Below are 57,671 nucleotides of genomic sequence, written 5' to 3' on the forward strand. Positions count from 1 at the left end.
ATTAAATGCCTGCGCTAGCTCACCGAATTCATCGTTCGATTTAAAATTTAATTGCTGTTGATAGTTTCGCTTAGCTATTTCCTTTATGCGTTCGGTTAGTTCGCGTATAGGATTAGCAATATAGCTCGGGAAATTAACTACAAAGCTGAAAGATACCAGAAACAGAAATGAACCGATCAAAGCAACAATCAAGGTAGCACTACCGGCTGTCTTATTGGCTACGGCATTTTTGTGCTCTATGGCGGTCATGTTTATTTGCATTATATCGTAAAGCAGTTTACGTAATTGTGCCCGTAAAATAATCTGTTTTTGGGGCGTATTAACCGACAATTTCAACTGTTCATATTTGGAGCGTAATGAATCAGTCAATTGTTGTTCGCCGGGCTCCGTTATATTGTGTTCCTGTTTAAGAAGGTTGGCTTCAATTATGCTAATCTGTGATGCGTCAAGCTCTGTCTCATTCTTTTCTAATGCGCTACCTATATTTTTTGCATACTTTACTGATTCATAGTTATTTTTTAGGATGACACTGGCATCAGCTGATAAGCGGTTTAGGAACCAAATGGATAATCCGCAGCAAACAAATGCCATTAGAAAAAGGAAGCCAAAGCCTGCCCGAAGTTTGTTTTTAATTGTCATGACAGTATTACTAAGTCTATATCAGTTTTAGACATTTTTTTCAATAACTGTGTAAACACAGCAGTTTTCATCACCAGCTGGTAGAATTTAAACCGGGGTTTGCCTATGCAGATAGTGGTAATTTCATATTTTTCAGCCGTTTCCCAAATGGTTTTGGCAATATTATCGCTTTTTATCTTTAACACCTCAGCGCCCAATTGCGTTGCTGTTTTCATGTTATTGATCAAGTGACGCTGTGATGCCAGGTTGATCTTATCGCTGCTTTCGTTTGATGTTTGTACATACACCAAATACCATTTGGAGCGATAATAAGAAGCCAGCCGGGCAGTTTTGCGAATGATTATTTTGGCCGATTCATCATTGGTGCTAATACAAGCCAAAAATAATTCTGCCCGCAACTTTATGTTTTTAGGCACTTCTGTATCTATTTTGCGTTCCAGTTGGTGGGCTACTTCCCTAAGGGCCATTTCGCGCAATTGCAATATGCGCTCGGTTTGAAAAAAATTATTTAGCGCAAGCGGTATCTTTTTCTCATCATAAATTTTACCTTCCTTCAGCCTGTCTATCAATTCATCAGCCGTCAGGTCGATATTTACTACTTCATCGGCCAATTGCAATACCTTATCTGGTATGCGTTCATTGATCGCAGCACCGGTTATTTTCTCCACTTCCTCATTGAGGCTTTCGAGATGCTGAATATTTACTGCGCTGATCACATTGATGCCCGCGTTTAAAATATCCCGCACATCCTGCCACCGCTTTTCGTTCTGGCTGCCTTCAATATTGGTATGCGCTAGCTCGTCTACAATTACCACTTCAGGCCGCAGGCTTATTATGGCCTTCAGGTCCATTTCTTCCAGTTCCTTGCCTTTGTAAAACAATTTGCGCCGGGGAATAATAGGCAAGCCTTCTATTAGTGATTCTGTTTCCTTTCGCTTATGCGTTTCAATGTAACCGATTTTGACATCGATACCATTTCTCATTAAGGCATGTGCCTCCATCAGCATACGATAAGTTTTACCTACACCAGCACTCATACCAATGTATATCTTGAACTTACCGCGCCTTGATCGTTTGATCAGCTCCAGGAAATGTTCAACCGATTGCTCTTTGTTTTCTTCACTCATAATTTCATGAATTATATTCCAAATTCATTTATAATTAGTATTCTGTTTAAACCATTTAAAGGGGGTGCAAGCACCCCCTTCTTTAGCATGGACCCCAATCAAACCAAATTTACAATTAACAACTAAACAAGTAATTATAAATCAGGCCCACGCTTATCTTAAAAATGCTTATTCAAGCATTTGCATTATTTGCTGCTTTCAATAAACAACTCTTTTATTTGATATTTATTGAGCGCATTATCATATTGGTTCAGATCATTGTCAGTTTTAAATTCTTCTTGTACCATATTTCTGAACTTATAATTTGAAGCAAAAGCCTTGTCTATATTTTGCTGCGTTAGTTGTAATATTTCAGCATTGGCTTTTGTACTGAAATACGCTGTGCTAACAGGTTTCAGCCCTTTGCTTCCCTGAACAAGCTTGTCATTCTTATACAGGTAAAATCCCTCTGTATCCACTATCTCGTAGGATTTATTATTCTGAAATCTGTAATCACGGTTATTTTCGCGGTAGCCAAAAATTTCGCTTTTCGCGAATGTTTGTTTTTTACCATTGCTGATAAGGGTCACATTACTTCCTTCAAAAAAATCATGGAGGACGATTTTGTTCTTTTGTGATCCGTCAGAACCGTAACTTAATTTGTGGTTTACAAAATCACTGTAGGTTAAATATAATCCACTTGATTGCGTTTGGGCGGGTGAATTCTTGATAAATCCAAGCGTCATGATGATAATTATCACCGCTAACTTAAACTTTTTCATTTTATTAATTATTAACTTATTATAAAGGCGGTCACCATTGATCGCTTTGGCATTATTATTTTAAAAACGTACCAGCAAAGCTGCAATAAAACGTGTTTCAGATGGTACAAGGTCAGGTGTAAAATCTGATGGAACCGGTGTAGTATTATATCCGTCAGGTGAAGTTACTCCACCGTGTCCTGCAAAATATGGTACACTTGCATGACGGTGTACTACCTCTAATCTGAAAGTCAGGTAATCATTAGGCATTAAATCAACTGTAGTTGAATAGTCATATCCATGAAACTGGTCACCTGGGTTGGCAGTAAATGGATGTGAACCTATAGCACCTGTGTTAATTGCAGGGATCGGGTTCGCGTCTCCTGTTGGATACAAAACAAGGTACCTGCCAGGGTTATTGATCACACCACCACCAAATGTCCAGCCTAAGTGACCTTTATTCATTACCATCCTGTGATAGATCATGCCGCTGGCAAAATACTGGGCCGGGCCTTTTATAGGGTCAGCATGAAAGCCATTAACACCATCACCCTTTTCAAAACCAATATCACCTGTTATTGAAAATGCTGCGCTGTTAATAAAGCTACTTTTATCTGTGCTCTTATAATAGCGGACTTCAATACTATTATCCGAGTGGAATCTCTTTCTTCCTGGTTTATCCTGTGTATCAGCGCCATAATAGGTATTGGTTAAAAGTTCCAACCATTCAAACGGACGATATAAAAGTTGACCGCCTACACCTGGTTGGCTGTTAAACATACCATAAGATTGCCAGCCATTAATTAACCAGGGTTCAATTTTAAATTTATCTGTTACGAAGATTTGTACACGGATACCATTAAAAAACCATGGAGTATTATCAGATGTAAAAGATGGCTGATAGGCCCAGTTCTCTGCATTATAATATGAGAACAAGCCAACGTATGACATAAATATACCGGCATCAACGTTGATACCATGCAATACATCAAAATGGTAACCAGCATTTGCTTCACTTAAATAACGATAAGCAGTAGCCAGGTCATATTGACCGCGGGTAACACTTAAATCGTTACGTGGTACCACTGTCGCCCGTGTACCAAATTGGGTAAGTATACTTGCCCGTATATTGTCATAATGAAAGTCGCCACCAAAAGCTGCGGTAGAAATTTCAACTTCGTGATCTCGAGCCAATGCCGTAGAACCGACCACGGTGTGGTCAATAGGATTATTATTTGATGCGGTATAATTAACATCAAGCAAAACACGACCAGTAAAATATTTAGAGTCCAGTAGTGCTGAATGCCTGCGATCATTACCATTTAACCATGTGAAATCGCCAAAAGCAAATGGCTCAGACTTTGCTACTTTTTTTGTAGTATCTGATTTGGCTTTAATTTTTGTAGTATCCTGCTGTTGTGCATGCACATTCAGGACAATAGCAGTCATGGCAGCTATTGTAAGTAATTGTTTTTTCATTTTATACGTGTTAATTTTATAAGAGTACCTGGTACAGTGTTTAGACGGTTAAACACTGCACCATAGTGGTATTACTTTTTCAGCTCATCCAAAGCCACATTCAGTTTCAGAACGTTAACTTTTGAAGGGCCAAATAAGCCTAATAATGGTTTTTCTGTATGGTTATCGACTAAAGCCAAAACCTGTTGTTCAGACATACCACGCGCTTTTGCAACACGTGCTACTTGCACCTTTGCTCCGGCTGGTGACAGATCAGGATCAAGCCCGCTGCCTGAGGCAGTAACCAGTTCAGCAGGTATTTGCTCTTTTTTTACTGTTGGATTGTGTTTAAGGAAAGTGTCGATACGACCTTGAACATCTTTGTGTAAGTAGTCAGGGTTGGTTGGACCTTTGTTTGAGCCAGCAGACCCTGCTGCATTATAATCTACCGCCGATGGGCGTGACCAGAAATACTGATCTTTTGTAAACTTTTGCCCAACATTGGCAAAGCCAACCTCGCGACCCTTGTAAGTCACTGTCACGCCATCGCCGTGACCGGGGGTTAATTTACCGATAGCTGCTATGGCCAGTGGGTACAACCCTGAAAGAATCACCAACAAGATGATAGTCAATTTTATCGATGGCAATATGTAAGTTTTCATATTTTAATTTTTGAGATATGATACATTGAAAATTATATGAATAGCGCCACTGCAAGGTCTATTAATTTTATACCTACAAATGGAATAAGAACACCACCTAAACCATAGATCAGCAGGTTGCGGCGAAGCAATGCGCTGGCTCCAATTGGCTTATATTCCACACCACGTAATGCCAGCGGTATCAGTAACGGAATGATGATCGCATTGAAAATCACGGCTGATAATATAGCCGATTGCGGGCTGTGCAGATCCATCACGTTTAGCGCCCTTAATGATGGTATCGATACCATAAACAAGGCCGGAACGATGGCAAAATACTTAGCCACATCATTAGCGATAGAAAAAGTGGTCAGCGTTCCGCGGGTCATCAGCAATTGCTTACCTATTTCCACAATCTCGATCAGCTTGGTAGGGTCATTATCCAGATCGACCATGTTACCGGCTTCTTTAGCAGCTTGTGTACCACTGTTCATAGCAACACCAACATCTGCCTGGGCCAAAGCAGGGGCATCGTTTGTACCGTCTCCCATCATGGCTACCAGTTTACCGCCTTGTTGTTCTTTTTTAATGTAGTTCATTTTATCCTCAGGCTTAGCCTCAGCGATAAAATCGTCCACACCTGCTTTTTCAGCAATAAATTTGGCAGTTAAAGGATTATCACCTGTAACCATTACGGTTTTTACACCCATTTTACGCAGGCGCTCAAAACGTTCAAAAATCCCGGTTTTGATGATATCCTGCAGCTCTATTACACCCAGCACTTTTTCGTTTTGAGCTACTACCAGTGGTGTACCACCGTTTGATGCAATGATCTTAACCCTGTCTTCTACCCCATCAGGGAATGGATTGCCGGCTTTCAGCACCATATTTCTGATAGAGTCGAATGCACCTTTACGCACTCTTAAGCCATCAGGTGTATCCAATCCGCTTGAGCGGGTTTCAGCAGTAAACTTGATAAATACTGAATCCTTTGGCGCTTTAATAGACGGTATACTCTTATTGTGCTCGGCCAATTCTACAATTGATTTGCCCTCAGGTGTTTCGTCCGCCAGGGATGCAAGGACACATGCTGTGACCAATTCTTCAGGAGAGACACTGGTAGCAGGCCAGAACTGGGTAGCTTTACGGTTGCCTATTGTTATTGTCCCGGTTTTGTCCAACAATAAAACATCCAGATCGCCTGCTGTTTCCACTGCCTTACCCGATTTGGTGATCACGTTAGCACGCAATGCCCTGTCCATCCCGGCAATACCGATGGCCGATAACAGGCCACCGATAGTGGTAGGGATCAAACAAACAAACAATGATATAAATGCTGCAATAGTGATAGGGGTATTAGCATAATCGCCAAATGGTTTTAAAGTAACGCACACGATAACGAAGATCAGCGTAAACCCTGCAAGCAGGATAGTCAAAGCGATCTCGTTAGGTGTTTTTTGGCGTGATGCACCTTCTACCAGTGCAATCATCTTATCCAAAAAGCTTTCACCGGGCTGAGTGGTTACCATTACCTTGATACGGTCTGATAATACTTTTGTGCCACCAGTCACTGATGATTTATCACCACCTGATTCGCGTATTACCGGGGCTGATTCGCCTGTAATTGCAGATTCATCAATGGTAGCTATACCTTCAATGATCTCGCCATCGGTGGGGATGGTATCACCTGCTTCACACACGAACACATCGCCTTTTCTTAATAAGGATGACATTACCTGCTTTTCCTGGCCATCAACCAGCAAACGTGCAGGTGTTTCCTCGCGGGTTTTGCGCAAGCTTTCTGCTTGTGCCTTGCCCCTTGCTTCGGCTATAGCTTCAGCAAAGTTGGCAAATAATACAGTGAGGAATAAAACCAGGAATATGGTAAAATTATAACCGAAACTACCCTGGCCGGCATTGGAAAAAGAAAAAATAGTTACTACAAGCATTACCACAGTGCCTATCTCCACAGTAAACATTACGGGATTGCGCACCAATTTGCGGGGATCAAGTTTGATGAACGCGTGCTTCAACGCATCTTTTACCTGATCGCCATGGAATAATGTATTTTGATTTGTGCTCATTTTTTTGTTCAGATTACTTTAATGAAAAATGTTCCGCAATTGGACCTAAAGCCAGTGACGGGAAGAATGACAGAGCTGCTACAATAAATATCACAGCAAGTATCATGATACCAAATGTTGTGGTATCGGTTTTAAGCGTACCTGCCGATTCGGGGATAAACTTTTTGTTAGCCAGTATCCCAGCAATAGCCACAGGGCCAATAATTGGTAGGAAACGTCCTAAGAAAATCACAATCCCTGCACTTACATTCCAGAAAATACTATTATCAGCCAAACCTTCATACCCCGAACCGTTATTGGCGGCGCTTGATGTGAATTGGTACAGCATTTCAGAAAACCCATGATAACCGGGGTTGTTCAGCCATGCAGATGGTTTTTCGGCCCAATTAATATTGGGGAAATGGACTAATATATAAGATGCCAGTGCTGTGCCCACCAATATGATAAAAGGGTGAAGCAAAGCGATCAGCGATGCAATTTTCATCTCACGGGCCTCGATTTTACGCCCCATAAATTCAGGTGTGCGGCCAACCATCAAACCGGATATAAATACTGCAATAATGATGAAGATGTAAAAGTTAAGGTAGCCAACTCCAACCCCTCCGTAAAAGGAATTGATCATCATATCAAACATTTGCGCCATACCCGACATTGGTTGCATACTGTCATGCATGGCGTTTACCGATCCATTTGATGTAACAGTGGTACAAATACCCCAATAAGCGGATGCAGCCGGACCGAAGCGGACCTCTTTGCCCTCCATTGCGCCGCCAGGCTGGCTCACTCCCATATGTGCTATTGCAGGGTTGCCACCAATCTCAGCATTGATAGACGTAAATTGCATAACTAAAAACCCAAACGTCATTACACCGAAAATAACCCAGGATAATTTTTTCCTGTTCAGGTAATAACCAAGCGCAAATACTAAAGCTATCGGGATCAATATAATACCGATATTTTCAACAATATTGGTCAGGTAATTAGGGTCTTCAAGCGGATGAGCCGAGTTAGCACCAAACCAGCCACCACCGTTGGTACCAATTTGTTTGATGGCGATCATGCCGGCAGCGGGGCCGCGTGAAACATGTAGCGTATCGCCCTGCAAACTCATTAGTGTTGCTTTGCCTTTATAGCTGGTAGGTGTACCATTAAAGGCAAGGATAATAGCTACCACAATGCTTATTGGCAGTAATAACCTGGTAATGGCTTTTACAAAAAACTCCCAGTAGTTACCGAGTTTATCGGTTACTTTATCTTTCATGGCTCTAAAAACCACGATCATAGCGGCAATACCCGTTGCTGCACTTACAAATTGCAGGAACATAAATACAAACGTCTGCGTAAAATAAGTTGCGCCAGTTTCGCCTGAGTAATCCTGCAGGTTAGTATTGGTCAAGAAACTTAAAGCGGTATTGAATGCCAGGTCAGGTGTTTGATTCGGGTTACCATCCGGATTAAGTGGTAAATGCGCCTGGAACAACAAGCAGAAGAACGCATAAAATAACCACAGGCAATTGATGGTTAGCAAAGCCTTCAGGTGCTGTTTCCAGTTCATCTCACGTTTAGGGTCGATGCCGCTAAATCTAAAGATCAATCTTTCAAGGGGCGACATAAAGTCGAGCCAGGTTTTTTCTCCTTTAAATACTTTGGCAATATATTTACCCAGCGGAATGGCCAGGGCAATGGTTGCCGCGTACATAAAAATAATACCTATAAATTCTGTGTTCATCGTGATTGAGAGTAAGAGTTAAAATTTTTCGGGGTTGAGCAGCACATAAACCATATATATAAATACTGCAATTGATACTATGAATAATGCGATCATGATATTATATTTTTTCGAAGTAATTAACTGATTTGAAGAATATCCAGAATACGACTATGAAGCATAGTACATAAACGATTGTGAGAATAACATCCATGGTGAATTGATTAATTGTTAATATTTTAAGCGTGATAAAACAACTTGATTTTTAAATAGACCAGATAAACTATTGATATTGCCACGAGCCACAAAAAAAGGACTATTAATATGTCTTTCGACTTATTTTTTAAATGCTGCTTTTTCATAAAACATCCCTGCCTTTATGGCGTGGTCTATCAGCAAAGCTTTGTGAATTAAATAGTTAATTGAATTCCCTCTGATATTTGATCAAGTGATGATTATCTCGTATAGGGATGACTCGCCTTCTGAAGGCCGACATTGAGATCTTGATATGCATATTATTCATTTTTGGTTTGATTTGCAAGACACTATACTAAGCGGATGCCAACAAATTCACCGGATTGATAATATTCTCCTTTTCAGTACTTTACAGTAAATAAGACGGGATTAAGTGGAGTAATTAGGATGCATTTCACTATCATATTGATAGGTTCTTATCAAAAAGAGAATTATTTTTTCGGGTTAATATCTTCCGGCCATTATGCCAGGTTTTGTACAGATGTAGATTTCTGTAGCGGGGTAATCTCAAATGTTGCTTTTTGTTCTTCTTGCTGAGTTAACAAAACCCGTTCGGTTTGATACTTTCAATATCCTTTAAAATAACGGTATTCAAGAAAGTTTTTTAAACTAAAATTAAGTACCCTGACTTTTGCCGGCAATACTTGCTCCTAAAATCCGGCCTTATAATATTGATAAAACCCCTATCAAAGTGATATGACATTTGAAGTCTCAAATTTTCAAAAAGAGGCTTAATATCTATTTAAAAGCCATTTTCTTTATAATTCACCCCTCAGGGCATCCTTTTGGCATGGCAATTACAAATAAAAGCGGCGGTTGCTGATAGTAACAACTGCTTAATTACAAGTACAAAATAATTATTTAAAATGAAAAAGTTTAAGTTACCGATGATCATGGTTATCATCCTGACATTTGGAATTACCCTTAAATCCAAAGCCCAACAACAATCAGATGGATTATATTTAACATTCACCGATTACCAAAACCATAAACTAAGTTATGGAAGCATCACTAAAGGGGATAAAATAGCTATTCACGATTTCCTGGAAGGGAATACGATCACTGTTATCAGCAATGGTAATAAACAAACATTCCTAAAAAAGGAGATTTTTGGTTTTAGGAAAAACAACCAGGATTACAGGTTCCAGGATAATAAAGTTTATCAGATTATTGATACTGAAGGCTTTTACCTATACAGACATGACAGGCTAACTCAACAGAACAAAGGACTCAAACCAGTTAGCACAGTATATTTTAGCACTAAAGCAGATAGCGGAATAGTTATGCTTACAGAGGAAAACATTGACAAGGCTTTTGCAGCAAATCACAAATTTAGAAACAGTGTTCAAGCCGAGTTTAAAAACGATGATGCACTGAATGAATATGATACAGTACTCCGGAAATATAAGATCAAGGAATTATATTCAGAAAGCGCGAAATAATACAAATGCTTAAAGGGAGATAGTTCTATCTCCCTTTTTTAGTTCCTTTAGTTTCAATAAATCACCAGATTTTCATCAAACACACTCTTACAATCTTTTTATATTTATATAAATCAAATAAATGATCTCTGACAGTTTTGGCTTCGTTCTAATTTTCCTTTTTACACTCCTGCTGGCAATTCCAATGGGAGCTTACATGAAACGTATTTACAATGGTGATAAAAGCTTCCTCGATTTTCTAAAACCTATTGAAAATTGGATTTTCAGGATATGCAGGGTTAATTTCGAAAAATCAATGGATTGGAAGCAATATCTGAAGGCATTATTAACAATCCAATTGGTATGGGTTATACCAGCATTTATTGTTTTAATGTTACAGGGAAAGCTTTTTCTCAATCCGGCCCATATACCGGGAATGGAATGGTCTCTGGCATTAAACTCAGTAATTAGTTTTTTAACCAGCACTAATTTGCAGCACTACTCAGGTGAAAGCGCCGCCAGCTATCTTTCGCAAACCTGTGTATTTACATTTTTACAGTTTGTAAGTGCCGCTACCGCCCTGGCCGCTGCCGTTGCTATGGTGAGAGGTCTTACAGTCGATCCCGGTACCGGGATCGGCAATTTTTTTAATGACTTTTTACGATCGTGTACCCGGATACTATTACCATTATCGGTCGTTGTAGCAGTAATTTTCATGTTCGGTGGGATGCCAATGACTTTCGGCGGGCCCCATAAAATAATCACATTGCAGGGCGACACTGTAAATGTAGCCACAGGCCCTGTTGCCGCGATGATACCAATTAAGGAACTCGGCTCAAACGGTGGCGGCTTTTTTGGTGCTAACGACGCCCACCCTTTCGAAAACCCCGTGTTTGCAACCTTTGTGGTTCATTTTATTATCGTGCTGTTATTACCGGTGGCATTTATATTTTTCATTGGCTATTACCTTAACCGGAAGAAATTTGCATGGATGCTGTTTGGAGTGATGACAACAGGATTATTCATGCTGGCCATACCTATAGTAAAAGCAGAAGCCGCCGGAAACCCCAGGATAGCCGCTATGGGGATTAATCAGTCTTCAGGTAATATGGAGGGCAAAGAGATCCGTTTCGGCGTCAATTATTCCGCTCTTTATTGCGCCGAAAATATTGCTATACCTGCCGGAACGGTTGCATCTGTACACGATAGCTACATGCCGCTATCGGCTACAGCCATGCTGGTAGGGATGCAAATAGATGCTTTTTTTGGCGGACTGGGAACAGGCTGGATTAATATGTTTATGTATTTGGTGATCACGGTTTTTATAGGAACACTGATGATCGGGCGTTCACCGGAATTGTTCGGGAAAAAAATAAGCACAAAAGAAATGCAGGTAGCCGTGGCAGTTAATGTGCTGCTGATATTTGTTCCCATTGCGCTGGCTGCCGTAGCTTGTTTCATTTATGTAAATAAAAGTGGCGGCGGCGATACATTAGGATGGCTTAGCAATAAAGGTGCACATGGTTTTACCACTATGTTTTATGAATACATGTCGTCTGTCTCCGGAAACGGGTCTAATTTTGGAGGCCTGGGTAATAATACCGTATTCTGGAACCTTACTACATCTTTTGCTATGTTATGCGGACGCTTTGCACCTATCGCGGGCGGCTTGATGATCATCGGATTAATGAAACAGAAAAAGTATATACCCGCATCTTCAGGTACGTTGCAAACTGATTCGGCAACGTTTGGTATTTTTCTATTCGCTATTATGCTGATATTAAGCGTATTGTCCCTATTCATAATTTTTATTGCAGGACCGATAACGGAGCATTTTGCTTTACACTGATAAATAAACTACTGCTGCGTTAATTAAACTTTAGGCAGTTTATATCCGTTATGATATTCCTTCATCAGATATTGCCTGGTAATGGAATGATCTGTAAAAATACCTTCAGTTTCATTCCATTCCAATTTCTTCCCGCTGCGGAAGGCTATGTTACCCATCTGTGCCACAGTAGCAACATGCGCACCTGCCTGTATAGGGCAATGCAGGTCTTCCAGTTTACGCGATTTTACTACACTTACAAAGTTTTCCCAATGCTTATCCAGGCCGTTATCAGATTTGGCAACATAAGGCTTGCTTACTTTACTTTTGCTTTGACGCTCTTCAATTACTTCCCATCCTTCACGATTCAGGATAAGTGTACCATTATTGCCGATATAAGCAATGCCATGGTCACGGCCATAAGAGCCGTTATCTATCCCCATAGCCGAATCCCAAACCATATTGAATCCATCGAATTCGTATAAAGTGGTTAATGTATCCGGTGTTTCTTCGTAAAGATCAGGATAAGCAAATCTTCCGCCTAAAGCCGAAACAGATTTAGGTATAGGTGATTTCATACCCAATAGGCCATAATCTAACAGGTGTACTCCCCAGTCGGTCATTAGCCCTCCGGCATAATCCCAAAACCAGCGGAAATTAAAGTGGAAACGACTTGAATTGAAGGGAACTGTTTTAGCCGGGCCCAACCATGCCGCATAATTTACACCAGTAGGTGGTGTGCTATCCTGAACCACAGGTGCAGGCCTCATCCAACCCTGGTAACACCACACTTTTACTGTGCGGATATTGCCTAACTGTCCGTTTTGTACAAAATCAACCGCATCTTTAAAATGCTGCTGGCTGCGCTGCCATTGCCCTGCCTGCACTACTTTATTATATTTTTGCTGTGCGGCTACCATCGCCCTGCATTCACCAATAGAATTTCCTACCGGCTTTTCTACATAAACATCCTTTCCGGCTTCACAGGCATGCATCATAATCATGGCATGCCAGTGGTCGGGCGTGCCAATAATAACAGCGTCAATATCTTTCTGATCCAATAACTCACGGTAATCGTCATAACGACGGACCTTCGAGGTGTCATAATTCATTTTAGCCAGATCATTCATCCGCTTATCCATCACATTCTTATCTACATCACATATCGCCACCAGGTTTACTCCGGGTATTTTTAAAGCTGATGTTGTATCGGCCCACCCCATGCCATTAACACCAATAGCACCTATATTCAGCTGATCGGAAGGCATTATCCTGGTTTTAAAAATAGCGAAGGCATGATTGTTTAAGGCTGATGCCATCAGGCCGCCTCCGGCAAGCAAGGCCGATTTTTGTAAGAAATCTCTACGGGAACTCATGATGATATAATTGGTTGGGATAAATATAAATTATTTGTCTATTGTCTGAACCAGAATTGCAGAATTTAAAAATTGTGCTCATTATCCGAACTGGGACTTATAGAATGAAAGAATTCCCAGAATCATGTAAAAATCCGAAATCGAAATTCCGAATTCCGAAATCATATTATTCCAGGCCGTATTCTTTCAATTTACGATACAGAGTGGCAATACCTATATTCAAAAGCCTGGCGGCTTCGGCACGGTTACCGTGGGTATGGTTGAGCACACGCTGAATATGTAATTTCTCTACTGATGAAAGATCAAATGCAGATAATGCCTGGTTGGTACGGGCGGGTTGGATATGTTGTATGTCGTAAGGAAGCAGTGTTTCATCCAATTCATTACTATCGCAAAGGATTACTGCACGCTCGATAACATTTTTCAGTTCTCTGATATTTCCCGGCCAGTTATAGGCTTCCAGTTGTTCAATAAAATTTTTAGATAAACTGGTGATTTGCTTTTTCACCTTTGCGGCAAAATACAACATAAAGTATTCAGCCAATAAGCTGATATCTTTTTTACGGTCACGCAATGCCGGCAAAGTGATCTGGAAAACAGATAAACGATAAAAAAGATCAGAGCGGAAATGATTTTCTTCACTTTCTTTTTGCAGGTCCCGGTTAGTAGCTGCCAATATCCTCACATTTACAATAGTTGGTTTGGTATCTCCTATTTTAATGAATTGCTGCGACTCAAGCACGCGCAGTAATTTGGCTTGTAATTCATGGTCGAGTTCTCCTATTTCATCTAAAAAAATTGTCCCGTTATTAGCTTCTTCAAACAAGCCCTTTTTATCTTTCACAGCCCCCGTAAATGAGCCTGCTTTATGGCCGAACAATTCGCTTTCCAGCAACTCCTTCGTAAAAGCACTGCAATTTACCGCTACAAATGATTTGCTGCTGCGGTTACTTGCCTGGTGTATTGCTTCGGCAAATACTTCTTTTCCTGTACCTGTTTCGCCTAATAGTAAAACTGTTGTATCTGATAAGGCTACCTTTTGAGCCAATTTAACTACTTCGGCTATGGCAGCCGATTTGCCAACGATACGATCAAAACCGAATTTGTCGTTCAGCTTACCTTCCAGTTCTTGTACGCGCTGCTGCAATAAGGCCTTATCCATCGCTTTACTCACCAGCGGAATGATCTTTTCGTTATCATCGCCTTTAGTGATATAATCAAAAGCACCCGATTTAATGGCCTTAACACCATCGTTTATAGTACCAAAGGCCGTAAGCACGATCACTTCGGTTGCAGGCCAATTGGTTTTTATCTGCTCAGTAAGTGCAATGCCATTACTATCGGGTAATTTAACATCGCTTAACACCACCTGGAAAATATCCTGCTGTAACTTGCGCAAACCCTCTTTACCCGTTGCTGCCGTGATTACATCATAGCCCTCCAGTTGCAGTATACGGGCAAGCAGATTTCGCAATCGCTCCTCGTCGTCAATAATTAACAGCTTGCCTTTTTGCATATCAGGTTGCAAAAATGGTAAAAAATTAGCTTAAAGCGATGTCATACTATTTTTCAGATTAAAACTTCATTAGAATTATATCAAAATGTCTACACACATTAATCCTTTCCGCCATAATTCAATCCAAATTATACTGAACTGCTAAAAAGAAAATAGTTCAGGCAACAACTAAAATCAAAATATCATGAAAAGGAAATTTGCAGGATTAGCGCTTTTAGCCATATTTATAGCATCAGTAACCTCAGGGTGTGTTGTCCGTGAGGGATATGGTCACCATCACCACCACTATTACCATTCTTATTAATATTTAATATTACGGCAATTAACATAAGTGCGAAAAAGAGTTTTGAAAAGCATCAAAACTCTTTTTTTATGCCTGAGACATTTATTTATATTTAGAAAACTTAATTAATGAACTATACTTTATGACAATCAAAAAAACATGGCACGACCTGCACAGGGAATCACTCGCTTTTGGACAACGCCTTGCTGATACGGTAGCAAAAGGGATGGGTTCCTGGCGCTTTATTATTATTCAAACTGTCATTGTTGCGATATGGATGATATTGAATGTGGTAGCATATGTAAAGCATTGGGATGAATATCCTTATATCTTACTAAACCTGCTCTTCTCTACACAGGCGGCTTATGCAGCTCCCATTATCATGATGGCTCAAAACCGCCAGAGCGATCGTGACCGCGCGCAGGCTGATGCAGATTACAGAACCAATTGCGAGGCTAAAGAGGAAATAGAAGAATTGCAAAAACGCCTGAACGCAATTGAAGTAGACAAACTGGATAAAATACTCACACTGTTACAAGAAATGAAAGCCAAATAGGCTAATTACTTTGTGATTTTATTACAGTGTTTATAGTGCCAAGCAGTGAATTGGTACCAGGAGCATCCTGTAATAATTGCCATATCATTACACCACCCGCTTTTTGTAAAGCCAGGGTGGTTTTATTTTTTATGGTAGGGATTCCGTTATAATAAAAGGCACCGCCGCCTTTAAAATTTACCGAATCAGTATTTAGGGCCCAGCTATATTTAATGGCGACCTCTTTAAAAGATAACTCAGAAGGTATATTGCGCCCGAAACCATAACCATAAAACGGTAAGCCGAGGTTTAGCCTTTCTTTGGCTATATGTTTTTCACCCGCCCAGTAATTCATATCCTCTACAGCCATTTGATACGGTGCGTGAGGCCCTGCGATCTCTGGTTTCCATGGGCCTGTCTTGTCATACGACATGATATTGATGAAATCAAATTGAGCCAGGGCTTTGTCAGTATACCTGGTTTTGTATATGGTGGCTACAGCTGCAGTTAACAGCTTTCCTTTGGGTTTAAGCGCAGACGCAAGCCCTGTAATAAAACTTTCGTAATTTGCATCAATGCGTTCGCCTTCCAAATCCACGTCTATTCCATCCAGGCCATATAATTCTGTAAGTTGCGCCAATTTTTTTGTAAAAACCTGGCGATTAGCATCGGATAATAAGCTGGAATAATAATCAGGCGCAAGCCCGCCGCCTATTGAAGCAAATACTTTTACGTGATTTTGGTGTATTTTATTTACAAATGTTTTTAATCCAAAGATTGGAGCAAAATTACCTGCCGGATCGGGATTGATGAATGCAATATTTAAGTGTGTGATCTTACTGTAATCAATTTTATTGGCTTCGCCATCGATAATATTTTGTAGGCGTACGTAACCAATTACCCTGAATTGAGTTTGTTGAGCACTCGCGGATAAGCAGAAAATCAGGCCGACCAATAACAAGTAAAAATTTTTCATACTCTAATATCAGTTTTATTTATTGAATTAGTAATCAGATCCATAATACTTGTCATTGCATGCTTTATCAAAACCGTTTGATTGTACGTATATTTAATTATTATGTTCTCATTCTGTTTGACCTCACCACGACCGAGATTATAGCAGTTCATATCCGTACGGATAGTGTTCGTTTTTGTTACAACTCCAGCAATAATAATTATCACAAATAATTGTATATCAGCGTATTGAAATATCGGCATGATATTGTTAACTTGATTTGACTGTTCGCTTCAAATTCATTCAGGTTAATTTTAATATTTAGTCAACTTCATCAATACGGTCATGATAAAGAATTATTTAAAGATTGCCATCCGTCAACTACGAAAACAAAAAATGTACGCCGCTATCAAGATCGGTGGTTTTGCGCTTGGCATTGCTGCCTGTTTGCTGATTGGCCTTTACATAAAAGACGAGCTCAGTTTTGATAAATCATATCCTGACAAGGATCGGATCTACCGCGTTGTTGGATATTACAATACCGAGGGGAAAATAGAAAAGGGAACTGATTGGCCCGCTCCAATGGGCAAAGCCTTGAAATCTGACTTTCCGGAAGTGGAAATATCGGGTAGACTGATGCCTAATTCGCTCTTCGAAAAAGCCGGGAGCAATGAGGTGAGGCGTGCCGACCAGGTACAGAACACTTACGAGCAGGGCTTTACCTACGCCGACCAGGAAATGCTGGATGTATTGCAACTGCCCATGGTTTATGGCAAACGCGAGCTTGCTTTGAAAGAACCCTTAACCATGGTTATATCAAAACGGAAAGCGGATAAATATTTCCCGGGTAAGAACCCTGTGGGACAGGTAATGTACCTGAATAATGATAAAACCAAGCCGTACAGGATAGGCGGTGTAATGGAGAATATTCCAGAAACTTCTCATCTAAGAAAGTTTGATTTCTTTTTGACTTTAAAAGGCGTAGAGTTTTACCAGGGTGAGCAAAACAACTGGGATGCCAGCAACTACCCCGACTATATCAAGTTGCGCCCGGGAACCAACATCGCTCAATTTGAAAAGAAGATGACAAATGATATCATCAAGAATTATTACTTCCCGGTAATGATAAAAGATGGGGTAAAAGATGCGGAAAAGCAAACTCAAAAATTCTCCCTGCATTTGCAAAATGTTACTGATATCAACTTGTATTCATATGATATTTATGACAACACGCCTCATGGGGATGTGCGTTTTATCTGGCTGTTCGGCGCTGTCGCAGGTTTTATTCTTGTTATAGCCTGCATCAATTTTGTCAATCTATCAACGGCCAAATCAGCCAATCGCGCAAAAGAGGTTGGTTTAAGAAAGGTAGTAGGTTCATATCGCAGCAGCCTTATTAATCAATTCCTGGCTGAGTCGATAGTTTATAGCGTACTTTCTTTTGTGATCGGGTTAATATTAGCCTGGGCACTGCTTCCATACTTCAATACACTGGCTTCAAAAACATTATCCATGCCATGGAATGAATGGTGGCTGGTGCCTTTCTTATTAGCTGCAGCATTCATTGTGGGCATAGTTGCCGGCTTATACCCTGCCTTTTATCTTTCCGGGTTCACACCTGTGCAGGTATTGAAAGGCAGCATCAGTACAGGCAGTAAAAATTCAATACTAAGGAATAGTCTGGTCGTTTTTCAATTTAGTGCTTCTATTATCCTCATCATCTGCACTGTTGTTATTTACAACCAAACGCAATTCATTCTCAATCAAAAGGTGGGTTTTGACAAGGACCAGGTCGTTGTTATACAGGGCACCAATACGCTGGGTGATAAAAATGTAAAAAGTTTTAAAAATGAATTACTTAAGCTGTCGTCGGTAAAAAATGTATCTATAAGCGATTACTTACCCGTTGAAGGCACCAAACGAAATGGTAATACTTTTTATAAAGAGGGCAGAACAAAGCTGGATGCAGGAGTTGGCGGACAATATTGGCAAATAGACGATACTTATCTAAAAACATTGGGCATGAAACTGGTTGAGGGGAGAAATTTCTCTTATGCGATGGCCGCGGACACACAAGGGTCGGTTATTATTAATCAGACCATGGCCAAAAAACTTAACCTAAAGAGCCCCATTGGTGCACGGATCACTAACGGGTATGGAAAGTACACCGTTATTGGCGTTGTAGAAGATTTCAATTACGAATCTATGCGCGGCCATATCGAACCAATTGTACTTAATTTTGGCCTTAGCCCTTCTATCGTATCGGTAAAGGTCGGTGGTACGGATATGAAGAACACTTTGACGAATATCATTGCTGTCTGGAAAAAATATTCACCCGATCAACCCATCCGTTATACCTTCCTTGATGAGCAGTTTGCCAACATGTATGCCGACGTACAGCGTACAGGGCATATATTCACCAGCTTTGCTGTACTGGCTATTATTATTGCCTGTCTTGGTTTATTTGCCTTGTCTGCCTTTATGGCCGAGCAGCGCAGCAAAGAAATCGGCATCCGCAAAGTGCTTGGTGCAACGGTAAGTAATATTACGACTCTGTTATCTATAGATTTTGTAAAGCTGGTGTTAATAGCCATACTGATCGCCTCGCCAATAGCGTGGTACGGAATGAACTCATGGCTACAGGACTTCGCCTATAGAATCCCGATTAGCTGGTGGATATTCGTTTTATCAGGAATAGTTGCGATAGCTATAGCTCTGTTTACGGTAAGTTTCCAGTCTATCAAAGCGGCATTAATGAACCCGGTAAAGAGTCTGAAATCTGAGTGATAGTGATCAGAGACTGGTGATTAGAGATTAGTTACCAATGAACAAGTAAACCAATTAACAAGTAAACTAAAATGTCATGATAAAAAACTATTTGAAATTAGGCTTGCGCAACCTTGCAAAAAACAGGTTATCGTCAGCAATTAACATTTTAGGACTTGGACTGGCCGTAGGCTGCTGCATGGTCGTATTTCAGTTTTTTGACTGGTCCATGCACATGGATAACTTTCATCATAAACTTAACAGTCTTTTTGTTATTGAAAGAGTTTCTCAAAAAGACGGGAATCAGCAATTGTGGGGTAATTCGCCCGCCCCTTTGGGATCTATGCTGAAGGCTGATTTCCCACAAATTAAAAATACTGCACGGGTCAGTTATACAGGGGTGATAATTAAACAAGGTGATAACGTGTTCAGAGAAAGCGTAACTTTTGTTGATGATGCCTTCTACAGCATGTTTAATTTTCCAATTAAATGGGGAAATAAGCTGCGTTTTACTGATCAGGATGGAATAGTACTCACCAATGAGCTTTCAGAAAAACTTTTTGGAAAAGAAAACCCGGTAGGTAAAAATGTAAATGTGCGGTTTAACAAAAATGGCCAGGAAACGATTGTGAATTTTACGGTTAAGGGGGTATTTGATAAACGACCTATGGAGACCTCCTGGTATTTCTCAGCTCTCGTTCCTTATAGTAAAATGGCTTCTTTAGGAATGGATAAAACCGGCGACTGGGTTCAGAGCACAGACATAACATTTGTGGAAGCAGACAATGAAGCATCGTTGACTGCTATCAATGGTCAAAGTAAAAAATACTTACAGCTATATAATGCCGCAAATAAGGATGATAAGATCACTGCCTTCCATTTTCAGCCATTGAGAACAATGAATTTTCACGCCTATAATGTAAACAACCAACGTTTTAATTATACGCATATAGCCGGTTATATTATGTTGGTAGTAATTGCCATTGCCACTTTATTACTGGTTTACTTCAATTACATGAATATTGCCATAGCTTCTGCTTCAACACGGTTAAAGGAGATTGGCGTCAGAAAAGTGATGGGAAGCAGCAGAAAACAGATCATCTACCAGTTCATTTTAGAAAATATCATCCTTTGCACCATCGCAATAATTGTGGGGTTGTTTTTAGCTAAGTACATTTTTCTGCCCTGGTTTAGTCAAATAGCCAATATAGACCTGGCAAAAAATCTATTTAACAATTATCGCACCTGGGTCGCCTTAGTGGTCCTAATAATTGTGTCGGCACTAAGCGGAGCTGCTTATCCTTCATTTTATATATCAGCTTTTAAACCGATAAACATCATAAAGGGCAACAGCAAATTAGGCAGCAATAACCGCTTCAGAAAAGCCCTTTTAGGCTTTCAATTTTTTCTTACATTTTTAGCCATTTCAACCACACTGGCTTTTATAAATGAAACAAAGCAGATAAAAGTAAGACCCTGGGGGTATGATCCTGCGAATAATGTGGTGGTAACGCTTGATAAATCGGCCAATTTTGAAGCTTTTAAGGATGAGCTGAAGCATAATAGCATTGTTAAATCAGTTTCCGGATCGGTTCAGTCACTCGGTAACTACTCCAAACAAATGGTGATCAAAACCGAAGGGAAAGAAGAAACCGTACAGGGTATAAATGCCTTACCGGGTTTTGCAACTCAGTTAGGCATCAGTATTACAAAAGGCAGAGATCTGAATCCTGATTTCGAAACAGATAAAACAACAACTGTATTGGTTAACCAGGCCTTTTTGAAACAGATGCATTGGACAACCGGCATAGGGAAAAACATTGAATATGAAAATCACCAATATCAAATAGTCGGCGAAGTAGACAATTTCCATTTCGAAAATTTCGAATCACCGGTGACCCCTTTAGTGCTAATGGGCTGTAAGCCGGAAGATGTGAATTTTGTTTATATTAAAACAGCATCCGGCTTATTTAAAAATGCGCATTCCGAGGTAGAAAAGGTATGGAAAAAGGCATATTCTAATTTGCCTTTTGAATATTATTACCAGGATAATGTATTTGATCAATATATCAAGGGGTTTGACCAGGTTTCGGATGTAATGGGCGCAGCCTCCTTAATAATGATCGTTATCTCCATATCGGGCATTTTCGGTTTGGCCTTACTGATACTGGGTAGAAAAATGAAGGAAATAAGTGTAAGAAAGGTGCTTGGAGCAAGCATAGGAAACATCATTTATCTTATAAATAAGGAATTTATTTTCGCCATTGGATTTGCCATCTTGTTTGGTTTGCCTGTTTCCTGGTGGCTTGTCAGGACTATGTTTAACCAGATTACACCTGAATCTGCTGTTTCATTGTATCCGCTTATTATTTCGTTCATTGCTCTGATCGTCATGACCGCAGTAAGCGTTTCGTGGCACATATTTAAGGCGCATACCTCCAACCCTACTAAATATTTAAAGGATGAATAGAAGTAGTTGATAGTTTTCAGCTGGCAGTTAACGATGACTAATGAACTAAACATCATGATAAAAAACTATTTAAAAATTGCCTGGAGAAACCTCATTAAAAACAAGGTTTCTTCTTTAATCAACATTGGTGGATTGGCTGTAGGCATGGCTGTAGCTATGCTGATTGGTTTATGGATTTGGGACGAGTTGTCGTTTAACAAGTATCACCAAAACTACGACCACATTGCCCAGGTAAGAACGCGGCTTATAGATACCCGTACCGGTGAAACTGGGATAAACAATTCACTACAGGTTCCTATGGTGACCCAGCTAAAAACCAATTACAAAAACAATTTCAAACATATAGTAATGGCGTCGTGGGATGTTGATGATATCCTATCGGCAGGCGAGAAGAAAATATCAAGAACAGGACTGTTCATGGACCCTGATGCTCCTGAGATGCTGACCTTGAAAATGATCTATGGTTCACGAAACGGGCTGAAAGATCCATATTCAATTATGCTGTCCGAATCAACCTCCAAAGTTTTTTTTGGCGATGTGAATCCTATAAACCAGGTAATGAAGATCAATAATAAGTTTGATGTAAAAGTTACCGGAGTATATGAAGATCTGCCGCTGAACTCTCAATTTAAGGATTTAAAATTCCTTTCACCTACCGATTTATGGATCGCCGACAATCCCTGGATAAAGGAGCGGGCATTAAATGATTGGCAAAACCACTTCCTAAAAATTTATGTAGAAATCGATCCGAATACCAGTTTCGAAAAAGCTTCTCAAAATATCAAAGATGTCGAGTTAAAAAACCTGGGCAACCTGAAAGAGCAAGTCAAACAAAATCCGCAGGTCTTTTTACTTCCTATGTCCGATTGGCACCTGCATAATTTTAAACATGGCAAACCGGATACCACATCTTTACAAATGTTATGGCTGATAAGCATCATTGGCACATTTGTATTGTTACTGGCCTGCATTAACTTTATGAATTTAAGCACGGCCCGTTCAGAAAAGAGGGCCAAAGAAATTGGTATCAGAAAAGCCGTAGGCTCAATACGGAGACAATTGATCGGCCAGTTTTATTGCGAATCATTTTTGATAGTTCTGCTGTCGTTTTTTTTGTCGATGATTTTAGTAGTGTTATCACTACCCTGGTTCAATGATATATCAGCTAAACTGATAAAAACACCATATCAGAGTCCTTATTTCTGGCTGTTAAGCATCGCATTTATTTTTATTACAAGTATTGTAGCAGGAAGCTATCCCGCATTGTATTTGTCTTCTTTCAATCCTGTTAAAGTATTAAAAGGGACTTTCAGAGTAGGCCGGTTTGCTTCCATCCCTCGCAAGGTTTTAGTGGTGATGCAGTTTACAGTATCTGTGGCTTTAATCATTTGCACCATTATTATTTACAGGCAGGTGCAGGTCGCCAAAGATCGTCCGGTAGGTTATACCCGTGACGGACTGATCATGATCGAGAAAAAATCAAGCGATTTTGATGGGAAGTATAATATCCTGAGAACCCAACTTAAGAATACAGGTGTAGTAGCAGAAATGTCTGAGTCTTATGGAAAAGTTACCGAAATAGCTTCAGGTAACGGTGGATTTCAATGGAGAGGGAAAGACCCGAATATGCAGGACCAGTTCGGTACGCTGCCTGTAACTTTTGAATACGGGAAAACAGTCGGCTGGCAATTTATAAGCGGTCGTGATTTCTCTAGTAACTTTATTACAGATTCGTCAGGTATGGTGATCAATGAATCAGCCGCTAAATATATGGGGCTGAAAAACCCTGTAGGCGAAGATATAAGCTGGAAATTCCAGGATCAGCCGGTTAAATATTATAAAATTTTAGGTGTAGTTAAAGACATGGTGATGGAATCGCCTTATGAGCCAATGTACCCTACTGTTTTTATGGTTAAAGGTCATGTGGGCACCAACCAGATCAATATAAAAATCAGCCCCAATGTTAGTGCAAGCCAGGCTTTGCCTAAAATAGAAGCTGTTTTCAAAAAAATAATTCCGTCAGCTCCATTTGAATACAAATTCGCCGACCAGGAGTATGCCTCAAAATTCGCGGCCGAAGAAAACATCGGCAGACTTGCAGCAGTATTTGGCGGACTGGCCATTTTTATATCATGCCTTGGCCTGTTTGGCCTTGCTTCATTTGTTGCCGAGCAACGTGTTAAAGAAATAGGTGTACGTAAAGTGTTGGGTGCATCAGTCATCAATCTTTGGGGTATGCTATCGAAGGACTTTGTACTACTGGTTGTTATATCCCAGCTTATTGCCTCGCCAATCGCATACTATTTTATGCACAATTGGTTGCAGCATTACCAATATCGCACCAATATTTCCTGGTGGATGTTTGCCGCGACCGCTGTGGGTGCCATTGCAATCACCTTACTTACCGTAAGTTATCAAAGTATAAAAGCTGCCTTGGAGAACCCGGTGAAGAGTTTGAGAAGTGAATAGTCATTGGTCATTGGGGCTCAAGTTTTTAGAGTTTAGAAATTAGGGTTTAGAGTTTTAAAATCATGATAAAGAATTATTTAAAGATCGCCTGGAGAAATCTCCTTAAAAATAAAGCGTCGTCAGTGATCAACATTGGCGGCCTTGCTGTGGGTATGGCGGTAGCCATGCTGATAGGATTATGGATGTACACCGAGCTATCATTTGATAAAAACATTCCTAACCACGACCGTATTGCGCAAGTGATGCAAAACCAATGGATAAACAATGAGACCGATACCTGGAACAGCCAGGCTTATCCCCTGGGTGCTATGCTTCGCAATGAATATGGCGGCGATTTTAAGCACGTGATCATGTCTTCATGGGCAGGAGGGCACATCTTTTCCATTGGCGATAAAAACCTGAAAGTCAGCGGCAATTTTATGGAGCCCGGTATTACGGATATGTTATCGCTGAAAATGATCAAAGGCAGCCGCAATGGTTTAAATGATCTCAATTCGATATTACTTTCCCAATCGGCGGTCAAAGCTATATTTGGTGATGCCGACGCGATGAATAAAATCATCAAAATAGACCATGATGATGTGCTGACGGTTAAGGTAACGGGAGTTTATGAGGACCTTCCTAAAAACTCATCATTTGGCGACCTGGCCTTTATTTCTCCGTGGCAATTATTAGTTAAAGACCAGCATTATGATACCCGCTTTAATAATCCCTGGGGTGCAAGCTGGTTCCAGACCCTTGTTCAGGTAGCTGATAATGCGGATATGAATAAGGTTTCAGACAAGATCAAAGACATTAAGATGAAGGACCTGGTCCGCACTCATAACAGCGATGCGCGGTTTAAACCTGTCATCTTCCTTCACCCTATGAATAAATGGCACCTGTACAACGATTTTAAAAATGGTGTAAATACCGGAGGGGATATACAATATGTGTGGCTGTTTGGTATCATCGGTGTATTTGTACTGCTGCTGGCTTGCATCAATTTCATGAATCTGAGCACAGCCCGCTCCGAAAAACGTGCCAAGGAAGTAGGCATACGCAAGTCGGTGGGTTCAGGCCGCAGCCAGCTGATCACCCAGTTCTATTGCGAATCGTTGGTAATTGCTGCTTTTTCATTCCTGTTCGCCATATTGTTTGTGCAATTATGCCTGCCATTCTTTAATGAGGTAGCCGCTAAAAAAATCTCGATGCCATGGGGTAGCACGTTGTTCTGGCTGGTTGGTATAGGCTTCACATTATTCACTGGACTTATCGCCGGCAGTTATCCTGCGTTGTACCTGTCATCTTTCAATCCGGTAAAAGTATTGAAAGGCACTTTTCGGGCGGGCCGACTGGCTTCGGTACCGCGCAAAGTTTTGGTGGTATTGCAGTTTACCGTCTCCATTGTATTAATTATTGGCACTATCGTTGTCTTCAACCAGGTGCAATATGCTAAAAATCGTCCTATTGGCTATAATGTCAACGCTCTCATGGTCGTGCCGCTGCAAACTGATTTTATCGCCAAAAAATCCGATGCAGTACGAAACGACCTGATGACAAGCGGTGTAGTTGCATCAGTATCAATGTCGGAGACCCGTATAACCGATGGCAACACTACTAACGGCGGATTTATGTGGCAAGGCAAGGACCCTGCCTTACAGGAAAATTTCAAGAGTTTAGGTATTTCCCCTGAATTCGGTAAAACCGTTAAATGGGAAATAAAAGAAGGTCGCGATTTTGATCCGGCCATCCCGAGCGACTCATCGGCTTTTATTATCAATGAAGCTTGTGTAAAGTACCTGGGGTTCAAAAACCCTATAGGCCAAACCATTACCTGGATTGGTAGCGGTAAATATAAGATCATCGGGGTGGTAAAAGATATGATCACTGAGTCAGCTTACCGGCCTGTGGAGCAAACCTTTTTCTACCTGCGCAAAGGATTAACGAATGTCGATATAAGGCTCAATCCCAATACAAGCGCTCACGAGGCTATTGACAAGATCGGAGCTATCTTTAAGAAATATGACCCTTCTACGCCGTTCGAATACAATTTTGCTGATGACGATTACGCCAAAAAATTTGATACCGAGGTACGCGTAGGCAAACTGGCCAGCTCATTTGCAAGCCTTGCCATTTTCATCAGCTGTCTTGGGCTATTTGGCATGGCATCCTTCACGGCAGAGCAGCGGGTAAAGGAGATTGGTGTACGGAAAGTGCTTGGCGCCTCAGTATTCAACCTTTGGCGACTACTTTCAAAAGATTTTATAGGACTTATTGTTATCTCCCTGTTAATCGCTTCGCCAATAGCTTATTATTTTATGCATAGCTGGCTGCAAAACTACCAATATCGTTCAGCTATGGGTTGGTGGATATTTGCTGTCACAGCCGCCGGCGCATTGCTAATAACCGTACTCACCGTAAGCTATCAGAGTATCAAAGCAGCATTGGCTAACCCGGTGAAGAGTTTAAAAGCGGAGTAATTAGTGACCAGGGATCAGTTAATCACTGCTAATCCTTAGAGTTTAGAAATTAGGATTTAGAATTTAAACATCATGATACGTAACTATTTCATCATTAGCCTGCGCAATCTTTTTAAGAGGAAGGGATATACTACACTGAATATCCTCGGGCTTACTATAGGCATCACTTGCTGCTTGCTTATTTTTCAGTATGTATCGTATGAGCGAAGCTATGATACGTTTCAAAAAAACACATCTCAAATAGTCCGTATACGGTTGGACCAGTACAAACAGGGGAAACTATTGTGGCAATCTGCAACATCCTATCCTGCTTTCGGGCCGCTGATGAAAAAGGATTATCCCGAGGTTGAGAATTACTGCAGGCTGATAGACGATGAACTTTTATTAAGTAACGATGCCAAAAATGTAAAGTTCTCTGAAAAAAAAGGCTATTACGCCGATCCTTCATCAGTTGATATGCTCGGTGTACAGTTATACAGCGGCAACGTATCTGCGGCTTTGAATGCCCCTGATAAGATCATCATTTCGCAAAGCATGGCCAAAAAGTATTTTGGTACCGATGATGTGGTTGGCAAAACATTGATCGCGCGTAACCAAAACCCATATGAAACCTTGCTGATAACCGGCGTATTTAAGGATTATCCAAAAAACTCGCACCTGATTATCGATTACCTTGTTTCTTATTCAACACTAAGCAAAATATTGGCAAAGGGTGGAGATAAAGACGATTCGGCTAATACAGCTATCGGCTGGTACGATTTCTATGTATACCTGCAAATGAAGCCCGGCACTAATCTTCAAAAGTTCCAGGCCAAAATGCCTGCCTTTGCCGATAAATACATCAACAACAAGAAGGGGTTCAAAACAAATAATGTAAGAGATGAATTGCACATCATTCCGCTAAGCGATATCTACCTCAACTCCAACTACAATCAGGAAGCCGAAGTAAATGGTAATGGGAGCGGTGTCAATTTTATGTTCCTGATCGGTTTTATCATCATGGGCATAGCCTGGATAAATTACATCAACTTGTCCACCGCACGCTCAGTCGAACGTGCAAAAGAAGTTGGGGTACGTAAAGTTTTAGGAGCAGCAAAAGGCAACCTGGTAAGGCAGTTCATGCTCGAAAACATCCTGTTAAATTTTACCTCCATCTTGCTGGCCGGCATTGCCGTTGCTGCGCTGATCCCCTGGTTCAATACCCTGATGGGTAAAGATGTTGCGTCGGGCTTTTCTATGTCAGGCAAATACTGGCTTATATTCTCTGTTATTTTTATTTCCGGCACATTATTGTCAGGATTATATCCTGCTTTTGTATTATCAGATTATAAACCCGTAGCAGTCCTCAAAGGCGCCTTTAAAAACACTTCAGGCGGGTTGGTGCTGCGAAAGGGATTGATCATTTTACAGTTTGGTATCTCCGTAGTTCTGATAGCAGGTACGATCATCGTTTACCAGCAGGTCAATTTTATGAGGAGCCAAAAACTTGGAGTTAATATTAATCAAACGCTGGTACTTGATGGTGTGCAAACTGTCAGCGATTCGGTGTATTGGAGCACATTACAACCCTTCAAAAACGAGATCCTTAAAAATTCGGGTATAAAAAGCATGACCATATCCACCAGTGTAATGGGTAAGGAAATATACTGGACAAATAGCTATAAAAGCCTCGATCATTCAGAACTGGGCGCCTCAACGCTTTATCGTTTAGGTATTGATTATGATTTTATCCCGCAGTTCGAAATGAAACTATTGGCAGGGCGTAATTTTTCAAAAGATTTTAAAACTGATGAAAAGGCTGCTATACTAAATGACAGGGCGCTTGCCCAAATGGGTTTCAAAGATCCGCAGGATGCTATAGGTAAAAAGATAGCCTCTGGCGATACACTGACTGTAATATGCGTGGTACAAAGCTTTCACCATCTCGGCTTGCAAAAACCCATCGACCCACAGTTGATAACATTGCGCTTAAATGCAAATCAGGCTTATTCCTTAAAACTGCAAACTAGTGATCTGCAGGGCACAATAGCTAATGTTAAAGCTACATGGAACCGTTATTTCCCTAAAGATCCTTTTAACTATTATTTTCTCGACGACGATTTTAATACTCAATACCAAAGCGATCAGCGGTTTGGCGAAATGTTTACGCTTTTCGCCTTCCTTGCCATATTGATCGCGTGCTTCGGCCTGGTCGGTTTATCAGCGTATAATATTTTACAGCGCACAAAGGAAATAGGTATACGCAAAGTACTTGGAGCCTCGGTACAGAATGTTGTATTTATCCTATCAAAAGATTTTTTACTGCTTGTTATTATATCATTTGTAATTGCCGCTCCTGCTTCGTGGCTGATCATGCACAATTGGCTGCAGGATTTTGCATACAGGATAGATATCAGCTGGTGGGTATTTGGCATTGCGGGTTTGCTGGCCCTTGCAATAGCATTAAGCACAATAAGTTACCAGGCAATAAAAGCCGCTTTGACAAACCCGGTAAAGAGTTTGAAAACGGAGTGATTAGTAGCCAGAAATCAGGTAATCAGAACTTAATCTTTAGGGTTTAGAAATTAGGATTTAGAATTTAAATATCATGATAAAGAACTATTTAAAAATCGCCTGGCGTAACCTGTTAAAAAACAAGGCGCATACATTTATCAATGTCACCGGCCTATCGGTAGGTATGGCTGTGGCTATACTCATAGGCCTATGGATATGGGATGAAATATCTTTTAATAAATACTTTAAAAGCTACGACCGAATTGTACAGGTAATGCAGCACCAAACCTTTAATGGTACTGTAGGCACACAAACAGCTATTCCAATTCCGTTAGGGATAAAACTGCGGCAGGATTATACAGGTCCTAATAAGGATTTCAAATACGCAGTGTTATCCACCTGGACTAATGAGCATATTTTGTCGCATGGTGATAAAAAGCTGACACGCCAGGGTAATTACATGCAGCCCGAAGCACCTGACATGCTCAGCCTGAAAATGTTGAAAGGCACCCGCAAAGCCTTAGCCGATCCCAAGTCAATTTTACTTTCTGAGACGACAGCAAAAGCGCTTTTTGGCAACGCCGATCCGATGTACCAGATGATCAGGATTGATAATACCTGGACTCTTAAAGTAGCTGGGGTATATGAGGATATACCAGATAATAGCGATTTTAAAGACCTTTCCCTCATAATGCCATGGGACATGTATATGACCACTGAACCATATTTAAAAAACGCGGCTACCCGCTGGGGCAATAATTCATGGCAAATATTTGCACAGTTAAACCCTAATGCCGATATCAATAAAGTTTCGGCTCACATTAAGGATCTTAAGATGGTAGGGCTTGCCGGCAATGGCGATAAGGTAGGGCTTACTTTTAAAGCTGCAGTTTTTCTGCACCCCATGAGCAAATGGCATTTATACAGCGAGTTCGTAAATGGTAAAAATACCGGCGGTGCCATACAGTTTGTATGGATGTTTGCTATAATAGGGCTTTTTGTTTTGTTGCTGGCCTGTATCAATTTCATGAACTTGAGTACCGCACGGTCCGAAAAAAGGGCCAAAGAGGTCGGTATTCGAAAAACACTGGGTTCACTTCGCAAGCAACTGATCAGCCAATTTTTTAGTGAATCGCTAATGGTATCAGTGTTTGCCCTTTTGATTTCATTGCTGATCGTTCAGCTTACACTTCCATGGTTCAATCAGGTAGCAGATAAAAAAATGTCTATACTTTGGGGAAGTCCCTTGTTTTGGTTGATCGTTTTAAGTTTCAGCCTCATTACCGGTATTATTGCAGGTAGTTATCCTGCATTTTACCTGTCATCATTTCAACCTGTCAAAGTACTTAAAGGCACTTTTAGGGCAGGGCCTTTAGCGGCTTTACCACGTAAAATATTGGTGGTATTGCAATTTACTGTTTCCGCCGTGTTAATCATCGGAACTATAGTTGTCTTCAGGCAGGTACAATTCACAAAAAACCGGCCGGTAGGTTATGAGCGTACAGGCATGATACAATTAGTGATGAAAAATGACGCTGTTCATAAACACTTTGCGGCGATGAGAAATGACCTTTTACAATCAAATACGATAATTGAAATGGCCGAATCCGGCAGCCCGGTTACTGATGTATGGTCAAACAATAGCGGACTCAGTTGGCAGGGAAAAGATCCCAGCTTACAGGACGATTTTGCTACTATACGTGTATCACCCGAATACGGAAAAACAGTAGGGTGGCAACTTTATAATGGCCACGATTTTTCGAGGACTTTCGTCGACACATCATCAATGATATTAAATGATGCCGCGGTAAAGTTTATGGGATTTAAAGATCCAATAGGCCAGGTTGTCAGTTGGGGACCAGATTACAAATTCAAAATAATTGGAGTAGTACATGATATGGTGATGAGTTCGCCTTATGAACCGGTTAAAGCAGCCCTATATTTCGTAGTGACCAATCCGGGCGGTGTGGTAGATATAAAAATAAATCCGAAACTAAGCGCCCATGATGCACTAACCAAAATACAGGCAGTATTTAAGCAGTATGATCCGGATAGTCCGTTTGATTATCAATTTACAGATACGGAGTACGCTAAAAAATTCGCCAATGAAGAACGAATAGGCAAGCTTGCAGGCTTTTTCACCATCCTGGCTATTTTTATCAGTTGTATGGGCCTGTTCGGTATGGCATCCTTTATGGCTGAGCAACGCACCAAAGAAATTGGCGTGCGCAAAGTATTGGGTGCTTCTATTTTTGGTTTATGGCGATTAATGTCGAGAGAGTTTGTAATCCTGGTGACTGTATCATTGGTTATTGCTATCCCGGTAGCTTACTATTTTATGTTCGGCTGGATCAAAAATTACAAATATCATGCTGAATTATCGTGGTGGATATTCGGGGCGACAGCATTGGGTGCTGTTATAATTACACTTCTTACGGTGAGCTATCAAAGTGTTAAGGCAGCAATGGCTAACCCGGTGAAGAGTTTGAGGAGTGAATAGTCATTGGTCAGTTGTCATTGGTCATTAGAATTTAGGGTTTAGAAATTAGAATTTAGAATTTAAGTATCATGATACAGAACTATTTAAAAATCGCATGGAGGAATCTTATTAAGAATAAGGCTTCTTCTTTGATCAACATCGGAGGGCTTGCAGTGGGTATGGCTGTAGCTATGCTGATCGGTTTATGGATATGGGATGAGTTATCGTTTGACAAAAACTTTAAAAACTATGGCCGTATTACCCAGGTACTGCAAAACAACATGATGAATGGCGAAATAGGTACGGGGAATAATGTGCCCTGGCCCATGGGTGATGCACTGCGTAAAAGCTTTGGCAGCGACTTTAAATACGTTACCATGGCGACCTATAATAACGGTCATATCCTTACCCATGGCGACAAGAAGCTTACCAAGAGCGGAACTTATTTTGAACCATCAGCACTTGAAATGTTATCCATTCAAATGCTGAAAGGGAACAAAAATGCGCTGAATGACCCATCGTCCATCCTGCTTTCTGAGTCAACCGCTAAAGCCTATTTCGGGGACACAGACCCGATTGATAAGGTAATGAAGATTGACAATAATCAAACTGTAAAAGTTACCGGCGTTTACAAAGATCTGCCCGAAAATTCTTCCTTTTCCGGGGTGGATTTTATTGCGCCATGGGAGCTGTTTTCAAACTCCGCAGGACTAAAAAAACAGGCAGATACCTGGCGCTGCAACTGCTATTTCACTTATGCACAGGTGGCGGATAATACTGATATAAATAAGGTATCGGCCAAGATCCGCGATATCAAAAAAGATAAGGTTAATAAAATTGAACTGAAGCAAAAGAACCAGGTTTTCCTTAACCCGATGAAGAACTGGCATTTGTATTCTGATTTTAAAAATGGGGTTATTGTTGGCGGGCGTATTCAGTACGTTTGGTTATTTGGCATAATAGGGGTTTTTGTGTTGCTTTTAGCCTGCATTAATTTCATGAACCTAAGTACAGCCCGGTCTGAGAAACGAGCAAAAGAAGTGGGCATCCGCAAGGCTATAGGCTCATTACGCAGTCAGCTTATTTATCAATTTTTAAACGAGTCATTGCTGGTGGTTGCGTTTGCATTTATTTTCGCCATAATTCTTGCCCAGCTTAGCCTACCCTTTTTTAATGAAATAGCCGGCAAAACAGTATCCATTCCGTGGAATAATCCTTTGTTTTGGTTAGCGGGCATAAGTTTCAGCCTGATAACGGGACTTATATCAGGCAGCTACCCGGCGCTATATTTATCATCTTTTCAACCGGTCAAAGTATTGAAAGGGACATTCAGAGTTGGCCGTTTAGCCTCGATTCCTCGTAAGGTGCTCGTTGTAGTACAGTTCACAGTCTCTGTTACCCTGATCATCGGGACAATTGTAGTTTTCAGGCAGATACAATTTGCCAAGAGCCGCCCTGTCGGTTATAGCCGTGCCGGCCTGATCACCTTACCAATGGTAACCGGCGATCTTCATAAACAGTTTGCCGCTGTGAAGGACGAGCTCGAAAAAAGCGGTGCGATCATATCCATAGCAGAGGCAGGCAGCCCTACTACCGGGAACTATTCAAGCAACAGCGGCTTTGACTGGAAGGGCAAAGACCCCGGGCTGGCCGTTGAATTTCCAAACATTGATATTTCTACCGATTATGGCAAAACCATTGCCTGGCAGTTTGCAAGCGGTCGGGATTTATCTACCGCCTACCCTACCGACTCGCTGGCATTTATTATAAATGAGACAGCAGCAAAATACATAGGGATGAAAAACCCTGTTGGTGAGACATTAAAATGGGATGGGGTGCCGTACCATATCATAGGTGTGATTAAGGACATGGTATCCGAATCACCTTATTTTCCAGTTAGGCCAACACTTTTCCATCTGTTAAAGGGCGGCGGTGATTTTGTTATCCTGAGAATAAATCCCAAGATGAGTGCAAGCGAAGCACTTAGTAAAATAGAAAAAGTCTATAAGACATATAATCCGGCACAGCCATTTGAATACCAGTTTGTTGATGAAGAATATGCAAAAAAATTCGGCGACGAAGAACGTATCGGCAAATTGGCATCCGCATTTGCGAGTCTCGCCATCTTTATTAGCTGTCTCGGCTTATTTGGTATGGCATCCTTTATGGCCGAGCAGCGCGTCAAAGAAATTGGAGTGCGCAAGGTTTTAGGGGCATCAGTATTTAACCTGTGGGGCATGCTGTCAAAAGATTTTGTGCTACTGGTAATTATTTCATTAGTGATCGCATCACCTATAGCTTATTACTTTATGCACAACTGGTTGCAGAATTACCAATACCGTTCAGACCTGGCATGGTGGGTATTTGCAGTAACAGGAATTGGCGCGATGGCAATCACCTTACTTACCATAAGTTACCAAAGCATAAAAGCCGCTTTGGCTAACCCGGTGAAAAGCTTGCGAAGTGAATAGTCATTGGTCGGTTGTCGTTGGTCACTAGAGTTTAGGATTTAGAAGTTAGAGTTTTATATCATGATAAAGAACTATTTAAAAATCGCATGGCGAAACCTTGTTAGGAACAAGGCACATACATTTATTAACGTTACCGGTCTGTCTGTTGGTATGGCGGTTGCTATGCTTATCGGGCTATGGATATGGAGTGAGCTATCCTTCGATAAATATCATAAAAACTATGATAGGATTGCCCGGGTAATGCAAAACCAAACGTCGAATGGTGAGACTGCGAGCCTTAAAGCCATGCCCATGCCTGTAGCTCTTCAGCTCCGTCAGCTTTATGGGGACAATTTTAAACAGGTCGTACTATCTTCATGGACCAATCCTCATCAGCTCACATTTAAAGATATAAGCCTATCCGCCCAGGGAAATTTCATGGAATCGGGTGCGCCGGAAATGCTGACCTTAAAAATGCTACAGGGTACACGCTCTGCATTGAAAGATCCTTCGGCAATTATTCTTTCTGAATCGGTTGCTAAAGCAATTTATGGCAATATTGATCCCATCAATAAAACTCTGAAATTAGATGATCAGAACCTGAAAGTGGCCGGTGTCTATGCAGATCTGCCGACAAATACCACTTTCAACAATTTGTTGTTCATCGCATCCTGGGAAGCATACGCGAGCACCGATGACGTAAAGCAATCGGCGGGTGATTGGAATCACAATTTCGTCCAGATTTTCGCACAAGTTTCCGAATCAGCAGATATGACTTCGGTTTCCGAAAAGATCAGGCAGTTAAAATTCAATAACGTCGGTGCTGACGGAAAAAAGTCAAAACCAGAAGTATTTCTGTACCCGATGAGCCGCTGGCACTTGTACTCCGAATTCAAAAACGGGATAAATACCGGCGGAGATATTAAATATGTTTGGCTTTTTGGTATAACCGGCATTTTTATACTCATACTCGCCTGTATCAATTTCATGAACCTGAGTACCGCCCGTTCAGAAAAACGTGCAAAAGAAGTGGGTATCAGGAAGGCGATGGGCTCCATGCGCGGCCAGTTAATAGCTCAATTTTTAGGTGAATCATTATTATTGGCAGTTTTAGCGTTTGGCCTTTCGCTATTTATAACCCAACTCTTAATTCCATTTTTTAGTGAATTAGCCGGGAAACAATTGTCCATCTTGTGGACCGAGCCTGTGTTCTGGATACTGGGATTAGGATTCGCCGTACTATGCGGCCTGTTTGCCGGCAGCTACCCAGCATTTTACCTCTCGTCCTTTAAGCCGGTAAAAGTGTTAAAGGGCGCAGTTCAGGCTGGTAAATGGGCGGGGTTGCCACGCAAGGCCCTGGTAGTTATTCAATTTACGTTTTCCATAACCATGATCATTGGAACGGTCATTGTATTCCGCCAGGTTCAATTTGCAAAAAACCGTCCAATCGGCTATAGCCGTGCCGGGCTGGTTGTCGCAAGACCTTATTCAGCGGATATTCACAATCATTTTCAAGCCTTCAGAAACGACTTGCTCGAAACTGGTTTGATCTCGGAAGTAGCCGAATCCGGCAACCAAATAACCAAAGGCAGCCGGACAATCGGTGGTCTTAATTGGCGGGGTAAGGACCCCAATATGAAAGATGAATTCGCCACGTTCGCAGTAACCCCGGAGTATGGAAAAACCATCAGGTGGCAACTCAGAGACGGTAAAGAGTTTTCAGGTACTGGTCCAGCAGTGTTAAATGATATTGTAATAAATGAGACAGCTGTAAAATATATCGGGCTTAAAAATCCGATTGGCCAGATCGTCAGGTGGGATGATAAACCATACACGGTAATCGGTGTCACTAAAGACATGATTGTTGAATCGCCTTACGAACCTATTAAACCAACCATTTTTTATATCACTATCGACGCCGGTCCGTTAAATATCCGGATCAATCCAAAAGTCAGCGCAGCCAAAGCATTAAGCGCCACCGAAACGATTTACAAAAAATATGCTCCGGGGCAGCTTTTTGATTACCAGTTTGCCGATGAAGAATATGCTAAAAAATTCAGCAACGAGGAGCGGATCGGAAAACTTGCCAGTGCATTTGCCATACTCGCAATTTTTATCAGCTGCCTGGGCTTGTTTGGCATGGCCAGCTTTATGGCCGAACAGCGGACAAAGGAGGTCGGCGTTCGCAAAGTATTGGGCGCAACGGTTTTCAACTTATGGCAGCTGCTTTCAAAAGATTTTGTTGTGCTGGTAATTATTGCATTACTCATCGCAACTCCTGTTTCATACTATTTTATGCATCAATGGCTACAGGGTTATCAATATCACGCAGGAATTTCGTGGTGGATATTTGCAGTCACTGCTCTAGGTGCGGTTATCATCACTTTATTAACGGTAAGCTATCAAAGTATAAAAGCTGCCATAGCTAACCCGGTAAAGAGTTTACGGAGTGAATAGTCATTGGTCAGTTGTCATTAGTCATTAGAGTTTAGGATTTAGAACTTGGAATTTTACAGTCATGATAAAAAACTATTTTAAAATAGCCTGGAGAAACCTTATCAAAAACAAGGCTTCTTCTTTCATCAATATCGGCGGCCTAGCAGTAGGCATGGCCGTAGCTATGCTGATCGGTTTATGGATATGGGATGAGTTATCCTTTGATAAATATCACCAAAACTATGATCGTGTTGCCATTGCAATGCAGCATGAAACCTTTGATGGCACAATAAATACAAGTGCCGTAATTTCGCTTCCGCTGGATGCAGAATTACGAAAAAGCTACGGAAATGATTTTAAGCACATTGCCCTGTCATCGTGGACAGAAAAACATGTTTTTAATGTTGGTGATAAAAACATCTCCTACAGCGGAAATTTTATGGGATCAGAGGCCCCTGAAATATTTTCGCTGAAGATGATTTCAGGTACACGTGACGGGATAAAAGACCGCTCATCTATGATGATCTCTCAATCCGTAGCTAAAGCATTGTTTGGTAATACCGACCCGATGAATAAGGTGATCAAACTGGATAATAAGGATGTTTTTAAAGTTTCCGGCGTATATGAGGATATGCCAAATAATACCACTTTACACGATGTTGCTTTTATCGGTCCGTGGGAATATTATATCAATTCACCCGGTAATGAACGATCATTAACTGATTGGGGGAACAATTCCCTGTTCCTATATGTCCAATTAGCTGACAATGCGGATATGGCAAAAGTATCTGCAAAAATAAAAGACATCAAACTGAGCAAAATGAGCAAGGAGGATATCAAGTTCAATCCGATTATCTTCCTTCAGCCAATGAGTAAGTGGCATTTATACTCCGAATTTAAAAACGGCGTCAATACAGGCGGCGCTATACAATATGTATGGCTTTTCGGTATCATCGGAACATTTGTATTGCTACTGGCTTGCATCAATTTCATGAACCTGAGTACTGCCCGCAGCGAGAAAAGGGCCAAGGAAGTGGGCATACGCAAAGCTGTGGGTTCTGTCAGAGGTCAATTGATCAAACAATTCTTTTGTGAGTCATTCTTGGTGGCTGCACTGGCATTCGTTTTTTCGTTATTACTGGCATGGGTCGCAATGCCCTGGTTTAATAGTGTTGCTAATAAACAAATGACCATTTTGTGGGATAACCCACTTTTTTGGACAGCAGGCATAGGCTTCACACTATTTACCGGATTGATCGCAGGCAGTTATCCCGCATTGTATTTATCTTCATTTAATCCGGTTAAGGTATTGAAGGGCACTTTCAAAGCAGGCAGGTTTGCAGCTATCCCACGTAAAGTATTGGTTGTTGTCCAGTTTACTGTGTCTGTGGTTCTGATCATCGGTACCATCATCGTTTTTAAACAAATACAATTTGCCAAAAATCGACCTGTAGGGTATAGCCGTGATGGCCTGGTTAATATTCAAGTGACAAATGATGATCTGCACAAACACTTTGAAGCTTTGCGGGCAGATCTGCTAAAGTCCGGAGCAATAGCAGAAATGGCAGAATCAACCAGCTCTACCACAGGGGTAAATAATGACAGGGGCGATATCAGTTGGAAGGGTAAAGACCCATCTGCAAGCTCTTATTTTGGATACATCGGCGTAACAACTGAGTACGGCAAAACAGTAGGCTGGCAGTTTAAGGATGGCAGGGATTTTTCGCGCAAATTTGTTTCAGACTCATTAGGAATTGTGGTGAACGAGGCCGCCGTAAAATTTATGGGACTTAAAAACCCTGTTGGAGAAGTGGTAAGGATTGGTAAACGCGACCTGACCATTGTTGGCGTAGTAAAAGATATGGTGATGGAATCGCCGTATGATCCGGTTAAACAAACTATTTTTCACATCAGTCGGGGCTCTTCAGATGATGTGCTCATAAAGGTCAATCCAAATGTAAGCGCCCATGAAGCGCTTGGTAAAATTGAAGCGGCTTGTAAAACCTACTCCCCTTCTGTTCCATTCACCTACCATTTTGCTGATGATCAGTATGCTAAAAAATTCGCAACCGAAGAGCGTATTGGTAAACTCGCAAGTTCTTTTGCGGGTCTGGCTATTTTTATCAGCTGCCTTGGTTTATTCGGCATGGCATCCTTTATGGCGGAGCAACGCATCAAAGAAATTGGCGTGCGCAAAGTATTGGGTGCATCGGTTTTCGGTTTATGGCGCTTAATGTCCCGCGATTTTGTAGTACTGGTAATTATCTCATTGTTAATTGCTACACCGGTTGCTTATTACTTTATGCAGGGATGGCTGCAGAATTACACCTATCGTGCAGAGTTATCATGGTGGGTATTTGCAGTGACAGCAGCATCGGCTATTATCATAACCTTGCTTATGGTAAGTTATCAAAGCATCAAGGCAGCCCTGGCAAACCCGGTAAAGAGTTTGAAGAGTGAGTGATCAGAGATTTGTGATTAGAGATCAGTTAATCAGTAATTAGTGCAATCGCTGACTAATCTCTGATTACTAATCACTGGTTAACAGATAACATCTTCATCCAAAACCGAACAGCATTTGTATCAAAAACAGACGGTTGAATAAATGCATTGATTAACATCACACTGATAATCAATGCATTTAACTATGGCACATGATTTGGCTCATAATTTAAGTTACCTTGTAAAGGGCAATTAAAAACTGAAAAATATTAGAATTTGAGCATCATGATACAAAACTACTTTAAGATCGCCTGGCGGAATTTAAATAAACACAGGTTCTTTTCACTGGTGAACATTTGCGGTCTGGCTGTCGGCGTAGCCGCATTCTGGATCATTGCCTTGTATGTAACGGATGAATTAAGCTATGACCGCTATAATGAAAAAGCAGATCGCATATTCCGGGTAGTTCAGCATGGTAAATGGAACACCGGCGGCTTTGACCTGCCGATTACAGCTGTGCCTTATGCACCAGCCCTTAAAGCTGATTATCCTGAAGTAGAAGATGCCATCCGCATTGATATGGAAGGCGGTGGAAAGATCATGTACAATGATAAGCAGATCACAGCAAATGATATCTCGTTCACGGACAATGCCATATTTAATGTTTTCACCTATCATTTTTTAGAGGGTGATCCGCAAACAGCGTTGGCAAAACCACAATCCATTGTCCTTACAAAAACATTGGCTGTTAAATTATTCGGGGACGTTTCTTCAGCAATTGATAAAACGATATACTTTGAAAATAAAGATGCCAATACAGTTACCGGGGTAATAGATGATGTGCCCGCAAATTCGCATTTCACTTTTAGCGCGTTACGGTCATTTAATACTAATTATACCGGCAGGTGGGATGATGCTCATGTATTTACCTATGTTCTCCTAAAAAATTCTGACGATTACAAAAAGATAGAAGCTGGATCGGCTAGCTTTTATAATAAATATTTAAAAACCGGCCTGGCGAACGTCCATTACAGGATGGAACTGCAGCCGCTTACTTCTATACACCTGCACTCAAACCTGCAGTTTGAAATGGGTAATAACAGCAACATCACATATGTGTATGTTTTCAGTATAGTTGCCCTGCTGATCCTGAGTATAGCGGTGATCAACTATGTAAACCTAACCACCGCACGCTCAGCAGTGAGGATAAAGGAGATCGGCATCCGCAAAGTGATCGGTTCAGGCAGAAAACAACTGATGTATATGTTCTTTTCGGAGTCGGTATTGTTTACCACACTCGCCACCAGCATTGCGCTGGTGTTAATACAGGCGTCGCTGCCTTATTTCAACCACATGTCAGGAAAAAGCCTTGATATATGGCATTTTGGTATCATTAAATCCATTTTTTTATTTGGTGGTTTTGCCCTCATTTCGGGTTTGATCAGCGGGACATATCCAGCCTTGTTTTTATCCCGTTTCGATACCATTCCAGCAATGAAAGGGCAATTGGGCAACCAATCGTCTACCATACTTTTCAGGAAATCGCTGGTGGTTTTTCAATTTGTGATCACTATTGTGATGATTGTCGGTTCGTGCATTATTTATCAGCAATTGCATTATGTGATGAATAAAGATCTCGGCTTTAACAAGTCGCAAATGCTGACCTTTCATATTCATAGTAAAATGGCCCGCACAAAAATTGATGCGATGAAGTCGCAGTTGTTGCAAAATCCATTGATCAAAAATGTTAGCGCGGCAGGTAATCCTATTGGTAACAATGATATTGGCGAAACTGGTTTTAATTTCGGCCCGGATGGCAACACTGCATCTGATACCAAAATAGTTGAGCGATTGATAATCGACGAAGACTTTATCCCGGCAATGCAAATTAAATTGTTGCAGGGTCGCAATTTTATGAAGGGCAAAGCAGATTCCAGCCAGAACGCCATTATAGTGAACAGCACTTTGGTGAATGAACTGGGATGGAAAAACCCTGTAGGTATGCGTGTAAGAACCGGAGTAGACAAGGGTCAGATCATATGGTCGACCATAGTAGGCGTGGTAAAAGATTTTAACACTTATTCACTACAGCATAAAATTGCACCAATGGAATTAGTGTTGCCACAATCTGCTGATGACAAAGACAACCTTTATGTTCGTTTGAGCGGCAAAAATATTCCGGGCGCGCTTGATTATTTAAAATCGGTATACAGCCAGTTTGATCCTGAAAATAAAGTGGATTACCATTTCCTGGACCAAAATTTTGCCAACCAATATCAAACAGAACAGAAACAAGGTAACCTGCTATTCATTTTTACCGTACTTGCCATTAGCATTGCCTGTTTAGGCTTGTTCGGACTGGTTACGTTTACAGCAGAACAAAGAGTTAAAGAAATTGGCATCCGTAAAGTTTTAGGCGCCAGTATAAGTAACATCGTATCACTACTAACTAAAGAACTGATATTATTGGTAATAATTTCTACTGTTGTTGCCGCACCGGTTGCATGGTACGCTATGAACAAATGGCTGCAAAGCTTTGCTTATCGTGTAGACCTGCATTGGTGGGTATTTATTGCAGCCGGATTTGTCGCCATACTGATAGCGTTTATAACAGTAAGCATTCGTTCGGTAAAAGCAGCAATGGCTAATCCGGCAAAGAGCTTAAAGACGGATTAAGTAGTTGAAAGCCCTAAATGCATAAAATTTAACATTTAGGGCTTAGTATTTAACATTTGATAGTTCTCGTTTCGGGTTTAGGGCTTGTATATTAGGGTCTTATTTTAAGACCTCATGCTTCAAAATTATTTCAAAATAGCCTGGCGCAGCTTATGGAAGAATAAAGGCTTCTCAATTATAAATATATTCTGCCTTGCCTTAGGAATTACCTTTTCATTACTAATTGGGATATATGTTTTGAATGAGGAGAGCGTAAACTCAGGCATAAAAAATATTAATGAGCAGTATGTAATAAAAAGCAATTGGAAACAGGAAAATTCAGGCTCGCCGATCACAACTCTCGGCCCTTTGGCAAAAACGATTAAAGACGAATATCCAAACCTGGTTGAAAATTATTACCGTTTTGACCCCGTAGTAAATATTGTATCAGTAGGAGAAAAGCATTTTCGTACCCAAATAGCAATAGGCGATACCACTTTAGTTTCCATGTATGGATTTCCATTGTTATACGGTAATCCTAATCAGGCTTTTCGTAATAACCAATCAGCAATAGTAACTGAAGATTTTGCCATGAAGTTTTTTGGCAAAGCAGATGCGATTGATAAGGAAATTACCATACAAACACCTGCTGATGGTAACAAACATAATTTCATAATCACTGCTGTATTAAAAAAATTGCCTTTTAATACGGTATCCAATTTTACAAATACACCTTACCAGGTGTATCTGCCAATGGATAACAATCAATATTTTCAGGGTGGAGATAAGGGTGATAATTGGTCAAATGTTTATATGGTTAGTATGTTACAGCTAAAAAAAGGAGTTACTGCCAATAATCTTGAAAAGCCCTTTGCACATATCCTTGAGAAATATCAGCCCGCTTTTGTAAAAGGGAATTTAAAAGTTGAGCTGGCAGCTATGAACAATTATCATTTAAAAGATAATAATAGCGCCGTGCAAAAAATGCTCACGACACTATCGTTGGTCGCTGCCTTTATTTTACTGTTAGCCATCATAAATTTTATCAATATCAGTATCGGCACATCCGTATACAGGTTAAAAGAGATCGGTTTACGAAAAGTATTTGGCGGCGCAAAAATTCAGCTTATTGTTCAGTATATTACAGAAGCATTGATCCTAACCTGCACCGCGGGTATTGTGTCAATAGGTTTGTATGAGTTATTATTACCTGTCTTTACCCAGCTTTTAAATACAACCCTCGATCATTTTTGGCAATTTGGATTTATCAAAGTATCGTTTATTGTTGCCCTGGTACTTGTTGTTGGATTGGTTTCGGGTATTTATCCAGCATTTGTATTAAGTTCGGCAAATGTCATTACTGCAATAAAAGGAAAGCTAGACACCAGCAAAGGAGGATTAACGCTTAGAAAAATATTGCTCGTAATTCAGTTTACTTTGGCCATTATAGTTTTTATTAGCGCCATTATTGTTTCCAAACAGGTATCCTATTTTTTTAATAAAGACCTTGGCTATAATAAGGAGCAGGTAATGATCGTATCGTCACTGCCTCGTCAGTGGGATTCAATAGGCGTGGTAAAAATGGAAAATGTTAAAACCAGGTTGTTGCAAGTGCCCGGTGTAAAAAGTGCATCACTTTCATATGATATTCCGGACGGCAATAGTGGTGGCAGTGTAACGGTGTACCCACAAAATAGCAATAATTTGGTAAACATGGCAACTATTGGCGTAGATGCAGATTTTGCACAAGTATTTGGGCTTCATGTTAAAGAGGGCTTTTTTTTACAATATAATGGCGGGGACTATTCGCAAGGGAGGATAGTACTGAATGAAGCTGCCGTTAAAGCTTTGGGATGGACCACCGCCATAGGGAAGACATTTAGATTAGGTGGCTTGAACGGGCCTTTAGAAACAGTTACAGGGGTTGTAGAAGATTTTCATCTTGAATCTTTACAAAATAAAGTGCAGCCGCTTATCATAGCCAATGTAAACGAGCCCTTTACCAGAAACTATCGCTACTTCTCCATTAAATTAAATACATCCGATATTAATAGTACAATAAATGCTTTGCAACAAGAATTTAAAACACAATTTCCCGATGCAGGATTTGAGTACACTTTTATGGATGATAAATTTCAGGCACTATACACATCCGAATTTCAATTAAAAAAGGCAACTGATATTGCTACGGCCTTAAATTTACTCATAGTTCTCACAGGCATTTTTGGCGTAGTGGCTTTTACATTAACAAAACGTACAAAAGAAATTGCGGTACGCAAGGTATTGGGTGCAGATGTGAAAAGTATTATTTTCATCTTTTTGAAAGAATATGGCGTATTGATATTCATTTCAAATATCATTGCCTGGCCAATTGCATACATCATCACTGCAAAATGGCTTGAAAATTATGCCTACAGAATTCACCAAAATTTTATACCATATCTTTTTGTATGCTTCTTTATTCTTGTAGCTGCATTCATTTTAATAACTGCTCAATGCTTTAAAGCTGCATTGGTAAACCCGGTAAAGAGTTTGAAGACTGAGTGATTTGGGGATTAGTGATCGGTGATTAGTGACCAGATATTACTTAAAAGTAAAGCCCTTAAGAGTTTTGTTCTTAAGGGCTTTACTTTTAAGTGCTTAATAACTTTACTCTACAATTAAAGTCGCGATAGAGTGGGGCGCACTGCTTAATTTAGCGGCTTTGCCTTTTATCCATAGTGAATAGTCGATCTTCTCGTCGTTTTTATTCATTACAACTACGGCAATTTTACCGTCAGGATTCATATAGGCTGTTGTAAGCAGCTTGTCTCTGCTGGCTACACTTGCAATGCGTTTGGCGCCAGGTTTAATAAATTTCGAGAACTGACCTATGTAATAATAAGAACTGGTATAAATCAATGTACCGTTTTTAATATCTGCATGGATTGGGGCAAAACAATAGTTGCCGACATGGTTAGGGCCGCCTTTTTCATCAAGTAGCACATTCCAGTCGGTCCAGCCTACTGTACCGGCATTAAAATCGTTGATCATTGATGTTCCATATCTTTCACCCAATGCCCAATCGTTTAACTTATCTGCATCAAATTTTTCAACACAACCTTCTGTAAAGATCAGGTTTTTATCGGGGAATGCCTGGTGTGTTATCCTTTCAGCTTCAAAGTTCGGGCCCGCGCCTGTCCAGGTTTCGTACCAATGGAAACCTATACCCCATACATATTTAGCGGCAGCGGGATCTTCCAATACAGTACTTGCACGCTGATAAAGAAGATCGCGGTTATGATCCCAGATGATCAGCTTTTTGTTTGCCATACTTGCTTTGTATAAAGTTGGGCCTAAAAAGTTTTTAATAAAGTCCCGCTCCTCTTCGGCGGTATAAAGGCATGATTCCCAAGTTTGTGTTGCCATAGGTTCGTTCTGTACGCTTAAGCCCCATATTGGTATGCCTGTCTTTTCGTAAGCTTTTATAAATTTTATATAAAAATTTGCCCAGGTTTGGTCGTATTTAGGCAAAAGCTTACCCCCATGCAAAACATTACCATTGGTTTTCATCCAAGCCGGCGGGCTCCATGGTGCAACAAAAAGGGTTAATTTACCACCGGCTGCAGCCGTTACCTCTTTAATAAAAGGGATACGGTATTTTTTATCATGACTGATATCAAAAGTTTTAAGCGATACATCATTGTCCTGCACGTAGCTGTAGCTTTCGCTCGAAAAATCGCTGCTTTGGATGCTAGTACGGCCTAATGTATAGCCTATACCCTTCTGCTTATCATAGTAAGCTGTCAGGAATTCTTTTTGCTTATCTTTCGGCAGCTTGTAAAAAGTTTCGGCCGAAGCATCGGTTAATGCACCACCAATGCCCAGCATGGTTTGAAAGGACCTTGACGGATCGACAAAAACAGCCACTTCTGTTTCGCCCGGTTGGGGCTTAGCCTCAAAATGAAGTGTTTCTGTTGGTGTTAACCTGTTATCCGTTCCCTTTTCGGTGACGAATACTTTTACCGATTTATTTGTAAGAGAAAACTGCTGTGCAGATTTTTGGGCATTTGCTGTGCCTGCGATCAATAAGCCTGCTGCCATAAAACAGGCTGATGTAAATTGTGCTTTGATCATAATGGTTTATTGATGGGATTTATTTAACGGCCAAATCTATTAAAGTTGCCCATATAAACCAATAAACTTATGTCTAATTATCGTAATCCTTTTTCCTCCAGATATTTAACCAAAGCAGCCGGGTGGTCTGTTTGCAGACCTGTAAAGCCTTTAGCGATAGCCTGATCCCATATTGCTGCACTTTCATCTTTACTCTGTGCATCGGGCCATGCGGGTAAATTCATACCCTTAGCTTCTGCAACCATTTCCTTGGTATATTCTTTCCAGTCTCCATCTAACAGATCAGGTTTCGCCTGGTTAATGAACGTTTTCATCCCTTCAACATCTTTAGCACTATTTGGCATGCTTAACATCAAAGGCATATCAGGGGCAGCACTCCTCCAATCTATTAGTTGTTGTATCCCGTTTATATAGATCAGAACCTGTTTTTCCATACCATATTTTTTCAGCACAGCATAAGTAGCAGCCGCCGAGGCCTGTTTAAAATCAATGTAGATGTATATTTTGTCCTTACAAAGATTGATGATCTGCTCAAAAGTTGGCACTCGATAAATAGTCTTATCCAAACTGTCACGACTCTTTACCTGCAGCTGTTCAATCTCATTAAGAGTCATGTCTTTTATCGCGCCTTTTCCGCCTGTCATTCGGTTTATAGTCGCGTCGTGCATACTTACCAGGGCGCTATCCTTTGTAGTACGCAGATCGATCTCCACATAATCAGCCTTATTTTTAATGGCTTCTGCATAGGCAGCAAGGGTATTTTCAGGATAGATGACGTGATCTCCCCTGTGGGCAATCACTATGAAACGGTGCCGTGGCTTCGGTGCGGGATTTGGTTGTGCATTAGCATTAACCCAGGCAAAGCCTGCAATTAACAGAACTAAAAATGTTTTCATCATGCTATTTACCTAATCCTGGTTTATCTTTTGCCATAATGGTTTCAATCGCATCGGCCACTTCATGATCGGCATTATTTTTAAAATCGTAACCTAATAATTTGGCCATACTTTGTGCCAATTGTTTGTGATAAGTAGTGGTTTGGGTTTTTATAATGCCATCACTTGGTGTATCAGGACCAATAACTGCAACCCAGGTTTGTTCAGAATTTTTAATCCCGGCTCCATGGCTTCTCCATGCATCTAAAGGTACGTCTCCACGGCCGTGGTCACAAGTCACTATCAGCGTAGTTTTATCTTTATACACCGGATCGGTTTGTACGTATTGCCATAGTTCCTGCAGATAAGCATCTTCCTGGTGCGCTTGTGTCAGGTACATTTTATAATTGCCCGCGTGAGCCATATCATCTGTTTCATCAAAAGCCAGATACAATACACGTGGCTTGTATTCTTTTAAGTATTCCTTACCAAATTCATAGGTCATAAAATCTATCCGGGTATCGCCTAAATAATGTGGCGCTTTATGCTGCATCTCATTCAAATATTTTAAGCGGTCATCAGCCTTAACATCCTCGAAATTGGTATACCCGGCATTAACTTTTAAACCCGAACGCTGAACATTAAATATAGCAGGAAATGCCTCCCATGATGCAAAAATGGCTACTTTATTTTCTAAGCCCCGTTGTTTATTCAGGTATTCAAATACACTTGTGTTAGGATCAGGCACCGGATTGTTACTGTTCACCCTTACATCAGGAAAACCTGTGAATATTTCGTTATAGCCCGGATAGGAGAAATGATATTGATTTGCCACTTCATCACAATTACCCAAATCCCTGTCGCCATATAATTGGCCTTCATTTGCCAAAGTTGACCAAAAGAACGGCATCAGTAATTTGCGCCGTTCCACCGGTGTTTCGGCCCAGAATTTTTTCTTTATGTCTGCTTTGGTATCAGTATATTTTGAGTTGATCAAAGCAGAATCAGCACCGCGGTAAAGCTCTTGCCAACGAAAACCATCCAGTGTAACTATTATTATATTTTGTGTTCTGTGGCTTTGCGCAAATAGTGGTAATACAACAATTAAGGTTAGGAACAATAACCCGGGTTTTTTCATTGTTTTAATTATTTAGGGAGGTGACTCAATTGATAACTTAATAAAAACCTTGTCTATACCACAAAAATAAAGGCGGGATATTAAGCCCACCTTTATTGAAATTTAATTTAAAAGTTGTTGGTAATTTACCAATTGTTAATAATTATTACCCATGGTTATTTTAGTATCCACATTACCCCGTTGATGTCGTCATTACCTCCATACTGGCTTTGTAATGCGGCATTATAGTTAGTAGTATTAGCTGTACGTTCGCTGGAAGGATATTGGAAACGCAAAGCAATACGCTGCCCATTGTCAGTACCAGGACCTGTAGTAAAGGTTGGTACACCGGTTCTGCGATAAGTGAAATAAGATTCTAAACCAGCATGACGGAATAGTGCCAGGTATTTTTGCTGCAATATTTGTGTCAAACCTGTAGCACCAGCGGCATATTTAATCAACGGCTGGGCATAATATGTGGCCCAGTCAAAATTGATAGGATACGTGTCATAATTTTTAGCTGCCTTAACATCTGATGAACCCGGACGATAGAAATAAGCAACAAAAGTGCTGGCAGGAGTGGTGGGTATGTTATAATAATCCAGGGAAGTCTGTATACCTGCTATATAATGTGCTTCAGCATTACCTGTAACCCAACCACGGTTTATACCCTCAGCAATATTAAATTCCTGTTCAGAAAAACCGATCTGAATGCTTGGCTCACCGATATAGGTTGAATAATAATGCTTTCTGTTGATGAAAGAATATAATTGAAGTCCTGCGTTGTTATACATCACGCCAAGGTCAAGTCCGGGATCTGCACCGATGAATGAGGCAAAATCTGTTGGGCTCTGATGCAAACTATCCACGGCGTAACGAGCAGGTTCTGCAGTTACATAAACTCTTGGGTCCTTGAAAGTAGTAAGCAACTTAATATAGGTTTGTGATGTATTTTGTCTTGAACCATTTTGCCCAAAGTTATCCGGAGTTTGAGGATAATAATTTGAAGGGGCAACAAAGGTGTACTGAAGGTTGTCTGCAGAGCTTTGCAATAAAGGATATGTAGTCGGATTTCCAACGATGGCTGCAAACTTTGTAGCGATATTCATATCGGGGTCAGATGTTACCTTCTTGCTTAATTGAAGAAGTAATCTGAGGTGATATGCATTTACAACTTTCTGCCATTTGGTTAAATCTCCACCAAAAAACTGATCGCTGCTTAATGTTGCGCCTAAACCTGTACCTCCAACACTTGGGTCAGCAATTAATTTAGCAAGGTCAGCGTTAGCGTCTTCCAGCCAGGCAAGACACTGTACCATTACCGCTTTTTGGGTATCGTACTTAGGTTCAAAATTTGCTGCACCTTGTAAGGCCTGGGTCATTGGAATATCACCTCTCTCCAGGCTCATTTTACTGAAAAAATAAGCCCTGAAAAATTTCCCCATAGCTTCGTACGGATTAACAGCGGCACCGCCAGATGAAGTAGCCTGACCCTCCATTAATATAACGTTTTTTAATGTAGTGTAGTAATCGGCTCCATTATCAAAATTATAGGTATTATTACCATAGTAATTGTAATTATAGATATAATACTGGCACCATATTTCGGCTTTATTAGATGCATTTTTATATACATAGGTGCCTTGGTCATTGCTTGCATAAGCTCCGTCTGGAAGATCAACCATATTGTTTAATACTCCGTTTAAAAGCAAGGATGCGGGAACAACACTTGGCACGTTGGGATTTTTAGTCAAATCCTCAAAACTTTTTTTACAACTGCTTACCGTCACCATAACTAATGCTGCCAGTAAATAAAATTTAAATATCTTTTTCATGATTCGTTTTCCAATTTAATTAGAATGAAAGTTTTAGGTTAATACCGTAACTGCGTACAGATGGTGACTGTAAACCTGTAAGCGTTGTACGCGTATTAGCATATTGGTCCAGGTCAACATCCTTAAACTTAGGGTCTTTGTAGAAATACAATAAGTTACGGCCATATAACGAAGCTGAAGCCTTAGTTATAAATGTGCGCTCCAACCATCTTTTTGGAAAGGTATAATCAATGGTCACTTCACGCAGCTTAGCATAAGTTTTACTCATCAGGTTGGCTTCGTCAACATTATAATACTCGCTTACATACTCCTGTACCAGGGCAGTTGTTTGATTTGGTGCATACTGTAATGCTCCGTAGTTTAAAACAGCACCTGTAGCAGAATTATAATTTGGAGCTACACCATTTGATATCTGCACGCCCTGGCCCACATAAGTGCCTTTATAATTTGGATTAGGTTTTTGATTATTGAGAGGATAATTCAACCAGTCCTGGTAACGCGCTGCGCCTAAAGCGCCTTCGGCAGTTAATGCGTTAGATCCGCCACGCATGGTTTTATTAAATACATAATCTTCTGTAACACCACCTACCGAGCCATCAAACTGGAAGCCTAAACCTATGTTCTTATAATGTACATGGTTATAGATACTCCAGGTAAAATCAGGGTCAAGGTGCCCCAAGTACTGCGGAACAGGGTTAACTAATGGTTCGCCACCACCTTTACCGCTTGCGTCAGGAGAGCTGTTTATAATTTGACCATCAGGGGTTCTTACAAATTTACTTCCGTAAAATTTATCTACGCGATCACCCTTTTTAAAGAAGGTATTATAAACTGTTTGAGGGACATTGTTAATGACCGGCAATTCTGTGTATACTTCTTTGTAAGTAGACCAGTTAACTAAAACATCCCAGCCAAAGCCACCCATGTTTTTGATAGGTGTGCCGCTTAAGCTGATTTCATACCCTGTTTTTTTGGTTTTTAGGGCATCCAGGTAATAGTCGGTATAACCGGTCGCAGTAGACAAAGGATTATCCAGGATCTGAGGTCCGTCAATGTATTGGAATGCGGTGAGGCTCAATCCTAAACGATTTTGAAGGAATTTTAAATCTAAACCTTCTTCGTAGTTAACACGGGTTGAAGTTTTAATATTATTCTGATACAAGCTATTTGGGCCATAGCCTGCTGGCTGACCATTATAAGGCTTAGCTGTAGAATAGGCCGAATTAAGCGAATAATTTGGACCATTATAAGGCGTATTATAAGTAGTTCCATAACCCAAAGGATTATCATATAATGATGGACCGGTGCCGCCTCCAAATGCTGTAATGGTGTTAAATGGAGCTGGCCCGATAGTTGGACTTGTAGCATCCGAGCGTACGTTTGAGTAAGAAGCACGTGCTTTTAAGAAGGTTATAAAATCGGGCAATTTAATGTAATCTGAAATTACAGTAGCACCTGATAAACTTGGGTAATAATAAGTAGTCACATTCTGGAACGCTGACGATTTATCAACACGACCTGTGCTTGATAATGTAGCATATTTACCGAAGCTAAAATCGACTGAATAGAATCCGCTTAAGGTTCTCAATTGTGAATAAAAGCTGGTAGCCTGTAACGGATTTAATGAGTTGCTAAATGAATAAACTCCGGGAACACTTAAATAATCTGTTGATACCCAACTTGAGTTATATTTAAAACTACGTAAGTTACCACCGACCAAACCCGAAATGTCCAGGAATTTATGGGCAACACCGTAGTCAAAATTTAACTTTAACTCTGTATTGTTCTCAAACAGGTCCCTGCGATCTTCACGATAATCGCCTTCATTACCCTCACGTCCATATGGGTGCGCCGAGTATGGCAGATCTTCTGTACGTAATAGGTTATAGGTATCAATCTGTGATTTCAAACCCACATTTAAATGATTATCTATTTTGTAATTACCTGACAGATATCCGTAGGTATCATTTTTATAATGCCCGCGTGTCCAAATCTGGGTAAGGAAATAAGGGTTATGGTAACGGGTATACTCCGCAAATTCAGATTGTACCCCTACTTTACCAGGCTGCCAAATGGCTTTAATATCCGGTGAGTTAACACTCCAATCGGCACCTGTCCATATAGCTAAGTTGTAGATAATACTATTTGGGCCATATTGAACATCAGGAAAATTGTCTGTGCTCTGCCTGTTAAAATTTACGCTTGCTTCAAATTTTAAACGAGAAGTCGGGTTGAATGAACCATAAAAGTTGGCATTGGCTATATCCAGATATTGTGATGGAATATAGCTCGTTTGATGTTGCTGCGAAAGTGAAAACCTTGTTGTATAGTTTTCACCGTTAGAGGTTATGGCAACATCGTTATTAGTTTGGAAACCTGTTTGTAAAAAGTTAGCCAGGTTATTAGCGCCACGGGCTGTCCATGGAGTTCCCTGGCGAACGCCGTTTACAACAGGACTATCGTATTGTGGAATTGACTGACCTGCAAAGTAAGGGCCCCAAACGTCATAATCACTATCCACACCACCTCGTGCACCACCTTTACCGTTTACGAATTCATAAAAAGTATTTTCACCAGGTCCATATGAATGCTGAACACGTGGGAATGCCAGAAAACCTTTATTCATCACCGTACTGCTATTAATATCTACAGTAAGCCCTTTCTTGGCGTTATTACCTTTCTTAGTGGTGATCAAAATAGCGCCGTTTGCTGCGCGGTTACCATATAACGCAGCCGCAGCAGGGCCCTTTAATACAGTGTACGTCTCGATGTCATCCGGACTCAAATCGAAAGTATCCGAGTTGATAGGCAGACCATCAATAACATACAGCGAAACAGTGTTACCACGTATAGTTACGTTAGGTATCCCCAATATCTCAGATGTTGCACTTACTGATAAACCTGCTACTTTGCCGATTAAACCATTAACCGGGTTAGGATCGCGGGCTGTAGTTAGCTGGTCACCATTAACTGTTTGAATTGCATAACCGATACGGCGTGTTTCTTTCTTAACACCTAAAGCGGTTACCACAACCTCATTAAGAGATTTGTTATCGGCAGCAAGGGAGATGTTATATTCAGTCTGATCACCTACAGTAACATCCTGGCTTTGATATCCAAGAAATTTAAATGTAAGCACCTGACCTTTTTCAACGGTAAATAAAAACCGACCATTGACATCTGTTACTGTACCTTTTGTTGTTCCCTTAAGCAAAACGCTTACTCCGGGCAGAGGTTGTTTAGTCTCGTCGGTTACGGTACCACCGATCTTGGTTTGCCCGAATAAAAGTACCGGGGCAAGACATAACAACGTTATCGCCATTATTGTCTTAAAGTGAATGTAGAGCTGTTTCATCTGCTTAAATTAATTGAGTGAGGAGGATAATTTTCATGCAGCAATACTAAACTTAGTTTATTATTTGTAAACTAAGTTTATATTAAGGAAAGCTTAACATTCCGTGCAATACACGTTAAGAAGGGCATTTTCTGTAACAGCAGCGTTACAGTCGACTTACAATTAATTAATATTCGAAGGGCTCGAAATCAATTATTGTTATATAAATGACTTACAGCCATTGACTTAAGATGTTCAATATTCTGTACTGGCAAATTAATCTCTTTTGCCGTATCATCCCAATAGCGCAGGCGTATAAATAATTCAGCATCTGGGTTTTGTTCAAAATCCGCAGCTTCCTGTTCGGTCATGCGCCCACCCTGGAATTCAAGCGTTGCTTTACTGGCTTCTGATAGACGATTGTAGTATTCGGGATGCTTATAGGTTAGATATCTTTTGGCAATCACGTGGCTTTCAACCAAAGTAGCAATTCTTTCAGAAAAACCACGTTCACGCAGATAGTCTGCACCTAATTTTTCATGATCAACATTTCCAAATCCGTCCATACTTTCTGCTTCATTACTTTCGGCGCATAAGTGGCCGATGTCATGGAAAAATGCGGCAAGTATAACTTCATCTTCAAAACCCTCTTCCTCGGCCAATACAGCAGCCTGCGACATATGCTCTAACTGCGATACCGGTTCGCCTATGTAATCCTCGTCACCATGTTTTTCATACAAAGCGAAAATCTCATCAACAATATCTTCGGGTTTTAAAGCGGGACGATTCATAGACTTAAAAAGGTTTATACAAATAAAGGCATCTGATATTATTAAATTATTAAATCTTCATGATTGATTCAGGAAACTAAATTAAATTATCTTTAATTTGGAAAATCCTAATACCAATATAAATATAACTACGTTTACCTAATCCTATGGAAGATGACATACTGATACAGATCAGTAACCGTATTAAAGAGCGCCGCCGCGAAAAAAATATTACTGTACAAGAACTTGCCAGCCTGGCCAATGTAAGTAAAGGACTAATATCGCAGATAGAAAATAGCCGGACTATACCCTCGCTGATCGTACTGATAGATATAATTAAAGCGCTAGAGATAGACCTTAACGAGTTTTTTAAAGATATCCGTACCAAAAGTAAACTTTCTCCTATCCTGATAAAACGTAAGGATGAGTATGAACATTTTGAAAAGGAACATGCCAACGGTTTCCATTACCAGCGAATACTGACCAGATTTATCGATCACTCAACAGTAGACATCGTTATTCTGAATCTTGAGCCTAATGCCACAAGGCCTTTGGTTGAAACTGATGCTTTTGAATATAAATACATTTTAGCAGGCGAAATCGAATATCAGTTTAAAGAAGAAAAGATCAGATTGAGCCAGGGCGATTCCATGCTTTTTGATGGGCGTATACCTCACACCCCTAAAAACCTGGGCAGCCAAACTGCCAGCATGCTGGTGGTCTATTTTTTCGAAGAGAAGAAGAGTTAGTAGTTAGTGATTTGTGAATAGTGATCAGTGATCAGTTGGAAAAATCTCGGGAGAGTGATTAGCGACTGGTGATCAGAGATTAGTTGGAGAATATCCGGGAGAGTGCTATTTTTATTGTAAAACTAAAAAATATGCCCTATTGCCAAAACTGATTAACTAATCTCTAATTAACTAGTCTCTGATTAACTGATCACTGATTAACTAATCTCTGGTCACATCTTAACCAAACCTTAACACAAATTTAGTTCGATATTAATAAACTAAGTTTAGTATTGCTCAACTTTCTAACAATCAATACATGTCCATAAAATTAGTAGTTTTTGATATAGCCGGCACCACGGTAAAGGATGATCATAACGTAAGTAAGGCTTTCCAGGCAGCATTAAAAAAATACGATTATGATGTCCCGCTTGAAATGATCAACCCGCTTATGGGCTACGAAAAAAACCAGGCGATCACCCAAATGCTACGTTTGCATGAGCAGGATAAATCAAAGATCTCAACTGAATTGGTAAATCATATTCATCATGAGTTTATCATACAAATGATCAATTTCTACCAATTTGAACCGGGTATTGAGCCACTTCCTAATGTAGAAGAAACATTTAAAGCGTTGCATCAGCTGGGAATTTTAGTAGGCATCAATACTGGTTTCTCAAAAGATATTGCCGAAACCGTTGTCAACCGTCTTCAATGGCGCGAAAAAGGACTGATTGATTATCTTGTAGGTTCTGATGAAGTAGAACTCGGCCGCCCTCATCCCTTTATGATCCAGAAAATGATGCATGAAGGCGGTATTACAGATCCCCTTGAAGTAGCTAAGGTAGGCGATACTGAAGTTGATGTACGTGAAGGCCAAAATGTTGGCTGTCGTTATGTGATCGGTGTTACCACTGGCATCTTTACCCGCGAAGAGCTGGAAGAATACCATCCTACTCATATCATCGATGATATAGCACAAGTATTGGACATTATCAGTGAATAACAAATGAAACTGATCGATCAGCTTAGAGTTAAAGTTGCAAAATGGCCCTATGGGTTGCTTTCATTAATGGCGGCAATTTCTTCGTTCGGAGCCTATACATGCATGTATGCTTTTCGTAAGGCATTTGCGGCAGGCACTTTTACCGGGCAACAATACTTTCACATCGATTATAAAGTTTGGCTGGTTATAGCGCAGATCATTGGCTATACTTTGAGTAAATTCTATGGTATAAAATTCATATCCGAACTAAAACCCGGCCAACGCGCCAAATACATCCTCTTGCTGATCGGTATAGCTTGGCTTGCTTTATTATGTTTTGCAATTGTTCCTGCACCTTATAATATTATTTTCTTATTCATTAATGGCTTCCCGCTTGGATTGATCTGGGGCCTGGTTTTTGGTTACCTGGAAGGACGCAAATCAACCGAGTTTATGGCGGCGGTATTATCCATCAGTCTGATATTTGCTTCAGGCTTTGTAAAAACTGTGGCACGTATACTGATGAGTTCATTCCACGTAAATGAATTCAATATGCCGTTTATAACCGGGGCGTTATTTGTTGTTCCGTTGTTGCTATTTGTTTTTTTATTAGAGCTGATGCCAGCCCCTACTGCTGAGGATATACGCCTGCGTACCAAACGCCTGCCGATGGATGCTGCCGAGCGTAAAAGTTTTTTACAACGATTTCTACCGGGGATCATTCTTACATTGATCATTTATGTGCTGCTAACCATTATGCGCGATGTACGGGATAGTTTTGAGGTAGAAATATGGAACAGCATGGGCATAAAAGACAATACCATTTATGCTAAAATAGATACCATCATCTCCATAGCGGTTTTGATAGCAATGAGTTTGCTTATCCTGGTCAAAAAGAATCTGAAAGCATTCAGTATTATACATGTCATGATCATTTCGGGATGTGTACTTATTGGTATCGCTACTGCTTTGTTCACTTTTCATCTCATCAGTCCAATGGTCTGGATGACGCTGGCCGGACTTGGGCTTTACCTTGGTTATGTGCCTTACAATGCTGTTTTCTTTGAGCGTTTGCTCGCTTCTTTTCACTATAAAGGTAATGTAGGTTTCCTGATTTATGTAGCTGATTCAATGGGTTACCTGGGTAGTGTAAGTGTGTTACTTATAAAAGAATTAGGACAACCTAGTGTGAGTTGGGGTACTTTCTTTAAAAATAGTGTTCTGGCAGTGGCAGTGATCGGCGGGATATGCGCTACTTTATCGTTATTATATTTTCTGCGTAGCGCACGAAAGAAAAATTTAGACCAACAAGAACAGCAACTGAATATTTTACCAGTATGAATCCATCATGAGCCACCGCTCATAAAATGAATAAAAACGGCTCATGATAGCTTCATCACCATTAAAAAATAATTTATTTTGATGAAAAACTCTTCGGCAATAGTTATAGGTGCTGGTATTGTAGGCCTGGCTACAGCACGTGCATTAGCCATAAGAGGCTATAAAGTGACAGTCTTTGAGCGTAATGAGCGTGCCGTTGGTGCATCGATCCGTAATTTTGGAATGATATGGCCCATCGGACAGCAAACGGGGCCATTGTTTGAAAGAGCTATGCTGTCGCGAAGTATTTATAAAGAAATATGTACCGAGGCCCGGATATGGCACAATGAGGTAGGCTCGTTACACCTGGCTTATCATGACGATGAATTGCAGGTAATAGCCGAATACGTGGAAGCAAACCAGGCATTTCGTGATTGCGCATTGCTCACTCCTACCCAGGCACTTGAAAAATCGGGAGCTATTAATCCCAACGGCTTGAAAGGTGCTTTGTGGAGCGGTGAAGAAATGATTGTGGAATCAAGAGTGGCTGTTGGAGAAATTGCTAAATATCTCGCAGAAAAATACGATGTTGAATTTCATTGGAACACAGCCATTAATAAGATAGAACATCCAAAAGTAATGTCAGGGGATCGCAGTTGGGAAGCTGACGAAATATTTGTTTGCAGCGGGGCTGATTTTGAAACACTTTATCCCGAATTGTTTTTGGAAATCAACATCACTAAATGCAAACTGCAAATGATGCGATTGGTAGCTCAACCTGATGGCTGGCGAATAGGTCCGTCATTATGTGGCGGCTTATCTATGATCCATTACCCGGGTTTCCAGGTGGCGCCGTCATTACCCCAATTAAGAAAACGATACGAGGAACAATATGCAGAATAC

General features: G+C 40.7%; 35 protein-coding genes (2 of these 35 only partly in view). 18 read left to right on the top strand and 17 right to left on the bottom strand.

All coding sequences use genetic code 11. From position 1 onward, the window contains the following. The 8 genes from ACPPVU_RS21975 to kdpF form a co-directional block, all read right to left on the bottom strand. Positions 1-639, bottom strand: partial view of an ATP-binding protein gene (locus ACPPVU_RS21975; protein ID WP_426668881.1) — the 5' portion only. 1,074 nt of this gene lie to the left of the window's left edge; the window shows 639 of its 1,713 coding nt (coding positions 1-639); it begins with the start codon at positions 637-639; the stop codon falls past the left edge of the window. Further along, positions 636-1,766: a sensor protein KdpD gene (locus ACPPVU_RS21980; RefSeq protein WP_426668882.1), complete on the bottom strand. Its 1,131-nt coding sequence runs from the start codon at positions 1,764-1,766 to the stop codon at positions 636-638. The genes ACPPVU_RS21975 and ACPPVU_RS21980 overlap by 4 nt, the downstream gene beginning before the upstream one ends. 185 nt (positions 1,767-1,951) lie before the next feature. Continuing rightward, a complete protein-coding gene (locus ACPPVU_RS21985) occupies positions 1,952-2,527 on the bottom strand; it encodes a hypothetical protein (protein ID WP_426668883.1) in 576 nt (191 codons plus the stop codon). 60 nt (positions 2,528-2,587) lie between these two features. Further along, a complete protein-coding gene (locus tag ACPPVU_RS21990) occupies positions 2,588-3,985 on the bottom strand; it encodes an outer membrane beta-barrel protein (protein WP_426668884.1) in 1,398 nt (465 codons plus the stop codon). Positions 3,986-4,056: 71 nt separating this feature from the next. Further along, positions 4,057-4,626, bottom strand: coding sequence for a K(+)-transporting ATPase subunit C (locus tag ACPPVU_RS21995; RefSeq protein WP_426668885.1), 570 nt, complete (start codon positions 4,624-4,626; stop codon positions 4,057-4,059). Between the two features lie 32 nt (positions 4,627-4,658). Continuing rightward, complete coding sequence (gene kdpB / locus ACPPVU_RS22000; RefSeq protein WP_426668886.1) at positions 4,659-6,689, bottom strand: potassium-transporting ATPase subunit KdpB; 2,031 nt, start codon at positions 6,687-6,689, stop codon at positions 4,659-4,661. A gap of 13 nt (positions 6,690-6,702) precedes the next feature. After that, a complete protein-coding gene (kdpA, locus tag ACPPVU_RS22005; RefSeq protein WP_426668887.1) occupies positions 6,703-8,418 on the bottom strand; it encodes a potassium-transporting ATPase subunit KdpA in 1,716 nt (571 codons plus the stop codon). Between the two features lie 18 nt (positions 8,419-8,436). Beyond that, positions 8,437-8,514 carry a K(+)-transporting ATPase subunit F gene (gene kdpF, locus ACPPVU_RS22010; RefSeq protein ID WP_426672217.1) on the bottom strand — a complete coding sequence of 26 codons (78 nt, stop codon included), beginning with the start codon at positions 8,512-8,514 and terminating at the stop codon, positions 8,437-8,439. 1,004 nt (positions 8,515-9,518) lie between these two features. Between kdpF and ACPPVU_RS22015 the strand changes: the two genes are divergently transcribed. Together ACPPVU_RS22015 and kdpA (ACPPVU_RS22020) are read left to right on the top strand one after the other, a co-directional pair. Continuing rightward, positions 9,519-10,094 carry a hypothetical protein gene (locus tag ACPPVU_RS22015; RefSeq protein ID WP_426668888.1) on the top strand — a complete coding sequence of 192 codons (576 nt, stop codon included), beginning with the start codon at positions 9,519-9,521 and terminating at the stop codon, positions 10,092-10,094. Positions 10,095-10,215: 121 nt separating this feature from the next. Then, positions 10,216-11,922, top strand: a complete 1,707-nt coding sequence (gene kdpA, locus ACPPVU_RS22020; RefSeq protein WP_426668889.1) for a potassium-transporting ATPase subunit KdpA — start codon at positions 10,216-10,218, stop codon at positions 11,920-11,922. Between the two features lie 23 nt (positions 11,923-11,945). Here kdpA (ACPPVU_RS22020) and ACPPVU_RS22025 read toward each other — a convergent pair whose 3' ends face one another. Continuing rightward, a complete protein-coding gene (locus tag ACPPVU_RS22025) occupies positions 11,946-13,277 on the bottom strand; it encodes a Gfo/Idh/MocA family protein (protein ID WP_426668890.1) in 1,332 nt (443 codons plus the stop codon). Positions 13,278-13,443: 166 nt separating this feature from the next. Continuing rightward, entirely contained in the window at positions 13,444-14,793 is a 1,350-nt protein-coding gene (locus ACPPVU_RS22030; RefSeq protein WP_426668891.1) for a sigma-54-dependent transcriptional regulator, read from the bottom strand. A 425-nt stretch (positions 14,794-15,218) separates the two neighbouring features. On the opposite strand from ACPPVU_RS22030, the gene ACPPVU_RS22035 reads away from it, so the two are divergent. Continuing rightward, positions 15,219-15,632 (top strand): DUF1003 domain-containing protein, encoded by a 414-nt coding sequence (locus tag ACPPVU_RS22035; protein WP_426668892.1) that lies wholly within the window; start codon positions 15,219-15,221, stop codon positions 15,630-15,632. A 1-nt stretch (position 15,633) separates the two neighbouring features. On the opposite strand, the gene ACPPVU_RS22040 is transcribed toward ACPPVU_RS22035, so the two are convergent. After that, a complete protein-coding gene (locus ACPPVU_RS22040) occupies positions 15,634-16,587 on the bottom strand; it encodes a glycosyl hydrolase family 18 protein (protein ID WP_426668893.1) in 954 nt (317 codons plus the stop codon). 324 nt (positions 16,588-16,911) lie between these two features. Between ACPPVU_RS22040 and ACPPVU_RS22045 the strand changes: the two genes are divergently transcribed. From ACPPVU_RS22045 to ACPPVU_RS22095, 11 genes are all read left to right on the top strand, one after another. Continuing rightward, a complete protein-coding gene (locus ACPPVU_RS22045) occupies positions 16,912-19,353 on the top strand; it encodes an ABC transporter permease (protein ID WP_426668894.1) in 2,442 nt (813 codons plus the stop codon). 76 nt (positions 19,354-19,429) lie between these two features. Beyond that, positions 19,430-21,802 carry an ABC transporter permease gene (locus tag ACPPVU_RS22050; RefSeq protein ID WP_426668895.1) on the top strand — a complete coding sequence of 791 codons (2,373 nt, stop codon included), beginning with the start codon at positions 19,430-19,432 and terminating at the stop codon, positions 21,800-21,802. Between the two features lie 54 nt (positions 21,803-21,856). Further along, positions 21,857-24,271, top strand: a complete 2,415-nt coding sequence (locus ACPPVU_RS22055) for an ABC transporter permease (protein WP_426668896.1) — start codon at positions 21,857-21,859, stop codon at positions 24,269-24,271. 62 nt (positions 24,272-24,333) lie between these two features. Continuing rightward, the gene (locus tag ACPPVU_RS22060) at positions 24,334-26,733 is read left to right on the top strand and encodes an ABC transporter permease (RefSeq protein ID WP_426668897.1); all 2,400 of its coding nucleotides are present in this window, start codon (positions 24,334-24,336) and stop codon (positions 26,731-26,733) included. 72 nt (positions 26,734-26,805) lie between these two features. Then, the gene (locus ACPPVU_RS22065; RefSeq protein WP_426668898.1) at positions 26,806-29,247 is read left to right on the top strand and encodes an ABC transporter permease; all 2,442 of its coding nucleotides are present in this window, start codon (positions 26,806-26,808) and stop codon (positions 29,245-29,247) included. A 73-nt stretch (positions 29,248-29,320) separates the two neighbouring features. Then, positions 29,321-31,726, top strand: coding sequence for an ABC transporter permease (locus ACPPVU_RS22070; RefSeq protein WP_426668899.1), 2,406 nt, complete (start codon positions 29,321-29,323; stop codon positions 31,724-31,726). 68 nt (positions 31,727-31,794) lie between these two features. Beyond that, complete coding sequence (locus tag ACPPVU_RS22075) at positions 31,795-34,176, top strand: ABC transporter permease (RefSeq protein ID WP_426668900.1); 2,382 nt, start codon at positions 31,795-31,797, stop codon at positions 34,174-34,176. Between the two features lie 60 nt (positions 34,177-34,236). Next, positions 34,237-36,612, top strand: coding sequence for an ABC transporter permease (locus ACPPVU_RS22080; protein WP_426668901.1), 2,376 nt, complete (start codon positions 34,237-34,239; stop codon positions 36,610-36,612). A 61-nt stretch (positions 36,613-36,673) separates the two neighbouring features. Further along, positions 36,674-39,055, top strand: coding sequence for an ABC transporter permease (locus ACPPVU_RS22085; RefSeq protein WP_426668902.1), 2,382 nt, complete (start codon positions 36,674-36,676; stop codon positions 39,053-39,055). Positions 39,056-39,318: 263 nt separating this feature from the next. Continuing rightward, the gene (locus ACPPVU_RS22090) at positions 39,319-41,709 is read left to right on the top strand and encodes an ABC transporter permease (protein WP_426668903.1); all 2,391 of its coding nucleotides are present in this window, start codon (positions 39,319-39,321) and stop codon (positions 41,707-41,709) included. 114 nt (positions 41,710-41,823) lie between these two features. Then, positions 41,824-44,235 carry an ABC transporter permease gene (locus ACPPVU_RS22095; RefSeq protein ID WP_426668904.1) on the top strand — a complete coding sequence of 804 codons (2,412 nt, stop codon included), beginning with the start codon at positions 41,824-41,826 and terminating at the stop codon, positions 44,233-44,235. Between the two features lie 102 nt (positions 44,236-44,337). Here the strand turns inward: ACPPVU_RS22095 and ACPPVU_RS22100 are convergent, their stop codons facing one another. From ACPPVU_RS22100 to ACPPVU_RS22125, 6 genes are all read right to left on the bottom strand, one after another. Beyond that, entirely contained in the window at positions 44,338-45,804 is a 1,467-nt protein-coding gene (locus tag ACPPVU_RS22100; protein WP_426668905.1) for a glycoside hydrolase family 30 protein, read from the bottom strand. Positions 45,805-45,881: 77 nt separating this feature from the next. Next, positions 45,882-46,703, bottom strand: coding sequence for a glycerophosphodiester phosphodiesterase family protein (locus ACPPVU_RS22105; RefSeq protein ID WP_426668906.1), 822 nt, complete (start codon positions 46,701-46,703; stop codon positions 45,882-45,884). 1 nt (position 46,704) lies between these two features. Further along, positions 46,705-47,817 carry an alkaline phosphatase family protein gene (locus ACPPVU_RS22110; protein ID WP_426668907.1) on the bottom strand — a complete coding sequence of 371 codons (1,113 nt, stop codon included), beginning with the start codon at positions 47,815-47,817 and terminating at the stop codon, positions 46,705-46,707. A gap of 155 nt (positions 47,818-47,972) precedes the next feature. Continuing rightward, complete coding sequence (locus ACPPVU_RS22115; RefSeq protein WP_426668908.1) at positions 47,973-49,631, bottom strand: SusD/RagB family nutrient-binding outer membrane lipoprotein; 1,659 nt, start codon at positions 49,629-49,631, stop codon at positions 47,973-47,975. A 19-nt stretch (positions 49,632-49,650) separates the two neighbouring features. Beyond that, positions 49,651-52,986, bottom strand: a complete 3,336-nt coding sequence (locus ACPPVU_RS22120) for a SusC/RagA family TonB-linked outer membrane protein (RefSeq protein ID WP_426668909.1) — start codon at positions 52,984-52,986, stop codon at positions 49,651-49,653. A 188-nt stretch (positions 52,987-53,174) separates the two neighbouring features. Beyond that, the gene (locus ACPPVU_RS22125) at positions 53,175-53,756 is read right to left on the bottom strand and encodes a phosphonate degradation HD-domain oxygenase (protein ID WP_426668910.1); all 582 of its coding nucleotides are present in this window, start codon (positions 53,754-53,756) and stop codon (positions 53,175-53,177) included. A 146-nt stretch (positions 53,757-53,902) separates the two neighbouring features. Between ACPPVU_RS22125 and ACPPVU_RS22130 the strand changes: the two genes are divergently transcribed. The 4 genes from ACPPVU_RS22130 to ACPPVU_RS22145 all read left to right on the top strand — a co-directional run. Next, entirely contained in the window at positions 53,903-54,484 is a 582-nt protein-coding gene (locus tag ACPPVU_RS22130; RefSeq protein WP_426668911.1) for a helix-turn-helix domain-containing protein, read from the top strand. 298 nt (positions 54,485-54,782) lie between these two features. Beyond that, complete coding sequence (locus ACPPVU_RS22135; protein ID WP_426668912.1) at positions 54,783-55,469, top strand: HAD hydrolase-like protein; 687 nt, start codon at positions 54,783-54,785, stop codon at positions 55,467-55,469. A gap of 3 nt (positions 55,470-55,472) precedes the next feature. After that, on the top strand, positions 55,473-56,789 hold the full coding sequence (locus tag ACPPVU_RS22140; RefSeq protein ID WP_426668913.1) for a DUF5690 family protein: 1,317 nt from the start codon (positions 55,473-55,475) through the stop codon (positions 56,787-56,789). 81 nt (positions 56,790-56,870) lie between these two features. Next, positions 56,871-57,671, top strand: partial view of a TIGR03364 family FAD-dependent oxidoreductase gene (locus tag ACPPVU_RS22145; protein WP_426668914.1) — the 5' portion only. 324 nt of this gene lie beyond the right edge of the window; the window shows 801 of its 1,125 coding nt (coding positions 1-801); it begins with the start codon at positions 56,871-56,873; its stop codon lies off the right edge, out of view.

Source organism: Mucilaginibacter sp. McL0603, assembly GCF_049992945.1.
GTDB lineage: Bacteria > Bacteroidota > Bacteroidia > Sphingobacteriales > Sphingobacteriaceae > Mucilaginibacter.

What these genes read in the sequence shown, in the direction of transcription:
- ACPPVU_RS21980 (WP_426668882.1), bottom strand. Translation starts at nt 1,766, where the DNA reads ATGAGTGAAGAAAACAAAGAGCAATCGGTTGAACATTTCCTGGAGCTG.
- ACPPVU_RS21985 (WP_426668883.1), bottom strand. Translation starts at nt 2,527, where the DNA reads ATGAAAAAGTTTAAGTTAGCGGTGATAATTATCATCATGACGCTTGGA.
- ACPPVU_RS21990 (WP_426668884.1), bottom strand. Translation starts at nt 3,985, where the DNA reads ATGAAAAAACAATTACTTACAATAGCTGCCATGACTGCTATTGTCCTG.
- ACPPVU_RS21995 (WP_426668885.1), bottom strand. Translation starts at nt 4,626, where the DNA reads ATGAAAACTTACATATTGCCATCGATAAAATTGACTATCATCTTGTTG.
- kdpB (WP_426668886.1), bottom strand. Translation starts at nt 6,689, where the DNA reads ATGAGCACAAATCAAAATACATTATTCCATGGCGATCAGGTAAAAGAT.
- kdpA (WP_426668887.1), bottom strand. Translation starts at nt 8,418, where the DNA reads ATGAACACAGAATTTATAGGTATTATTTTTATGTACGCGGCAACCATT.
- kdpF (WP_426672217.1), bottom strand. Translation starts at nt 8,514, where the DNA reads ATGATCGCATTATTCATAGTATCAATTGCAGTATTTATATATATGGTT.
- ACPPVU_RS22015 (WP_426668888.1), top strand. Translation starts at nt 9,519, where the DNA reads ATGAAAAAGTTTAAGTTACCGATGATCATGGTTATCATCCTGACATTT.
- kdpA (WP_426668889.1), top strand. Translation starts at nt 10,216, where the DNA reads ATGATCTCTGACAGTTTTGGCTTCGTTCTAATTTTCCTTTTTACACTC.
- ACPPVU_RS22025 (WP_426668890.1), bottom strand. Translation starts at nt 13,277, where the DNA reads ATGAGTTCCCGTAGAGATTTCTTACAAAAATCGGCCTTGCTTGCCGGA.
- ACPPVU_RS22030 (WP_426668891.1), bottom strand. Translation starts at nt 14,793, where the DNA reads ATGCAAAAAGGCAAGCTGTTAATTATTGACGACGAGGAGCGATTGCGA.
- ACPPVU_RS22035 (WP_426668892.1), top strand. Translation starts at nt 15,219, where the DNA reads ATGACAATCAAAAAAACATGGCACGACCTGCACAGGGAATCACTCGCT.
- ACPPVU_RS22040 (WP_426668893.1), bottom strand. Translation starts at nt 16,587, where the DNA reads ATGAAAAATTTTTACTTGTTATTGGTCGGCCTGATTTTCTGCTTATCC.
- ACPPVU_RS22045 (WP_426668894.1), top strand. Translation starts at nt 16,912, where the DNA reads ATGATAAAGAATTATTTAAAGATTGCCATCCGTCAACTACGAAAACAA.
- ACPPVU_RS22050 (WP_426668895.1), top strand. Translation starts at nt 19,430, where the DNA reads ATGATAAAAAACTATTTGAAATTAGGCTTGCGCAACCTTGCAAAAAAC.
- ACPPVU_RS22055 (WP_426668896.1), top strand. Translation starts at nt 21,857, where the DNA reads ATGATAAAAAACTATTTAAAAATTGCCTGGAGAAACCTCATTAAAAAC.
- ACPPVU_RS22060 (WP_426668897.1), top strand. Translation starts at nt 24,334, where the DNA reads ATGATAAAGAATTATTTAAAGATCGCCTGGAGAAATCTCCTTAAAAAT.
- ACPPVU_RS22065 (WP_426668898.1), top strand. Translation starts at nt 26,806, where the DNA reads ATGATACGTAACTATTTCATCATTAGCCTGCGCAATCTTTTTAAGAGG.
- ACPPVU_RS22070 (WP_426668899.1), top strand. Translation starts at nt 29,321, where the DNA reads ATGATAAAGAACTATTTAAAAATCGCCTGGCGTAACCTGTTAAAAAAC.
- ACPPVU_RS22075 (WP_426668900.1), top strand. Translation starts at nt 31,795, where the DNA reads ATGATACAGAACTATTTAAAAATCGCATGGAGGAATCTTATTAAGAAT.
- ACPPVU_RS22080 (WP_426668901.1), top strand. Translation starts at nt 34,237, where the DNA reads ATGATAAAGAACTATTTAAAAATCGCATGGCGAAACCTTGTTAGGAAC.
- ACPPVU_RS22085 (WP_426668902.1), top strand. Translation starts at nt 36,674, where the DNA reads ATGATAAAAAACTATTTTAAAATAGCCTGGAGAAACCTTATCAAAAAC.
- ACPPVU_RS22090 (WP_426668903.1), top strand. Translation starts at nt 39,319, where the DNA reads ATGATACAAAACTACTTTAAGATCGCCTGGCGGAATTTAAATAAACAC.
- ACPPVU_RS22095 (WP_426668904.1), top strand. Translation starts at nt 41,824, where the DNA reads ATGCTTCAAAATTATTTCAAAATAGCCTGGCGCAGCTTATGGAAGAAT.
- ACPPVU_RS22100 (WP_426668905.1), bottom strand. Translation starts at nt 45,804, where the DNA reads ATGATCAAAGCACAATTTACATCAGCCTGTTTTATGGCAGCAGGCTTA.
- ACPPVU_RS22105 (WP_426668906.1), bottom strand. Translation starts at nt 46,703, where the DNA reads ATGATGAAAACATTTTTAGTTCTGTTAATTGCAGGCTTTGCCTGGGTT.
- ACPPVU_RS22110 (WP_426668907.1), bottom strand. Translation starts at nt 47,817, where the DNA reads ATGAAAAAACCCGGGTTATTGTTCCTAACCTTAATTGTTGTATTACCA.
- ACPPVU_RS22115 (WP_426668908.1), bottom strand. Translation starts at nt 49,631, where the DNA reads ATGAAAAAGATATTTAAATTTTATTTACTGGCAGCATTAGTTATGGTG.
- ACPPVU_RS22120 (WP_426668909.1), bottom strand. Translation starts at nt 52,986, where the DNA reads ATGAAACAGCTCTACATTCACTTTAAGACAATAATGGCGATAACGTTG.
- ACPPVU_RS22125 (WP_426668910.1), bottom strand. Translation starts at nt 53,756, where the DNA reads ATGAATCGTCCCGCTTTAAAACCCGAAGATATTGTTGATGAGATTTTC.
- ACPPVU_RS22130 (WP_426668911.1), top strand. Translation starts at nt 53,903, where the DNA reads ATGGAAGATGACATACTGATACAGATCAGTAACCGTATTAAAGAGCGC.
- ACPPVU_RS22135 (WP_426668912.1), top strand. Translation starts at nt 54,783, where the DNA reads ATGTCCATAAAATTAGTAGTTTTTGATATAGCCGGCACCACGGTAAAG.
- ACPPVU_RS22140 (WP_426668913.1), top strand. Translation starts at nt 55,473, where the DNA reads ATGAAACTGATCGATCAGCTTAGAGTTAAAGTTGCAAAATGGCCCTAT.